The organism is Diaphorobacter ruginosibacter (assembly GCF_040396215.1).
GTDB classification, from domain to species: Bacteria; Pseudomonadota; Gammaproteobacteria; order Burkholderiales; family Burkholderiaceae_C; genus Diaphorobacter_A; species Diaphorobacter_A ruginosibacter_A.
The window spans coordinates 1-55,529 of sequence record NZ_JBEBOW010000005.1; the positions used below are offsets into that span (position 1 = coordinate 1).

At 64.3% G+C, this 55,529-nt stretch carries 58 protein-coding genes and 1 riboswitch (1 of these 59 running past the window's edge); of the genes, 30 read left to right on the forward strand and 28 right to left on the reverse strand.

Translation table 11 applies throughout. The features are described from left to right. The 3 genes from ABWP92_RS01570 to ABWP92_RS01580 form a co-directional block, all read right to left on the reverse strand. Positions 1-752 (reverse strand): amino acid ABC transporter ATP-binding protein (locus ABWP92_RS01570; RefSeq protein WP_353233581.1); only part of this gene is annotated, 752 nt, incomplete at its 3' end. After that, entirely contained in the window at positions 733-1,386 is a 654-nt protein-coding gene (locus ABWP92_RS01575) for an amino acid ABC transporter permease (protein ID WP_353233582.1), read from the reverse strand. The genes ABWP92_RS01575 and ABWP92_RS01570, both read right to left, overlap by 20 nt. Before the next feature lie 158 nt (positions 1,387-1,544). Then, entirely contained in the window at positions 1,545-2,348 is an 804-nt protein-coding gene (locus ABWP92_RS01580; protein ID WP_353233583.1) for an amino acid ABC transporter substrate-binding protein, read from the reverse strand. 442 nt (positions 2,349-2,790) lie between these two features. Between ABWP92_RS01580 and ABWP92_RS01585 the strand changes: the two genes are divergently transcribed. Together ABWP92_RS01585 and ABWP92_RS01590 are read left to right on the forward strand one after the other, a co-directional pair. Continuing rightward, a complete protein-coding gene (locus ABWP92_RS01585; RefSeq protein ID WP_353233584.1) occupies positions 2,791-3,273 on the forward strand; it encodes a copper chaperone PCu(A)C in 483 nt (160 codons plus the stop codon). Positions 3,274-3,418: 145 nt separating this feature from the next. Beyond that, entirely contained in the window at positions 3,419-4,651 is a 1,233-nt protein-coding gene (locus ABWP92_RS01590; RefSeq protein WP_353233585.1) for a multidrug effflux MFS transporter, read from the forward strand. A 96-nt stretch (positions 4,652-4,747) separates the two neighbouring features. Here ABWP92_RS01590 and ABWP92_RS01595 read toward each other — a convergent pair whose 3' ends face one another. Both ABWP92_RS01595 and orn read right to left on the reverse strand, forming a co-directional pair. Then, positions 4,748-6,757, reverse strand: a complete 2,010-nt coding sequence (locus ABWP92_RS01595) for a DEAD/DEAH box helicase (protein WP_353233586.1) — start codon at positions 6,755-6,757, stop codon at positions 4,748-4,750. A 375-nt stretch (positions 6,758-7,132) separates the two neighbouring features. Continuing rightward, entirely contained in the window at positions 7,133-7,711 is a 579-nt protein-coding gene (gene orn, locus ABWP92_RS01600) for an oligoribonuclease (protein ID WP_353233587.1), read from the reverse strand. Positions 7,712-7,777: 66 nt separating this feature from the next. Between orn and ABWP92_RS01605 the strand changes: the two genes are divergently transcribed. Genes ABWP92_RS01605 through rsgA form a run of 3 tightly spaced genes read left to right on the forward strand, consistent with a single transcriptional unit; the run spans position 7,778 to position 10,397 of the window. Next, complete coding sequence (locus ABWP92_RS01605) at positions 7,778-9,073, forward strand: M48 family metallopeptidase (RefSeq protein ID WP_353233588.1); 1,296 nt, start codon at positions 7,778-7,780, stop codon at positions 9,071-9,073. Next, entirely contained in the window at positions 9,070-9,429 is a 360-nt protein-coding gene (locus tag ABWP92_RS01610) for a 4a-hydroxytetrahydrobiopterin dehydratase (RefSeq protein ID WP_353233589.1), read from the forward strand. Before ABWP92_RS01605 ends, ABWP92_RS01610 begins: the two co-directional genes overlap by 4 nt. Further along, positions 9,426-10,397: a ribosome small subunit-dependent GTPase A gene (gene rsgA, locus ABWP92_RS01615; RefSeq protein WP_353233590.1), complete on the forward strand. Its 972-nt coding sequence runs from the start codon at positions 9,426-9,428 to the stop codon at positions 10,395-10,397. The genes ABWP92_RS01610 and rsgA overlap by 4 nt, the downstream gene beginning before the upstream one ends. Positions 10,398-10,441: 44 nt before the next feature. On the opposite strand, the gene ABWP92_RS01620 is transcribed toward rsgA, so the two are convergent. From ABWP92_RS01620 to rpsP, 6 genes are all read right to left on the reverse strand, one after another. Further along, positions 10,442-11,431, reverse strand: coding sequence for a CobD/CbiB family protein (locus tag ABWP92_RS01620; RefSeq protein ID WP_353233591.1), 990 nt, complete (start codon positions 11,429-11,431; stop codon positions 10,442-10,444). Between the two features lie 90 nt (positions 11,432-11,521). Next, positions 11,522-12,229 carry a CoA pyrophosphatase gene (locus ABWP92_RS01625; protein ID WP_353233638.1) on the reverse strand — a complete coding sequence of 236 codons (708 nt, stop codon included), beginning with the start codon at positions 12,227-12,229 and terminating at the stop codon, positions 11,522-11,524. Between the two features lie 156 nt (positions 12,230-12,385). Beyond that, entirely contained in the window at positions 12,386-12,769 is a 384-nt protein-coding gene (gene rplS / locus ABWP92_RS01630) for a 50S ribosomal protein L19 (protein ID WP_353233592.1), read from the reverse strand. A gap of 168 nt (positions 12,770-12,937) precedes the next feature. Then, positions 12,938-13,705 carry a tRNA (guanosine(37)-N1)-methyltransferase TrmD gene (trmD, locus tag ABWP92_RS01635; RefSeq protein ID WP_353233593.1) on the reverse strand — a complete coding sequence of 256 codons (768 nt, stop codon included), beginning with the start codon at positions 13,703-13,705 and terminating at the stop codon, positions 12,938-12,940. A 26-nt stretch (positions 13,706-13,731) separates the two neighbouring features. After that, positions 13,732-14,304 (reverse strand): ribosome maturation factor RimM, encoded by a 573-nt coding sequence (gene rimM, locus ABWP92_RS01640; RefSeq protein WP_353233594.1) that lies wholly within the window; start codon positions 14,302-14,304, stop codon positions 13,732-13,734. Between the two features lie 133 nt (positions 14,305-14,437). Further along, positions 14,438-14,689, reverse strand: a complete 252-nt coding sequence (gene rpsP / locus ABWP92_RS01645; protein WP_353233595.1) for a 30S ribosomal protein S16 — start codon at positions 14,687-14,689, stop codon at positions 14,438-14,440. A gap of 296 nt (positions 14,690-14,985) precedes the next feature. Between rpsP and ABWP92_RS01650 the strand changes: the two genes are divergently transcribed. Next, positions 14,986-15,432, forward strand: a complete 447-nt coding sequence (locus ABWP92_RS01650; RefSeq protein ID WP_353233596.1) for a TM2 domain-containing protein — start codon at positions 14,986-14,988, stop codon at positions 15,430-15,432. A 76-nt stretch (positions 15,433-15,508) separates the two neighbouring features. Here ABWP92_RS01650 and ABWP92_RS01655 read toward each other — a convergent pair whose 3' ends face one another. The 7 genes from ABWP92_RS01655 to ABWP92_RS01685 form a co-directional block, all read right to left on the reverse strand. Next, positions 15,509-16,519 (reverse strand): inorganic phosphate transporter, encoded by a 1,011-nt coding sequence (locus ABWP92_RS01655; protein ID WP_353233597.1) that lies wholly within the window; start codon positions 16,517-16,519, stop codon positions 15,509-15,511. Positions 16,520-16,583: 64 nt separating this feature from the next. After that, a complete protein-coding gene (locus ABWP92_RS01660) occupies positions 16,584-17,231 on the reverse strand; it encodes a DUF47 domain-containing protein (protein ID WP_353233598.1) in 648 nt (215 codons plus the stop codon). 197 nt (positions 17,232-17,428) lie between these two features. Beyond that, entirely contained in the window at positions 17,429-17,791 is a 363-nt protein-coding gene (locus ABWP92_RS01665; protein WP_353233599.1) for a DMT family protein, read from the reverse strand. A gap of 143 nt (positions 17,792-17,934) precedes the next feature. Then, on the reverse strand, positions 17,935-18,657 hold the full coding sequence (locus ABWP92_RS01670; protein ID WP_353233600.1) for an ABC transporter ATP-binding protein: 723 nt from the start codon (positions 18,655-18,657) through the stop codon (positions 17,935-17,937). A gap of 2 nt (positions 18,658-18,659) precedes the next feature. After that, on the reverse strand, positions 18,660-19,442 hold the full coding sequence (locus ABWP92_RS01675; RefSeq protein ID WP_353233601.1) for an ABC transporter ATP-binding protein: 783 nt from the start codon (positions 19,440-19,442) through the stop codon (positions 18,660-18,662). A 51-nt stretch (positions 19,443-19,493) separates the two neighbouring features. Then, positions 19,494-20,570, reverse strand: coding sequence for an ABC transporter permease subunit (locus ABWP92_RS01680; RefSeq protein WP_353233639.1), 1,077 nt, complete (start codon positions 20,568-20,570; stop codon positions 19,494-19,496). 19 nt (positions 20,571-20,589) lie between these two features. Further along, the gene (locus ABWP92_RS01685; protein WP_353233602.1) at positions 20,590-21,519 is read right to left on the reverse strand and encodes a branched-chain amino acid ABC transporter permease; all 930 of its coding nucleotides are present in this window, start codon (positions 21,517-21,519) and stop codon (positions 20,590-20,592) included. Between the two features lie 405 nt (positions 21,520-21,924). On the opposite strand from ABWP92_RS01685, the gene ABWP92_RS01690 reads away from it, so the two are divergent. Both ABWP92_RS01690 and ABWP92_RS01695 read left to right on the forward strand, forming a co-directional pair. Then, positions 21,925-22,380, forward strand: a complete 456-nt coding sequence (locus ABWP92_RS01690; RefSeq protein WP_353233603.1) for a DUF2798 domain-containing protein — start codon at positions 21,925-21,927, stop codon at positions 22,378-22,380. A gap of 41 nt (positions 22,381-22,421) precedes the next feature. Next, complete coding sequence (locus ABWP92_RS01695; protein WP_353233604.1) at positions 22,422-22,715, forward strand: DUF3861 domain-containing protein; 294 nt, start codon at positions 22,422-22,424, stop codon at positions 22,713-22,715. 14 nt (positions 22,716-22,729) lie between these two features. Here ABWP92_RS01695 and ABWP92_RS01700 read toward each other — a convergent pair whose 3' ends face one another. The 3 genes from ABWP92_RS01700 to ABWP92_RS01710 form a co-directional block, all read right to left on the reverse strand. Further along, the gene (locus ABWP92_RS01700; protein ID WP_353233605.1) at positions 22,730-24,034 is read right to left on the reverse strand and encodes a replication-associated recombination protein A; all 1,305 of its coding nucleotides are present in this window, start codon (positions 24,032-24,034) and stop codon (positions 22,730-22,732) included. 643 nt (positions 24,035-24,677) lie between these two features. Further along, a complete protein-coding gene (gene lolA / locus ABWP92_RS01705) occupies positions 24,678-25,313 on the reverse strand; it encodes an outer membrane lipoprotein periplasmic chaperone LolA (protein ID WP_353233606.1) in 636 nt (211 codons plus the stop codon). Between the two features lie 65 nt (positions 25,314-25,378). After that, positions 25,379-27,718, reverse strand: a complete 2,340-nt coding sequence (locus tag ABWP92_RS01710) for a DNA translocase FtsK (RefSeq protein WP_353233607.1) — start codon at positions 27,716-27,718, stop codon at positions 25,379-25,381. A gap of 27 nt (positions 27,719-27,745) precedes the next feature. On the opposite strand from ABWP92_RS01710, the gene ABWP92_RS01715 reads away from it, so the two are divergent. The 5 genes from ABWP92_RS01715 to ABWP92_RS01735 all read left to right on the forward strand — a co-directional run bounded on the left by ABWP92_RS01715 (position 27,746) and on the right by ABWP92_RS01735 (position 30,892). Further along, a complete protein-coding gene (locus tag ABWP92_RS01715) occupies positions 27,746-27,922 on the forward strand; it encodes a hypothetical protein (RefSeq protein WP_353233608.1) in 177 nt (58 codons plus the stop codon). A 327-nt stretch (positions 27,923-28,249) separates the two neighbouring features. Further along, positions 28,250-29,206, forward strand: a complete 957-nt coding sequence (gene trxB / locus ABWP92_RS01720; protein WP_353233609.1) for a thioredoxin-disulfide reductase — start codon at positions 28,250-28,252, stop codon at positions 29,204-29,206. A 224-nt stretch (positions 29,207-29,430) separates the two neighbouring features. Beyond that, complete coding sequence (gene rpmB, locus ABWP92_RS01725; RefSeq protein WP_353233610.1) at positions 29,431-29,664, forward strand: 50S ribosomal protein L28; 234 nt, start codon at positions 29,431-29,433, stop codon at positions 29,662-29,664. 20 nt (positions 29,665-29,684) lie between these two features. After that, complete coding sequence (rpmG, locus tag ABWP92_RS01730; protein WP_003058233.1) at positions 29,685-29,855, forward strand: 50S ribosomal protein L33; 171 nt, start codon at positions 29,685-29,687, stop codon at positions 29,853-29,855. 226 nt (positions 29,856-30,081) lie between these two features. Further along, positions 30,082-30,260: riboswitch (FMN riboswitch) on the forward strand. A gap of 107 nt (positions 30,261-30,367) precedes the next feature. Then, entirely contained in the window at positions 30,368-30,892 is a 525-nt protein-coding gene (locus tag ABWP92_RS01735; protein ID WP_353233611.1) for a 6,7-dimethyl-8-ribityllumazine synthase, read from the forward strand. Between the two features lie 66 nt (positions 30,893-30,958). Here ABWP92_RS01735 and ABWP92_RS01740 read toward each other — a convergent pair whose 3' ends face one another. Both ABWP92_RS01740 and ABWP92_RS01745 read right to left on the reverse strand, forming a co-directional pair. Continuing rightward, positions 30,959-32,173 carry a DesA family fatty acid desaturase gene (locus ABWP92_RS01740; RefSeq protein ID WP_353233612.1) on the reverse strand — a complete coding sequence of 405 codons (1,215 nt, stop codon included), beginning with the start codon at positions 32,171-32,173 and terminating at the stop codon, positions 30,959-30,961. A 159-nt stretch (positions 32,174-32,332) separates the two neighbouring features. Further along, positions 32,333-33,607 (reverse strand): RsmB/NOP family class I SAM-dependent RNA methyltransferase, encoded by a 1,275-nt coding sequence (locus ABWP92_RS01745; RefSeq protein WP_353233613.1) that lies wholly within the window; start codon positions 33,605-33,607, stop codon positions 32,333-32,335. Positions 33,608-33,746: 139 nt separating this feature from the next. Here ABWP92_RS01745 and ABWP92_RS01750 point away from each other — a divergent pair, with 139 nt between their 5' ends. After that, a complete protein-coding gene (locus ABWP92_RS01750) occupies positions 33,747-33,995 on the forward strand; it encodes a DUF1653 domain-containing protein (RefSeq protein WP_353233614.1) in 249 nt (82 codons plus the stop codon). Positions 33,996-34,031: 36 nt separating this feature from the next. Here ABWP92_RS01750 and purN read toward each other — a convergent pair whose 3' ends face one another. After that, positions 34,032-34,610: a phosphoribosylglycinamide formyltransferase gene (gene purN, locus ABWP92_RS01755; protein ID WP_353233615.1), complete on the reverse strand. Its 579-nt coding sequence runs from the start codon at positions 34,608-34,610 to the stop codon at positions 34,032-34,034. A gap of 87 nt (positions 34,611-34,697) precedes the next feature. Between purN and ABWP92_RS01760 the strand changes: the two genes are divergently transcribed. From ABWP92_RS01760 to ABWP92_RS01775, 4 genes are all read left to right on the forward strand, one after another. Next, a complete protein-coding gene (locus tag ABWP92_RS01760) occupies positions 34,698-35,378 on the forward strand; it encodes a YceH family protein (RefSeq protein ID WP_353233616.1) in 681 nt (226 codons plus the stop codon). A 135-nt stretch (positions 35,379-35,513) separates the two neighbouring features. After that, entirely contained in the window at positions 35,514-36,695 is a 1,182-nt protein-coding gene (locus ABWP92_RS01765; RefSeq protein ID WP_353233617.1) for an acyl-CoA dehydrogenase family protein, read from the forward strand. A gap of 13 nt (positions 36,696-36,708) precedes the next feature. Then, entirely contained in the window at positions 36,709-37,824 is a 1,116-nt protein-coding gene (locus tag ABWP92_RS01770) for an acyl-CoA dehydrogenase family protein (RefSeq protein ID WP_353233618.1), read from the forward strand. 246 nt (positions 37,825-38,070) lie between these two features. Then, entirely contained in the window at positions 38,071-39,387 is a 1,317-nt protein-coding gene (locus ABWP92_RS01775) for a tetratricopeptide repeat protein (RefSeq protein ID WP_353233619.1), read from the forward strand. Positions 39,388-39,426: 39 nt separating this feature from the next. Here ABWP92_RS01775 and ABWP92_RS01780 read toward each other — a convergent pair whose 3' ends face one another. After that, positions 39,427-39,987, reverse strand: a complete 561-nt coding sequence (locus tag ABWP92_RS01780) for an HNH endonuclease (protein WP_353233620.1) — start codon at positions 39,985-39,987, stop codon at positions 39,427-39,429. A 167-nt stretch (positions 39,988-40,154) separates the two neighbouring features. On the opposite strand from ABWP92_RS01780, the gene ABWP92_RS01785 reads away from it, so the two are divergent. From ABWP92_RS01785 to ABWP92_RS01835, 11 genes are all read left to right on the forward strand, one after another. Next, complete coding sequence (locus tag ABWP92_RS01785) at positions 40,155-41,201, forward strand: bifunctional riboflavin kinase/FAD synthetase (RefSeq protein ID WP_353233621.1); 1,047 nt, start codon at positions 40,155-40,157, stop codon at positions 41,199-41,201. 87 nt (positions 41,202-41,288) lie between these two features. Next, positions 41,289-44,150 (forward strand): isoleucine--tRNA ligase, encoded by a 2,862-nt coding sequence (ileS, locus tag ABWP92_RS01790; protein ID WP_353233622.1) that lies wholly within the window; start codon positions 41,289-41,291, stop codon positions 44,148-44,150. Between the two features lie 2 nt (positions 44,151-44,152). Continuing rightward, complete coding sequence (gene lspA, locus ABWP92_RS01795; protein WP_353233623.1) at positions 44,153-44,653, forward strand: signal peptidase II; 501 nt, start codon at positions 44,153-44,155, stop codon at positions 44,651-44,653. Between the two features lie 7 nt (positions 44,654-44,660). Beyond that, the gene (locus ABWP92_RS01800; RefSeq protein WP_353233624.1) at positions 44,661-44,984 is read left to right on the forward strand and encodes a hypothetical protein; all 324 of its coding nucleotides are present in this window, start codon (positions 44,661-44,663) and stop codon (positions 44,982-44,984) included. Positions 44,985-45,040: 56 nt separating this feature from the next. Beyond that, positions 45,041-45,586 (forward strand): GNAT family N-acetyltransferase, encoded by a 546-nt coding sequence (locus ABWP92_RS01805; protein ID WP_353233625.1) that lies wholly within the window; start codon positions 45,041-45,043, stop codon positions 45,584-45,586. Between the two features lie 172 nt (positions 45,587-45,758). Further along, positions 45,759-46,784, forward strand: coding sequence for a LacI family DNA-binding transcriptional regulator (locus ABWP92_RS01810; RefSeq protein ID WP_353233626.1), 1,026 nt, complete (start codon positions 45,759-45,761; stop codon positions 46,782-46,784). A 10-nt stretch (positions 46,785-46,794) separates the two neighbouring features. Then, on the forward strand, positions 46,795-47,805 hold the full coding sequence (locus tag ABWP92_RS01815; RefSeq protein ID WP_353233627.1) for an ABC transporter substrate-binding protein: 1,011 nt from the start codon (positions 46,795-46,797) through the stop codon (positions 47,803-47,805). A gap of 18 nt (positions 47,806-47,823) precedes the next feature. After that, entirely contained in the window at positions 47,824-48,639 is an 816-nt protein-coding gene (locus ABWP92_RS01820; RefSeq protein WP_353233628.1) for an ABC transporter permease, read from the forward strand. Positions 48,640-48,654: 15 nt separating this feature from the next. After that, a complete protein-coding gene (locus tag ABWP92_RS01825; RefSeq protein WP_353233629.1) occupies positions 48,655-49,452 on the forward strand; it encodes an ABC transporter permease in 798 nt (265 codons plus the stop codon). After that, on the forward strand, positions 49,442-50,485 hold the full coding sequence (locus ABWP92_RS01830; protein WP_353233630.1) for an ABC transporter ATP-binding protein: 1,044 nt from the start codon (positions 49,442-49,444) through the stop codon (positions 50,483-50,485). The genes ABWP92_RS01825 and ABWP92_RS01830 overlap by 11 nt, the downstream gene beginning before the upstream one ends. Beyond that, the gene (locus tag ABWP92_RS01835) at positions 50,482-51,330 is read left to right on the forward strand and encodes a phosphodiesterase (protein WP_353233631.1); all 849 of its coding nucleotides are present in this window, start codon (positions 50,482-50,484) and stop codon (positions 51,328-51,330) included. Before ABWP92_RS01830 ends, ABWP92_RS01835 begins: the two co-directional genes overlap by 4 nt. A gap of 63 nt (positions 51,331-51,393) precedes the next feature. On the opposite strand, the gene ABWP92_RS01840 is transcribed toward ABWP92_RS01835, so the two are convergent. Then, complete coding sequence (locus ABWP92_RS01840) at positions 51,394-53,340, reverse strand: trypsin-like peptidase domain-containing protein (protein WP_353233632.1); 1,947 nt, start codon at positions 53,338-53,340, stop codon at positions 51,394-51,396. 187 nt (positions 53,341-53,527) lie between these two features. Beyond that, positions 53,528-54,574: an MBL fold metallo-hydrolase gene (locus ABWP92_RS01845; protein WP_353233633.1), complete on the reverse strand. Its 1,047-nt coding sequence runs from the start codon at positions 54,572-54,574 to the stop codon at positions 53,528-53,530. Between the two features lie 353 nt (positions 54,575-54,927). Here ABWP92_RS01845 and ABWP92_RS01850 point away from each other — a divergent pair, with 353 nt between their 5' ends. Further along, positions 54,928-55,140, forward strand: coding sequence for a hypothetical protein (locus tag ABWP92_RS01850; RefSeq protein ID WP_353233634.1), 213 nt, complete (start codon positions 54,928-54,930; stop codon positions 55,138-55,140). A 103-nt stretch (positions 55,141-55,243) separates the two neighbouring features. Here the strand turns inward: ABWP92_RS01850 and ggt are convergent, their stop codons facing one another. Further along, positions 55,244-55,529: the end of a gamma-glutamyltransferase gene (gene ggt, locus ABWP92_RS01855; RefSeq protein WP_353233635.1), read on the reverse strand. Its footprint extends 1,679 nt past the window's final position; 286 of the gene's 1,965 nt are visible here — the last part of the coding sequence; its start codon lies off the right edge, out of view; the stop codon is at positions 55,244-55,246.

A 55,529-nucleotide genomic window follows, 5' to 3' on the forward strand; every position in this document is an offset into this window, starting at 1 on the left:
TGGCGCGGATCGGCGAAGAACTCCTGCGCGGGGCGCGCCTCGATCAGTTCTCCCTGGTCCATGAACACCACCGTGTTCGCCACCTCGCGCGCGAATCCCATTTCATGCGTCACGACCAGCATGGTCATGCGCTCGTCGGCCAGCTCCCGCATGGTGCGCAGCACCTCGCCGGTGAGCTCCGGGTCGAGCGCCGAGGTCGGCTCGTCGAACAGCATGATGTCGGGCTCCATCGCCAGCGCGCGCGCAATCGCCACGCGTTGCTTCTGGCCGCCCGACAGGCGCGACGGATAGTTGTCGCGCTTGGACGAAAGCCCCACCTTGGCGAGCAGCTTCTCGGCGCGCGCAATGGCCTGCTCGCGCGACGCGCGCTGCACGATCATGGGAGCCTCGATGATGTTTTCAAGCACCGTCAGATGCGGGAACAGGTTGAAGTGCTGGAACACCATGCCCATCTTGCGGCAGATGTTGCGCACCTCGGCTTCGGGCGCGTAAGCGCACTTGCCGCCGGGATCGGTGGTGACGAGCGTCCTGCCCTCGACCTCGATCGAGCCGCTGTCGATGGTTTCCAGGTGGTTCAGGCAGCGCAGGAACGTGCTCTTGCCCGATCCGGATGGACCGATCACCGCCACCACCTCGCCCTTGGCGAGCTGCAGCGACACGCCGCGCAGCACCTGCGTCGCGCCGAATGCCTTGCGGATGTCGCGCGCGTCGATCATCGCGGGCGCGGGCGCGTCATTCGTCATATTTGGCATAACGTCTTTCCAGGCGCTGGAAGCCCCAGGTGAGCACCAGGGTCATGATCAGGTAGAAGGCCGCGGCCACGATGAAGGGCGTGGTCGTGAAGTCGCGCTGCACGAAGCCGCGCGCCGCGCGCAGCAGGTCATTGAGGGCCAGCACGTAGATCAGCGACGTGTCCTTCACCAGCGTGATCGTCTCGTTGCTCATCGGCGGCAGGATGCTGCGCACCATCTGCGGCAGCACGATGCGGCGCATGGTCTGCGGATAGCTCATGCCCAGCACCTTGGCCGCCTCGTACTGGCCGCGGTCGACCGAGAGAATGCCGGCGCGGAAGATCTCCGCGAAGTAAGCCGCGTAGTTCAGCGCGAAGGCCACTATGGCCGCGGGAAAATCCGGCAGGCGCACGCCGATCACCGGCACGAACGGCAGCGCGAAATAGATGAACAGCATCTGCAGCATGAGCGGCGTGCCGCGCATGAGCCAGATGTAGGCATTGACGAGAGCCGAAAGCGGCTTGAGGTGCGACACGCGCGCAAGCGCCAGCACCAGTCCCAGGGGGACGGCCAGCAGCAGCGTGATCACGAACAGCTTCAGGGTGACGGCGGCGCCCTGCGCCAGCGGCCCGAGAAGTGAGAGAACGTAGTCCATACGGAAAGCTTCAGAGCCCTTTGCGCTTTGGGCCCAGGCCCCAGACACTTGCAACGCGCAAGCCCCATGGCATCGATGAGGCCCGCGCGCCGCTTCCAAGTGGGAACGCCGCGGCACGGGCGCCGCGGCGTCACGATGAGAAGCTCAGCCCAAGCTGATTACTTGATGATGTCCTTGCCGAACCACTGAGTGGCGATCCTGGCGGAGGTGCCGTCGGCCTTCATGTCGGCCATCGCCTTGTCGAGCTTTTCCAGCAGCGCGGTATCATCCTTGCGAACGCCGACGCCATATTCCTCGGTGCCGAAGTTCTCGTCGAGCACGCGGTACTCCTCGGGCTTCTTGGCGACGTAGTAGCGGCCCACCACCTCATCGACCACCACGGCTTCGAGGCGGCCCGCCGACAGGTCCATCAGCGCGGTCACGTTGTCGCCGAAGGTCTTGAATTCCTTGAACGACTTGAACACCGCGTCTTCCTTCTTCACCGCATCCACGGCGGAAGAACCTTCCTGGGCGCCAACCACCTTGCCGGCCATGTCGGCCTTGTTCTGGATGGCCGACGGGGCCGCCACCACGATGATCTGGTGGTTTTCCATGTACGGTGCGGTGAAGGCGATCTTTTCCTTGCGCTCGTCGGTGATGGTCAGGCCGTTCCACAGCGCGTCAACGCGCTTGCCCGAGAGTTCCGCCTCCTTGGCGCTCCAGTCGATCGGCTTGAATTGCGCTTCGACGCCCATGCGCTTGGCGGCTTCGCGAGCCATGTCGATGTCGAAGCCGACCAGCTCGTTCTTCTCGTCACGGAAGCCCATGGGCGGGAAGTTGTCATCCAGGCCCACGATGATCTTGGTCACCGCGGCCGGTGCTGGCTCGGGAGCCGCCGCCGATGGGGCGGGTGTTTCGTTCTTGCTGCAACCAACCAGCGCTGCGCCCAAGGCGAGCAGCACAACTGCGGCGATCTTTTTCATGGTCTTGATGAATGGAAAAGTTGGAAAACGACGCCCACCCGCAGCACGGGTTCGGAAAAACCACGGCTGCCGATGGACTTCAAAGAAGAGGAAAAACCCTTTATTTTCGCCGACCTTGCGGGTCTTGCGTTGAAAGACACACATTACGCTGTCATTTGGCTCAAGAGATACCGACACGATACGCCCCAAAGCGCCGTGCAGCCATCGTCCGAAGCTACGCAAATGGAAGCAACGCAGCCCTGCCCTCCCTGCCCGGAACTGCGGCCGGACCAGCCTGGCGCGCCGGCATGGCCGATATCCCCCATCGGGAAAGAGCCGAAGTCATGGCAATGAAAACCTGTGGTCGCCATGGCCACCCAGTTGGCGGACAATGCCCTCGGGTTCATCAATGGCTGCCGCCGCGGCATCGTGCGGCGGCAGCCCGTTTTCCGAGGAAATCAACATGTCATTGCGCTCACTCGTTCCCTGCGCCCTTTTCAGCGCCCTCGCCCTCACGGGCATGCAAAGCCATGCCGAAGTGACCGTGCAGGACGCATGGATCCGCGCCACGGTCGCCCAGCAAAAGGCATCCGGCGCCTTCATGCGCATCACCTCCACCGAGGCAACCAGTCTCGTTGGCGTGAGCACGCCAGTGGCGCCCATCGCCGAAGTCCATGAAATGAAGATGCAGGACGGCGTGATGAAGATGCGTGCCGTCGACAGCATCGCCATCAAGGCCGGCGAAAGCCTGGATCTCAAGCCCGGCGGCTACCACGTGATGCTCATGGATCTTCCCGCGGCGATGACCGCTGGCGACAACGTGCCGCTGACGCTGAAGTTCAAGGACAGCGCGGGCAAGGAGTCCACCGTGCAGGTACAGGCGCAGGTGCGCGCGATGAATGCCGCTCCTGCCGCCATGGATCACAGCCACCACATGAAGCACTGAGCCGCTGCCGCCGCCCACCCGGGCATGAAAAAAAGGGGCGGCTGCCCCATCCGCCTGCGCCACGGGCGGGCCGAAGCTTGAGACAATGCGCTGGTCACCACCCGCGCCAGCCGCGCTACGCGCGCCCGAACCCCTCAAGCACCCAATGCATCCTCAAGCCGAGAAACTCTGGAATTCCCCGCGCTGGGCGCTCGCCATCCTGCTGGCGCTGCTCGGCATGCTCGGGCCGTTTTCCATCGACACCTACCTGCCCGCCTTTCCCGCGATTGCCGGCTCGCTGGATGCGACAGCCGTCGAAATGCAGCAAACGCTCTCGGTCTACCTGTTCGCATTCGCGTTCATGACGCTGTTCCACGGGTCGCTCTCCGACAGCTTCGGGCGGCGACCCGTCGTGCTATGGGGCATCGCCATCTACACACTGGCCTCGGCGGGCTGCGCGCTGTCGCATTCGATCGGGCAACTGGTTCTCTTTCGCGCACTGCAAGGGCTGTCGGCCGGAGCGGGCATCGTGGTCTCGCGCGCGGTGATACGGGACATGTTCCCGCCTGCCGAAGCGCAGCGCGTGATGAGCCAGGTGACGATCTTCTTCGGCATCGCTCCCGCGATCGCCCCCATCGTGGGCGGATTCTTTTCCGTGCATCTCGGCTGGGCCAGCGTGTTCTGGTTTCTCACCGGGGTGGGCGTCTTCCTGTGGATCGCCAACTACCGGCTGCTGCCCGAGTCGCTGCCGCCCGCGGATCGCCAGGGGTTCGACATGGCCCATCTTCTGCGCGGGTATTGGGAGCTTGGAACCAGTCCACGCTTCGTGCTGCTCGCGCTCGCCAGCGGCGTGCCATTCAACGGCATGTTTCTCTATGTGCTGTCCGCGCCCGCATTCCTCGGCGGACTGCTGCACCTGGAGCCCACGGAATTCTTCTGGCTCTTCCTGCTGACCATCTGCGGCATCATGGGCGGCGCGTGGATGAGCGGCCGGCTCGCCGGCAAGATCGCGCCCAAGAAGCAGATTCGCCACGGCTTCGTGATCATGTGCTCCATCGCCGTGCTGAATCTGGCGCTGAACCTGCTGCTCGAGCCGCATCCGTCCTGGGCCCTGCTGCCGATCGCCGTCTTCTCGTTCGGCTGGGCGCTGATGGTGCCGGTGGTGACGCTGATGGTGCTCGACCTTTTTCCACAGCGCCGGGGCATGGCATCTTCGATGCAGGCGTTCGTGGGCTCCACGGCCAACGGCCTGGTGGCCGGCGTGCTCGCACCGCTGGTGATGCATTCGGCAGTCGGGCTGGCCTTTGCTTCGCTGACGCTGATGTGCGTGGGCCTGGTGGCCTGGGTCTATTTTCACCACCGCTGGCCGGAGGTGGGAAGGCACGCACACGGGCACTGAGCCGCCACGGCAAGACGCGCAGCGACGAAAAAAAAGGCCGGAGCGGTCAATCCGCTCCGGCCTTTTCCTGCAATCGACTCAGCGACTCAACGCATCTCAGCGAGGCGTGCGTGTGCGAGGCGTATAGGGCTTGGCTCCCGCGCCCGACTTGGCGTGGGCATGGGAAGGCTTGCGGGCACCAAAGCCCTCGCCTTCGCGGCGGCCGCCGAACGAGCGGTCACCACCGAACGAACGCTCGCCGCCAAAGGAGCGATCACCGCGATCGCCAAAGGAACGCTGCTGCTCGCCGCGCGGGGCGCCGAAACCGCCACGGGGTGCGCCGTCGCGGCCGCCGAATCCGCCTTCGCGGCGCTCGCCGCCGAAGCCACGGTCGCCGCCGAAGTTGCGGTCACCGCCGCGATCGCCAAAACGGCGTTCGCGATCACCACTGAAATGGCGATCACCGCCGCGGTCGTTACGGTCGCCGAAAGAGCGCTCACGATCACCGTGGCCGCGATCCCGATCTCCGAACGGGCGCTGCTGGCCGCCGCCAAATGAACGTTCGCCACCGCGCTCGCCACGCTCGCCGCCAAAACCGCCGAAGCCCTGCTTGCGGCCATAGCCCTCGGAGTCGCGCGAGCCGCCGAAACCACGGCCGCCGCCGTGGCGCTTGCCGCCGTTGCCGCCGCTACGGCCGCCACGGCCGAATTCCGGCTGCGGAGCGCGTTGCGTGGGCTCAAGACCCGGGATCACTTCAGGCTTGAAGCGCTGACGGGTATAGCCCTCGATGTCGAATACGCGGCGACGGTCGCGGAACTCGGCAAAGGTCACTGCAAGACCCTGGCGGCCGGCGCGGCCGGTGCGGCCGATGCGGTGGGTGTAGTCCTCCGCCTTCATCGGCAGGCCGAAGTTGAATACGTGCGTGATCGTGGGCACGTCAATGCCGCGCGCGGCCACGTCGGTGGCCACGAGGATCTGCACCTGGCCGTTGCGCAGCGCCATCAATCGGCGGTTGCGCAGACCCTGGCTCAGGGCGCCGTGCAATGCAACAGCGGAAAAGCCCTCCTGCTGCAGGTCGTTGGCGAGGCCATCGCATTCAATCTGCGTGCTGGCGAACACCACGGCCTGGTTGATCGACGTATCGCGCAGCCAATGGTCGAGCAGCTTGCGCTTGTGCTGGGCGTTGTCGGCCCAGAACAGCGTTTGCGTGATGTTGGCATGCTGCTCCTGGGGCGAGTCGATCTGGATCTTCTTCACCGATGCGCCGTTGTCGTGCATCACGCGCATGGCGAGCTGCTGGATGCGCGGCGCGAACGTGGCGCTGAACATCATGGTCTGGCGGCGCTGGCTGGTGAGCTGGTTGATCTCGGCGAGGTCGTCCGAGAAGCCCAGGTCCAGCATGCGGTCGGCTTCGTCCACCACCAGGAATTGCACCTGGTCGAGCTTGATCTGCATGGAGCGTTGCAGGTCGAGCAGGCGGCCGGGCGTCGCCACCACGAGATTGGCGTTCTGCAGCTTGGCGATCTGCAACTGGTAGGGCATGCCGCCCACCACATTGGCGATGCGCAGGCCCTTGCAGTGGCGCACCAGGTCGATCGCATCATGCGCGACCTGCTGCGCCAGCTCGCGCGTCGGACAAAGGATCAGGGCGCCGGGAACGGCGGCCTTGAAGTTGCGCGGATTGGTCGGGTCCTTGCGGCGCGCGCGCTTGGGTGCGGGCTCGCCCCGTGCCGCGGCTTCAGCGCACAGACGCTCGTATTCGGCGCGTTCGTTGGCGAATTGCTCGTCTTGCTGCTTGAGCAGCGTGTGCAGCACGGGCAGCAGGAAGGCCGCCGTCTTGCCGCTGCCGGTCTGGCTGGAGACCATCAGATCGATGAAACGATCGCTGTCGCCATCGGCTTCCATGGCGTAGGGAATGGCTTGTTCCTGCACCGTCGTGGGCTTGGTGTAGCCCAGGTCGGCGACGGCCTGTACCAGTTCGGGTGCGAGGCCCAGCTCGGCGAAGGCGTTGGGGCCTTGCGCGATTTCAGCGGCTTCTTCACGGCTGTCGGCGGCAGCGAGGTTTTCTTCAGGCAAAGCGGAATGAGCAGGCGCGAAATCGCCCTGCGAATGCAAAGAGTCAGTCATGTGTAGTGCAGCCGCAGGCGCAACCTGCGGAGGCTTCATCAAACGGTTAAAAAAACATCAACCATTCAACAAAACCTGCTCCAGCACGGACGGCTGGGCGGGTGGGTGTTTTTCAGTGGCGAATCCGCTGTGCGTCCATGCTGGACCCTCATCGCGTACGCCGTGAACCCGGAAGTGAAGGGGAGATGTACAAAACGCATGAACCGAACGGACCGGCGAACCGGAACGGGCGCCGGATTGATAACCGGTCAAGTGCCAAATTCATGCAAGCCTGCGATTATGGCACAACCCGGGTTTTCCCGCAACTGGCGTGTGCCGGGAGCGGATATTCCCGGGGAAATGCAGCGCCTTGGCATGGGCGCTGCCGGGCTCGCGTCAGAGCGACAGGAATGTCGAGCGGTAATGCACCAACTCGTCGATGGACTCGATCACATCCGCCAGCGCCGTATGCCTTTGCGCCTTCTTGAAGGAGTTGAATGCCTCGGGTTTCCAGCGCTTGGCCAACTCCTTGAGCGTGCTCACATCCAGGTTGCGGTAATGGAAATAGGCCTCCAGCCTGGGCATGTACTTCACCAGAAAGCGCCGGTCCTGGCCGATGGTGTTGCCGCACATCGGCGAGCCGTTGCGGGGCACGTAGCGCTTGATGAATTCGAGCAGTTGCTCCTCGGCCTGCGCTTCCGTGAGCGTGGATGCCTTGACCTTGTCGATCAGGCCGCTGCGGCCATGGGTGCCCTTGTTCCAGGCATCCATGCGGTCCAGCAGTTCGTCGGGCTGGTGCAGCACCAGCACCGGTCCCTCCACGCGGGGTTCGAGATTCGGCCCGGTGATCACGACGGCGATCTCCAGCAGGCGGTCGGTATCGGGATTCAGTCCGGTCATCTCGCAATCGAGCCAGACCAGGTTCTGATCGGATTTTTGAAGTGCGGGAGCGGTCGGTGTGGCAATCTCAGACATGGCGGCGATTGTCGCCGATCACCTACACTTGCGCTTTGCTCCGCCGCATTTTCCTCGCCCCGAAAAGTGTCTACATCCCTGCTCTGGACCTCGCTGTTCGCCTTCTTCCTCGTCGCCGGACTGGCCCTGCGGTTCTGGCTGGCCACGCGCCAGATCCGCCATGTCGCGCAGCACCGCCATGAAGTGCCGGGCGCATTTGCCGGGCGCGTCGCGCTTGCGGCGCATCAGCGCGCGGCCGGCTACACGATCGCCAAGACCCGCTTCGGCATGCTGGAGATGGCGCTGGGCGCGGCGGTGGTTCTGGGATGGACCTTGCTTGGCGGGCTGGACATGCTCAACCAATCGCTCATCGCATGGATGGGCGGCGGCATGTGGCAGCAGATCGCGCTGCTGGCCTGCTTCGCGCTGATCGGCGGGGCGCTCGATCTGCCGATGTCGTACTACCAGACTTTCGTGATCGAGCAACGCTTCGGCTTCAACCAGATGACGCCGGCGCTGTGGTTCACCGATATCGTCAAGTCCACGCTGGTCGGCGCCGTGATCGGATTGCCGATCGCAGCGCTCATTCTCTGGCTCATGGCTGCCGCCGGCAGCCTGTGGTGGCTGTGGGCGTGGGGTGCGTGGATGGGTTTCAACCTGGTGCTGATGGTGGTGTACCCGCTCTTCATCGCGCCCATCTTCAACAGGTTCAAGCCGCTCGATGACGCGTCACTGGCGGCACGTGTCACCGCGCTGATGAAGCGCTGCGGCTTTGCCGCCAAGGGCCTGTTCGTGATGGACGGCAGCCGCCGCAGCGCCCATGCCAACGCCTATTTCACGGGCTTCGGCGCGGGCAAGCGCGTCGTGTTCTACGACACGCTCCTCAGGCAGCTCTCGCCGCAGGAAGTCGAGGCCGTGCTGGCCCACGAACTGGGGCATTTCAAGCACCGGCACATCACGCGCCGCATCATCGGCCTGTTCGCGCTGAGCCTCGCGGGCTTCGCGCTGCTGGGATGGCTTGCCGCCAGAAGCTGGTTCTACACCGGGCTGGGCGTCATCCCCAATTTCAACCTGACGGGCGTGAGCGGTTCCGCCCCCAACGACGCGCTGGCGCTGCTGCTGTTCATGCTCGCCGCACCGGTTTTCGGCGTATTCCTCTCGCCGCTGTCCGCGCAGATTTCACGGCGCCATGAATTCGAGGCGGACGCATTCGCCGTCGCCCAGACGCGGGGCGCGGACCTGGCCTCCGCGCTGCTCAAGCTCCACGAAGACAACGCGTCCACGCTCACTCCCGATCCGGTGTACGTGAAGTTCTACTATTCCCATCCGCCAGCCACGGAACGGCTGGCGCGCATTCTCCCTACCGCAGCGAGCGCAACATGACCTCAGCCCCTACCTCATCGCTTCCCAGGAAGGACTGGTCCCGACAGCAGCGGCGCGCCATGAGCGCCACGGAACTGGTCACCAAACTCGCGGATCTGCAAGGCTGGAGCCTTACCGGCGATGGCGCGGACGTGGCGATCGAGAAGGCCTTCCGCTTCGCCGACTATTTCGAGACGATGGCCTTCGTGAACGCGGTCGCCTTCATCGCGCACACCGAGGACCACCACCCCGACCTGTCGGTGCACTACGGCCGCTGCGTGGTGCGCCTGAACACGCATGACGTGGGCGGCATCTCCGCCACCGACATCGAGTGCGCCAGGCGCATCGACGCGCTGCTGGCGCAGCACCAGCCATGAGCGGGCGTCCCGAACTGAACCCGGGACTGGTGGTCGGCAGCCACGGCCGCCACTGCGTGGTCGAGACGCCCGACGGCGAGCGCCGCATCTGCCACCCGCGCGGCAAGAAAAGCCAGGCCGTCGTGGGCGACCACGTTCTCTGGCTTCCCCCGCTGCCCGGCCAGGGCGATGAAGGCACCATCGAGAAGGTGCAAAAGCGCCGCAATCTGTTTTACCGGCAGGACGAGATCCGCACCAAATCCTTCGCGGCGAATCTCGACCAGGTACTGATCCTCCTGGCCGCGGAGCCGGTATTCTCGGAGAGCCAGCTCGCGCGCGCCCTCATCGCCGCCGAGGCCGAACACATCACGCCCATCATCGCCCTGAACAAAAGCGATCTGGTGGAGCCCTTCGCCCGCGCATGGGAGCGCCTGTGGCCGTACCGCCACATGGGCGGCGAGCAAGATACGGCACGCCACTATCGCGTGCTGCCCATGTCGCTGACGGAATCGGGCAGCGTGGACCATCATGCGCTGATGCCCGTTCTGGAAGGCAGGACCACGCTGGTGCTCGGACCTTCGGGCGTGGGAAAAAGCACGCTGGTGAATTTGCTGGTGCCGGGCGCGGCCGCGCAGACCGGCGAGATATCCCAGGCGCTCAACTCCGGCAAGCACACCACCACCACCACCACGCTGTACTGGATCGACGAGGCGAGAAAGACCGCGCTCATCGATTCACCCGGTTTTCAGGAATTCGGCCTGCGCCATCTGCAGCCCACCGACCTGGCACGCTGCATGCCCGACATCGCGGCACATGCGGGCGAGTGCCGGTTCTACAACTGCACGCATCTGCACGAGCCGGGCTGTGGCGTGCGGGCAGTGGTGCTCGATGCGCAGGACGATCAGAAGCAGGCCAGCGCCATCAGCGCCAACCGCTACCGAATCTATGGCGAACTGTTCGAGGAACTCAGCGCGCCGCCACGGTACTGATCCCATCCGCCAAGCCGCCAGGCAGGCGGGCAGGCGGGAGGCAATCAGCCGAGCAGGCGAGCAAACGACAGCAGCGCCAGCAGCAGCATCCACACCACCACGGAGCGCCAGACCAGTCCCACCACACTGCGCAGATGCGCCACTTCAGGCTCTCGTCCAGGAGTGCTGGCGCTGTCGTCCAGGTGAGGATCGGCCTCCCAGCCCTGCGCGGGCTGGACATCCGACTTCAGCCGCAGCGCCTCCCCTCCCAGCCGCATGTTGATGGCGCCGGATGTTGCGGCCAGGATCACGCCATCGTTGTCGTTGGGAAAACGCTGCGCATGAAAACGCCAGCCATCGATGGCCTCTTCAAAACTGCCGACGACGGCAAAGCTCAATGCGGTCAGGCGCGCGGGCAGCCAGTCGATCACCATCCAGGCCCTGGCTGCCGCGAACTGCAATGGCACGCTTGCGGGATGCGTCGTCACCACACGGCTGCGCGGCGACCAATAACGCGCGACGAACTCGGCCATGCGATAGAGCACGGCCCCCGTCGGCCCGAACCCCAAAGCCGCCAGCACCGAGAACCAGGCCAGAACGCCGAACACATGGCGATGCGCGGCAATCACGCAGTACTCGATGACATGGCGAACGATTTCACTGCGCGGCAGTTCACCCACCTCCACCTGCTTCCATTCGGCAAGGCGCGCGCGGGCACGCTCCGCATCCCCATCCTCCAATGCATCGCGGATACCGGTGAAGTGATAGCTGAACTGGCGGAATCCCAGCGTGAAATAAAGAACGGCCACGTTCCACAGCAACGCCACCGGCCAGCCGATCCAATGCGCCAGCGCCCAGTGGACGCCAAACGCCACCGCCGAAGGCACCAACACCGCGATGGCCCAGGCCACCCATCCATGCACGGGCGTGCCGGTATCGAAATTGCGGCTCACCGACAGTGCCCATGCGCGGGGTCCCGCATGGATGGGATCGCTGTGCGAAAGGGGCCGCGCCTGCTCGATCAGCAGCGCAAACAAAATGGCGAAAAAACTCATGCCGGCAATCATACTGTTGAGCTGTGTCCAACAGTATGGAGGATGTGCATGTAACTGGTTTGAAGCGCGCGGTGCGGCTCACGCCGCACCTCAGGCCGACATGAAACGATAGAAGTTGCGCAGGATGCCCGCCGTGGCGCCCCAGATGTAACGCTGCGTGGCGCCATCCTGGTAGGGCATTGCATACCATTCGCGGCGCAGCCCTTGCCATTCAAGGAAATGGCGCTCATGGTGGCGGGGATCGAGCAGGAAACTCAGCGGCACTTCGAACACGTCGGCCACTTCATCCGGGTTCGGGCGCAGGGTAAAGCCCTCGCGCACCAGGGCAACCACCGGCGTCACGTTGAAGGCCGTCACCGTCACATAGGTGTTGAGCCGGCCCAGCACCTCCAGGTATTCGCGCTCGATTCCCACCTCTTCGGCCGTCTCGCGGATCGCCGTTCCATCAGGGCCGCCATCGCCCGGATCGGCCCTGCCGCCCGGCAGGGCGATCTGGCCCGAGTGCTTGGCGAGCCTGGCCGTGCGCTGGGTGAGCAGGACCGTGGGCTGCTCACGCATGATGATGGGAATCAACACCGAGGCGTTCGCCGGCTCCCGGTCCACCACGCCGCGGTCGCGCACCACGTCCGGCGTCCAGGCGGGGGGCGCGGCAAAGCGAAGACGCAGCGCATCGGGCGTCATCAAACCCATGGGAACGGCGGGTAGATGATCATCAACGCCCAGAAGGGGGGCAAGTTGCGGATCGAAGTTCGGCACGCTGGACAACTGCAGCTCCTTGGGCTGGGCCGCGGGCGGCAAAGAGGCGGCAGGATCTGGAGCCGGCCCGGCAGGCAGTGCGGAAGAATTCACGGCGAACAGGCGATAAAAACAGATACAGGGGCTGCAAAAGAAAAAGCCGCTACAGGCTTGAGGCACTGTAGCGGCTTTCTGCGAGACTCGCTGAAGTAGCGCGGATTACGCGGCTGCTCCGGTCGTCTTGACGCGGGAAGGCAGCTTTTCCTTGATACGTGCCGACTTGCCGCTGCGCTCACGCAGGTAGTACAGCTTGGCGCGACGCACGTCACCACGACGCTTCACTTCGATGCCGGCGATCAGAGGGGAGTATGTCTGGAACGTACGTTCCACACCTTCTCCGCTGGAGATCTTGCGCACGGTGAAGCCGCTGTTCAGGCCACGGTTGCGCTTGGCGATCACCACGCCTTCGTATGCCTGCACGCGCTTGCGCGAACCTTCCACCACGTTCACGCTCACGATGACGGTGTCACCAGGGGCGAATTCGGGGATGGTCTTGTTCAGGCGAGCGATTTCTTCCTGCTCGAGAGTCTGGATCAGATTCATGGTTTCTTCCCAACGATCATGTCCGCGCCAAAATTGGCTGGATGCCCGGATTGGCATCTTGATGGCTCAAAGCGTGCGTACAGGCGGGACTAAACGGGATTTAACCCGGGAACCCGTGCGCGTTTCAGGCTTGAAGAGCGGCCGGCCAGAGGATCGAAAAGCCTTGCATTATAACAACTTGGGCAATTTCGCCAATACCGCCTCGTCGTCCCTGGACAGCGCGCCCTTGGCGCGGGCCGCGTCCAGCAGTTCCGGCCGGTGCGCGGCGGTCAGGCGCAGGCTCTGTTCACGGCGCCAGCGCTCGATGTGCGCATGGTGGCCCGACAGCAGCGGGGCCGGCACCGGCTGCCCGTTCCATTCTTCCGGCCGGGTGTAGTGCGGGCTGTCCAGCAGCCCGTCCAGCGCAGGGTTGAAGCTGTCGAGCTGATGGCTGCCCTCGTCATTGAGCACGCCGGGCTGCAGGCGCGCCACGGCGTCGAGCAGCGCCATAGCCGGGATTTCGCCTCCGGACAGCACGAAATCGCCCATGCTGATCTGCACCGTGACAAAGGCGTCGATGAATCGCTGATCCACGCCCTCGTAGCGTCCGCACAGCAAAATAGCGCCGGAGCTGGCCGACCAGCGCTCGACGGCGCCGTGATCCAGGCGCTGGCCGATGGGCGAGAACAGCACCAGCGGCACCTGCGCATCGGCGGCTTCCGCCCGGTCAGCGCGAATCGCCGCCAGGCAGCGCGACAGCGGCTGCGCCATCATCACCATGCCCGGGCCGCCGCCAAACGGGCGATCATCCACACGCCGGTAATTGCCCTCGGCATGATCGCGCGGATTCCACAGGCGCACCTCGACCTGGCCGCTCTGATAGGCGCGCCGCGTCACGCCGCTTTCCAGAAACGGCGCGAACAATTCGGGAAACAGCGTGATGACGTCAAAGCGCATGGCGTGCCTGTCCGGCAATCCCTTCATCAATAGTCGGGCTGCCAGTCGACCGTGATCCGGCGTTCCTGGATGTCCACCTTGTCCACGAACGCGGAGACAAACGGGATCATGCGCTCCACGGCCTTGCCGTCCACATCCTGCGAGAGCACCAGGGTGGTCTGCGGGCCGGTGGACATCAGGTCCTTCACCGCGCCCAGGCTCACGCCTTCGCGGTTCAGCACATCCAGGCCGATCAGATCCACCCAGTAATATTCGTCCTCGGCCGCCTTCGGGAAATCAGCGCGCGAGATGAAGATGCGCGCGCCGCGCAGCGCCTCGGCTGCGTTGCGGTCAGGAATCTCCCCGGCCGTCGCCACGATCGAATCCGAGTGCGCGCGCGCCTGCTTCACCGTCAGAATGACCGTCCCGGAGAAAAAGCTCTTCGCGCCCTTCTCCGAGGGCAGCAGATACCAGCTGCCGCCCCTCAGCAGGGCCTCGGGGTCGGCACTGTAGGGAATGATCTTGAACCAGCCCTTGATGCCCCAGGCCTCGCCGATGCGCCCCACCTCGACGGCATCGGACGGCAGTGTGGCGGATTGCAGAAAAGGAAGTTCAGACATGGGAGACGAAAAGAGAAAAATGCTCGATCAACCGCAAGCGCACGAACGCGAGCCGCGCCCCGGCGCAAGAATAAAAAAAGCGGACTCCGTCAGCAACCCGACGAAACCCGCTTCTTGAAAAAAGCATCAATGCTCAGGCAGCAGCCTTGGCACCTTGCTTGATCAGACGCTCAACGGTGGGCGAGGCCTGCGCGCCAACGCTCTTCCAGTAGGTCAGGCGATCCTGAGCAATGCGCAGGCCTTCCTCGCCTTCCTTGGCGGACGGGTTGTAGAAGCCCAGGCGCTCGATGAAGCGGCCATCGCGGCGAATGCGCTTGTCGGCAACGACGATGTTGTAGAAAGGACGGTGCTTGGAGCCGCCGCGAGCGAGTCGAATAACGACCATAATGAATCCTTCGGGTGGAAAAGCAGGCACCTCAAAACGGTGACTGCCAAGGTTTTCCCGCTACGTTTGAGACACGCGACTTAGCCACCCGGCCAGCGACACGCAGCAAAGTCGGCAATTATAGCCCGTTATCGGAGAAAGATGCTCAACATTCGCGCAAGCCACCTGAATGCCCCGCCACGCGGCGCGGCATTCCACGGGACGGGAAGCCCTGAAAATGACCGGATACCGCACCGATCGGCAAGGCTTGAGGGGTTGGAGAACGCATACTCCCGGAATCCATCCAACGACCGCCCATGAAAAACAAGACCGTTGCCGCCTGGCTCGCTTTCCTTGGTGGCCCGCTGGGCCTGCATCGCTTCTATCTGCATGGCCTGTCCGACACACCGGGCTGGCTGCTGCCGATCCCCACGGCGCTGGGCGTCTACGGAATCCAGCGCGTGCTCGAATTCGGCCAGGACGATCAATTGAGCTGGATCCTGGTTCCGCTGCTCGGCTTCACCATTGCCGGCTGCGCGCTGCGCGCCATCCTCTACGGGCTGATGTCCCCTGAGAGATGGAACGCGCGCTTCAATCCCCGGGCCGCGCCCGACGCTCCCGCCGGGCAGACGAACTGGGGCACGGTGTTCGCCATCAGCCTGTCGCTTCTGGTCGGAACGGCCGTCCTCATGGCCAGCCTCGCGTTCAGCTTTCAGCGCTACTTCGAGTACCAGATCGAGGAAGCCCGCAAGATTTCGCAGTGAACGAAATGAAAAAAGCGCCGTGCTCCGCTGGAGCGCCGACGCCTTGCCCCTGCGGGCCGCGGCCCGATGAAGCCGGTCAATACAACTGCAGGCTCAGCCAATAGGCAATCGAGGCCACGAAAGCGCTTGCAGGGATCGTCAGGATCCACGCCCAGATGATGTTGCCCGCCACGCCCCAGCGCACGGCGCTTGCGCGCTGCGTGGAGCCCACGCCGACGATGGCGCCGGTGATGGTGTGCGTCGTGGACACGGGAACGCCCAGCCAGGTCGCGATGAACAGCGTCAGCGCACCGCCGCTTTCCGCGCAGAAACCGCCGACCGGCTTGAGCTTGGTGATCTTCTGGCCCATGGTCTTGACGATGCGCCAGCCGCCGAACATCGTGCCCAGCCCGATGGCGGTGTAGCAGCAGATGATCACCCAGGTCGGCGGCGCGGAATCGCTGGCGGCCGTGTAGCCGGTGGCGATCAGCAGCAGCCAGATGATGCCGATGGTCTTCTGCGCGTCATTGCCGCCGTGGCCCAGGCTGTAGGCGCCAGCGGAAATCAATTGCAGGCGCCGGAACCATTTGTCGATCCGGCTCGGACGCATGCGGCGGAAGGTCCAGGCGACGATCACCATCATGATCGAGCCCAGCAGGAAGCCCAGCAATGGCGAGACGAAGATGAACGCCACCGTCTTGAGAATCCCGCCCGCGATGAGCGAGCCCGCCCCGGATTTCGCCATGACCGATCCGACGATGCCGCCGATCAGCGCATGCGAGGAGCTGCTGGGAATTCCGTAATACCACGTGATGACGTTCCAGGTGATGGCGCCCACCAGCGCGCCGAACACCACATGGGTATCGACGACCCCCGGCTGGACGATGCCCTTGCCCACGGTGGCCGCCACGCTCAGATGGAAGACGAAAATCGCGACGATATTGAAAAACGCCGCGAAGACAACGGCTTGCGTTGGCTTGAGCACGCCTGTCGACACCACGGTGGCAATGGAATTGGCCGCGTCGTGAAAGCCGTTCATGAAGTCGAATATCAAGGCGAGCGCCACCAGGACGATCACGACCCATAAGGCTGTTTGTACTGTTTCCATGCTGTTGAGCAGTTAGTGCCCGATCCGGCCGGGCGAGAGTTGCCGAAGCGCCGCAGCGTGCGGATCAGGAGTTTTCGAGGATCACGCCCTCGATCAGGTTGGCCACGTCCTCGCACTTGTCGGTGATCGTTTCCAGCAATTCATAAATGGCCTTGAGCTTGATGACTTCGCGTACGTCAGGCTCTTCACGAAAGAGCTTGCTCATGGCGCTGCGCAGGACGCGGTCGGCATCGCCCTCGAGGCGGTCGATCTCCTCACAGGTCTTGAGCGCGGCCTCTGCCACCGCCGGATCGGCAATGCGCGACAGCAGCTTGACGGCGTCCTGAACGCGTTCGCAGCACTTGAGGCACAGGTCGGTCAGGCGCGTGATCTCATCCGTCATGTGGCGAATGTCATACAGCGACATGGTTTCAGCGGAGTCCTGGATCAGGTCGGCCACGTCGTCCATGGTGTTGATCAGCGAGTGGATCTGTTCGCGGTCGATCGGCGTGATGAAGGTCTTGTGCAGGGTGCGGTTGACTTCGTGCGTCACCCGATCGGCGGCGCGCTCGGCATTGTCCACGTCCTGGTTGTACTTGTCTCGCAGATGGGGATCGTTGTAGTTGGCCACCAGTTGAGAGAAAGCACGGGCTGCTTCGACGATGCGCTCAGCATGCTGATTGAACATATCGAAAAAATTGCCCTCTTGGGGCAACAGCTTTCCAAACAACATGAGAACTCCTGGACAATCCTGGCGGCGCGGCTGTAACTTGTTTGACAGCCGCGTGACAACTTCGTGAAAGAGCGGAGTTTAACCGGGCGGCAGTCCCGCCCCCTTCGGCAATCGGCAATGTCCCCCTGGGCCTATATTGACTTTTTTCAGGCTTGTGTCAGATGGCCGGCTCCAGACCGCCTGCCGGGCGAACGCTTTCAAGCGCTGCGGAAAATGAAAAAGACCGCGCCGACCATGCAAAGGCCGGCCCAGAGATAGTCCCACTTCAACGGCTGCCCCATGTAGAACACGGCGAAGGGAACGAATACCGTCAGCGTGATGACTTCCTGCAGGATCTTGAGCTGCCCGAGCGACATCTGCGTCGCGCCGATCCGGTTGGCCGGCACCTGCAGCAGATACTCGAACAGGGCGATTCCCCAGCTCACCAGCGCCGCGACGTACCAGGGCGAAGAATGCAGGTTCTTCAGGTGTCCATACCAGGCGAAGGTCATGAACACGTTGCTGGCGAGCAGCAACAGGACGGTTTGAAGCGAAACGGGAAGAGACTGGAGAAATTGCATGGTGGAAACAGCGGCGAGGCCCCGCGTCGGGAACGCCGCAATGTAGCGCAATCACGGAAAGCCGGCGCGCGAGCGGATACCTTCCCCTCCCGGAACAGGCCCGACGGAGCGCCTGCCCGCCACGGAACAATGCAAGCGCCCGTTCACTCCCCGAGATAGGCCGCGCGCACGCGGGGATCGTGCAGCAGGGTCTCGCCCTCGCCCGACATGGTGATGATGCCCGACTCCATCACGTAGCCGCGATTGGCCATCTGCAGCGCGCGGCTCGCATTCTGCTCCACCAGAAGGATCGTCACGCCCAGCTTGTAGACGTCGCCGACCACCTCGAAGATCTTGTCGACCATGATGGGCGACAGGCCCATGGAAGGCTCGTCGAGCAGCAGCAGCTTGGGCCGGCTCATGAGCGCGCGTCCCATGGCCAGCATCTGCTGCTCGCCGCCCGACATGGTGCCCGCCAACTGATCCTTGCGCTCGCGCAGGCGCGGGAAGATGGTGAACATGCGCTCGATGTCGTCCTTGATGCCGGCCGGATCGTTGCGCGTGTAAGCGCCCATCTGCAGGTTCTCGGTGATCGTCATGCGCGCGAACACGCCACGGCCTTCGGGCACCATCACCAGCCCTTCGCGCACCAGATCCCAGGCGCCCTTGCCCTTGATGCTCTTGCCGAGGTACTCGATATCTCCCTCGTTCATCGGCAGCAGACCCGTGATGGCCTTCATCGTCGTGGTCTTGCCCGCGCCGTTGGAGCCGATCAGCGACACCAGTTGGCCCTCGGCCACTTCCATGTCCACGCCCTTCACGGCCTGAATGCCGCCGTAGGCCACGCGCAGGCCGCTCACTTTCAACAATACTTGTGCTTCGGCCATGCTCAATTTCCTCCGGTGCCCAGATAGGCCTCGATCACTTTTTCATTCTTCTGCACCTCGGCTGGCGTACCCTCGGCGATCTGCTTGCCGTAGTCGAGCACCGTCACGCGATCGCACAGGCCCATCACCAGCTTCACATCGTGCTCGATGAGCAGGATGGTGCGGTTGTCCCTGCGGATACGGTCGATCAGCTCGCGCAGTTGCACCTTCTCGGTGGCGTTCATTCCCGCAGCCGGCTCATCGAGCGCGATCAACTGCGGGTCGGTCGCCAGCGCGCGGGCGATCTCCAGCCTCCGCTGATCACCGTAGGAGAGCGTGCGCGCCTTGAAATCCGCGTATTTGCCGATGCCCACATAGTCCAGCAATTCATGCGCGCGGGCGCGTATTTCCGCCTCCTCTCGCTTGAAGCCCGGCGTGCGGAACACCGCGCCGAAAAGGCCTGAATGCGTGCGGATGTGCCGCCCGACCATGACGTTCTCCAGCGCCGTCATGTCCGCGAACAGGCGGATGTTCTGAAACGTGCGCGCGATACCCGCCTTCGCCACCAGGTGCACCGCCTTCGGCTCATAAGGCTTTCCGGCCAGCAGGAAGCTGCCCGCGTCCGGCGTGTACAGGCCGGTGAGGACGTTGAAGAACGTGGTCTTGCCCGCGCCATTGGGGCCGATCAGCCCGTAGATCTGGCCGCGCCTGATCGTGATGCCTACGTCCGAGAGTGCCTGCAGGCCGCCGAACCGCTTGGAAACGCCTGCTACCTTGAGCACCACATCTTGTGATGTTTCTGCCATATCGTTGCTCTGTTGATTCTTGGATGATCCGTGACTGGACGACGGTGCGGCTCAGGCCTTCTGCGCAAGGCTCTTGCCATGCTCCGGCGAAGGCCACAGGCCACGCGGACGCAGCAGCATGATGATGATCATCGCAAGCGCGATCAGCAGTTGGCGCAGGATGGAGGCATCCAGGCGGCCGCCCGTCAGATCCTGCAAGGGCCCGGCCACGTAGCGCAGCACCTCGGGCAATGAAGAGAGCAGCACGGCGCCCAGGATCACGCCGGGGATGTGGCCCAGGCCGCCAAGCACCACCATCGCGACGATCATCACCGACTCCATCAGGCTGAAGGATTCGGGCGATACGAAGCCCTGGAACGCCGCGAACATGGCGCCCGAGACACCGCCGAACGACGCGCCCATGCCGAAAGCCAGCAGCTTCATGTTGCGGGTGTTGATGCCCATCGCCTTGGCGGCGATCTCATCTTCGCGGATGGCCATCCAGCCCCGGCCGATACGCGAATCCTGAAGCCTGTAGCACACCAGCACGGTGATGAGCACGAGCGCCAGGAACAGGTAGTAGTACAGCGTGACCGAGCTGATGTCGAAGCCGAATATTTCCTGCCGCCTGCCGAGGTTCAAGCCGAAGATCTTCACCGAGTCGATCTCGCCGATCCCCTTGGGGCCGTTGGTGATGTTGATCGGATGATCCAGGTTGTTCATGAAGATGCGGATGATCTCGCCGAAGCCGAGCGTCACGATGGCCAGATAGTCGCCGCGCAGCTTCAGCACCGGTATCCCCAGCAACACCCCGGTACCCGCGGCAAGCAGCAGGGCCAGAGGAATCACCATCCACAGCGACAGGTGCAGCCCGTCGGGAAAATGCGCGGCGAACCAGGCAAAGTTCTCGCTCAATTGCGGCGACGCCAGCAGCGCGAACATGTATGCGCCCACCGCGTAGAAGGCCACGTAGCCAAGGTCCAGCAAACCTGCATAGCCCACCACGATGTTCAGGCCCAGCGCCAGCATCACGTACAGCAGCGCCAGGTCCGCAATGCGGACCCACGCATTGCCGAAATATTGAAGCACCAGCGGCAGCACCAGCAGCGCCACGGCGCCCGCCATCCATTTGGCCGTCTTGTTTTGCATGTTCATGTCCGTGCTCCCCTCAGGCCCGATCCGCCACGCGCTCGCCCAGCAGGCCCGACGGCCTGAGCGTGAGCACGATGATCAGCACGATGAACGCGAAGATGTCGACGTAGTTGCTCCCCAGAAGCCCGCCCGTCAGCGTGCCGATGTAACCCGCGCCGATGGCCTCGATCAGCCCCAGCAGCACGCCGCCGACCACCGCGCCAGCGAGGTTGCCGATGCCGCCGAACACCGCGGCTGTGAACGCCTTCAGGCCCGGCAGAAAGCCCATCGCATGCTGCGCCGTGCCATAGTTGGAGGCATACATGATGCCGGCGATCGCCGCCAGGATCGCCCCGATGATGAAGGTCGCGGAAATCACCATGTCCGGCTTGACGCCCATGAGCGCGGCGACTTTCGGATTCTCGGCCGTGGCGCGCATCGCGCGGCCCAGCCGGGTGTAGTTCACCAGATAGACCATGGCCGCGAGCGCCACCACGGTCGTCACCAGGATCATGATCTGGGTGGGCGTGATCACCGCATTGCCGAGGTGATAGGGGTCTGACGACAACAGCGTCGGATATGGCTTGTAGTTCGGCTTCCAGATGATCATGGCGATCGTCTGCAGCAGGATCGACATGCCGATCGCCGTGATCAGCGGGGCCAGCCTCGGGCTGTTGCGCAACGGCCTGTAGGCCACCTTTTCGATCGTGAAGTTGAGCACCGCCGCCACGATGCAGGCGATGATGGTGGCGATCAGCAGAACCGCCCAGCCAGGAGCTCCCGGCATGGCCTCCTGCATCATGCCGATGCAGCTCCAACTGGTCAGCGCCCCGATCATGAGCACTTCACCGTGGGCGAAATTGATGAGCTGAATGATGCCGTACACCATCGTGTAGCCAAGGGCTATGAGGGCGTACATGCTGCCAAGAACCAGACCGTTGATGATCTGTTGCAGCAAAATGTCCATAACGAAAATCCTTCGCGTTTGATGAGCTCTTGTCGCATCCGCCGGATATTGGCCCGCCGCGCGCAAACACCCCGAAGCGCCTAGCAAAAAACCCGCCAGCTCGGTGGCCCGTGCGGGTTTACGCGGTGAATCCCTCTCTACAGAATGCAACCGGCCCGCCGCTTCCTCGAGGATCATGTCCCCGCGCCCACGGCACGTTGTCAATGGATTTGATTATTAGGACAAGCTCCTCGCGCCATACATAGGGAACACGCGGATTGCGCAACCCGGCGCACCAAAATGGAACGCCACCAGACCGATGACCAGTCAAAGGGGACTTCAAGGCAGTGTGAATTTTTTACTTCTTCTTAAAGTTGACTTTATCAACTAATTTTCTATAATTGCGGGTTTTGCAAAGGACACGCAATGGAAAACAAGGCTCTGAGAAAACTGCTGATATGCCAACTGGGTAACCAGTTCTGCATCGCGCTGCTTCTCAGTTGGGTCATGACCGTCATCAATTACGGCTTCAAGGGCGCGTTCATTCAAAACTGGGCAAAAGGTTTCGTGGTGGCCTTCGTCATCATTCCGCTCGCATTGCGCCTGATCCCCTTCATTGCGAAGGCAGTGCGGGCCGTGATGGGCAACTGCCACGCGCTCATTCAGCGCAGCGCAGTGGCCGTATGCGTCGCGGCCCTGATGGAAGGCCTGATCGCGCTTGCCGTGACGCTCGCGCAGCACGGCGTGGCAGCCGGTTGGCCCACTGTCTGGGCCGGTACTTTCGTGAAGGCATTGCCCCTGGGGCTTCTGATCGGTTTCACGATGACCTTCATCGTCCAGCCCCGGATGCTCAAGCTGGCCGCGTCGGCGCGGACCCGCTGATCGCAATCCTCACCCGACCTCACACACCAAGGGAACACGCCATGAAGCAGCACCGTTATCGCATCACCGTCGAATACATTGCCGACCCCGACGGCCATCCGCAGCAGCGCGAGCCGCTGGTGTTCGAGGCGGGCAGCCACGACGAGATTCTGGGCATCGTCGAGCTGGCCCGCAAAAGCCGTCTGATGGACGAGCAGACCATGGCCCCCTTCGTCGTGGGCCAGAAACTCTTCGGCGAAGTCGTCATGGAAAATCGCGGCAATCCCCTGTTCGCCGATTTCTGGCCGCACTTTCTGGAGTTCATGAAGAAATTCAAGGGCCTGGTGAAAAAGTGACGCCAGCCGGATGATCAGGTCTTGCCAGCCTCTTCATCCCACTTCCTCAGCAAGTCCAGTTTCTCCGCGATCTTGATCTCCAGGCCCCTGGGCACCGGCCGATACCAGCCAGGCTCCGGCATCCCCTCGGGAAGATAGGTTTCGCCGGCCGCGTAGGCGTTGGGCTCATCATGGGCATAGCGGTATTCGTGCCCATAGCCCAGCTCCTTCATCAGCCTGGTCGGGGCGTTTCTCAGATGGACGGGAACTTCGCGGCTCTTGTCCTGCTTCACGAAGGCGCGGGCGGCGTTGTAGGCGTTATAGCCCGCATTGCTCTTGGCTGCCATGGCGAGATAGATCACCGCCTGCCCCAGGGCGAGCTCCCCTTCCGGGCTTCCCAGCCGCTCATAGGTCAGCGCGGCATCGTTGGCGATCTGCATGGCCCTCGGGTCCGCCAGGCCGATATCCTCCCAGGCCATGCGGATGATGCGGCGCGCCAGATAGCGCGCGTCTGCGCCGCCATCCAGCATGCGCGTGAGCCAGTAGAGCGCGGCGTCGGGGTGCGATCCACGGACCGATTTGTGCAGGGCCGAAATCTGATCGTAGAAATTATCCCCTCCCTTGTCGAAACGCCTGGAATTCAAGGTCAGCGCGTTCTGCACGAAATCGGCGTCGATCCTCTTCACGCCAGCGGCACCGGCGGCCGTCTGGCATTGCTCCAGCAGGTTCAGGAATCTTCTGGCGTCGCCATCCGCGTAGCCGATGATGGTGTCCCTGGCCACATCGTCGAACTCAAGCCCGCCAAGAGCCTTTTCCTGAGCGCGGACAAGAAGCTGCCTGAGTTCTTCATCCGTCAGCGACTTCAGCACATAGACCTGGGCCCGCGACAACAGGGCCGAGTTCACCTCGAAGGAGGGGTTCTCCGTGGTGGCTCCGATGAAGGTGACCAGCCCGCTTTCCGCGTAGGGAAGAAGGGCATCTTGCTGGGACTTGTTGAACCTGTGAATCTCATCCACAAACAGGATGGTGTGCTTGCCCATGGCGAGGTTCTGCTGCGCCTGCTCCATGGCAGCGCGAATGTCCTTGACGCCGGAGAAAACCGCGGACAAGGCGATGAACTCACACTTGAAGGCCGATGCCGTGAGGCGCGCCAGAGTCGTCTTGCCGACGCCCGGCGGCCCCCAGAAGATCATGGAGTGAGGCTTGCCCGACTGGAAGGCCAGTCTCAGAGGCTTGCCTTCACCGAGCAGATGCGACTGCCCGATGACCTCGTCCAGCGTCTTGGGACGCAGGGCCTCGGCCAGCGGCGCCGACGGCTCCCGCGCGAACAGGTCAGACATGGCTTGCCTCCTTGCCGCCACGGCACCGGGGAAGCTCCCGTCGGACGCGCCCTCGCGCCCGCAAGGGCCCTATCGACCCGCCCGGAAGCATTGCGGGCGGATATGCGGCAAAAGAGGGATGAGGAGCGGGACAGGAACTCACGGCGGCGGGCTCGACTTCAAAAGGGGATGGGCAGGCAGCGAAAGCCCCATCGTACCGCGCGAACACTTGGCCGCCGGACAGCGGAACGGGCATGGCCCCGTGCCGGAAACGGAGCGCCGGGATTTTTCCAACAAAAAAGGGCCCCCCACGCTTTCCTGCTGCAGGTGATCTGACAATAAAAAAACTGCCAGCACGAATAAACCGTGCTGGCAGTTGAAAAAGCGTCCTGCTTGACCGTTGACGCTGCTCTACCTTCACTCGCTAAACATTTCCCCAGTCTTGACGAAGCGCTGCAAGCGCAGGGCTCCGCAAAACAGAAAAATAATACGAGTGCCCATTTCGATCAATAGTGATCGGCATCACAACCCAAGGGCATCCTCGCGCGTAATTGCAAGCAAATCCAAATGCTTGAAACCACATGAGAAAAAATGAAAGCAAAACACACGGGCTGCTGCTCATTCTCCGGGAGCTCCATTGCAGTCCCAGGCGCCAGGCGCGGGCTTACTGCCTGACCACGTCGGCTCCCGCCGGCGGCTTGAACTGAAATGTGCCCTGTGAAATCTGCGGATTGATCTGCATGTTCGTGAACTGCAACACCGAGCGCTGGCCAAAGTTGTCCAGTATGTCCAGCGTCGCCAGCTTGTCTCCGGCAAACCCCACGCGCACGCTCTTGATCTGCCCATCCCTGACCTTGGGCGTGGCTGCGACCCACTGAAGGCCGCCTTCATCGGGCGCCGACTCCAGCGTGAAGTCGGTTTTGAGCGCCGCGAGATCCGCGGCGGATGCCAGCAACGCGGCCGGCGTGCTGCCCAGGACCTGCGACTGCGAACGCTGGGTGACCTGGTTGAGATCGACGTCGTAGAGCCACAGGCTCTTGCCGTCGGCCACGATGGTCTGTTCAAACGGCTTGCGGTAGTCGAAACGGAAACGTCCCGGGCGTTCGAACTCGAAATTCCCGCTGGAGCGCTTGACCTTGGGCTCCTGCCCTTCCCTGGCGGGCGAAGTGACGGTCTGGGTGAAATCCGCACGGCCGGTCCTGGCAGATTTCATGAAGCCCTCCAGGCTTTGCAGGCCATCGGCACTGGCGGCCTGCGCCACAGCCGCCAGCAGAATCGATGCGATCAGACGTTTTTTCATTGATTGGGATTCCTCATGCGTGGTTCATGGCGATACCCGATTGGAGCGCCCCGCGCCCCACAGGTTCACTCGCCGCCGCGCGCGGGAACCAGCACTTCCCGCTGCCCGCTGGCGGTCAGCGCGCTGACCAGCCCGGCCTTTTCCATGTCCTCGAGCAGGCGCGCCGAGCGGTTGTAGCCGATGCGCAGCTTGCGCTGGACATAGGAGATGCTCGCCTTGCGGTCCTTGAGCACGATCTCGACGGCCTGGTCGTACATGGGATCCTTCTCCCCCCCGCCTTCGCCGCCCTCGCCGCCAAAGCCGCTGTCCTCGCCGTCGGCGCTGCCGCCCTCGAGAACGCCTTCGATGTAGTCCGGCTCGCCCTGCTCCTTGAGATAGCTCACCACGCGGTGCACTTCATCATCGGACACGAACGCGCCGTGCACGCGGATCGGCAGTCCCGTGCCGCTGGCCATGTAGAGCATGTCGCCCATGCCGAGCAGCGCCTCCGCCCCCATCTGGTCCAGAATGGTCCGGCTGTCGATCTTGCTGCTGACCTGGAATGCGATGCGGGTCGGGATATTGGCCTTGATCAGGCCGGTGATCACGTCCACGCTGGGGCGCTGCGTCGCCAGGATCAGGTGGATGCCGGCGGCGCGGGCCTTTTGCGCCAGGCGCGCAATCAGCTCTTCGATCTTCTTGCCCACCACCATCATCAGGTCGGCCAGTTCGTCGATCACCACCACGATGTGCGGCAGGCGCTGCAGCGGCTCGGGCTCCTCGGGCGTCAGGCTGAACGGATTGGGGATGAACTCCTCGCGCTCCTTGGCATCGTCGATCTTGGTGTTGTAGCCCGCCAGATTGCGCACGCCCATCTTGCTCATGAGCTTGTAGCGGCGCTCCATCTCGGCCACGCACCAGTTCAGGCCGTGCGCGGCCTGGCGCATGTCGGTCACCACGGGGCACAGCAGGTGCGGAATACCTTCATAGACCGACATTTCCAGCATCTTGGGGTCGATCATCATCAGGCGCACATCGCGCGCTTCCGCCTTGTACAGCAGCGACAGGATCATCGCATTGATACCCACCGACTTGCCCGAGCCGGTCGTGCCGGCCACCAGCACGTGCGGCATCTTGGCCAGATCGGCCACCACGGGGTTGCCGACGATGTCCTTGCCCAGACCCATGGTGAGCATGCTCTTGGCGTCGTGGTAGACCTGCGAGCCCAGGATTTCAGACAGCCGGATCGACTGGCGCTTGGCGTTCGGCAGTTCAAGCGCCATGTAGTTCTTGCCGGGAATCGTCTCGATCACCCGGATCGACACCAGCGACAGCGAGCGCGCCAGATCCTTCGCCAGATTGACCACCTGCGAGCCCTTCACCCCCGTGGCCGGCTCGATTTCATAACGCGTGATGACGGGACCGGGCGCCGCGGCCACCACGGAGACATCCACGCCGAAGTCCTTGAGCTTCTTCTCGATCAGGCGGCTGGTCATCTCCAGGGTTTCCGGCGAAACCGTTTCCTGGCGCGCCGGCGCCGCATCCAGCAGATCGACCTGGGGCAGGTTGCTGTCGGGCAGCTCGGAGAACAAAGGCTTCTGGCGCTCCTTGACCACACGGGTGCTCTGCTGGGGCTCGGTCAGCACCGGCTCGATGATCTGCACGGCCTGCGGGTGATGCTCGGCAATCTCGTGCCGCTCCTCGGAGAGGACGACGTCGCGCTCTCGCGCGGCCTGCTTGCCGACCGCCTCGTCGCGCGCCTTCTCGCGCTTCGCGCGGCTGCCCTGGACCAGGCCGTCGATGGAGCCGCCGATCCGCTCGGCCAGCTGTCCCCAGGAGAATCCGAAAACCATGGCGGCGCCGAGCACCACCAGGATCACGCCGATCAGGCCTGAGCCCGCATCGCCAAACCAGCTCATCGCCATCTGGCCCGTGGTGTAGCCCAGCATGCCGCCCGCCTGTCCGGGCAGGAATGCGTCATAACGGTACAGGCGCGCCCACTCCAGCGCCGTGCTGCTCAGGATCAGGATCAGCAGCCCCATCCAGAACATGGAACGGCGCGCCCAGGGCCCCACCGGCCCCTGCGGATGCACGCCTGCACGCATCCACAGCGCAAGCGACGAAATCCAGGCCTTGGCCCCGGCGGCGATACACCACCAGACCGAGAAGCCCAGCGCGTAATAGCTGCAATCGGCAAGCCAGGCGCCAAAACGGCCGACCCAATTGGTGACGATGCGGCCATCGCCCGTGCCGGAAGTGGACCAGGCGGCATCCTGCGGGTTGTAGCTGATCAGCGCCAGCAGCCAGAACACCAGCGCCAGCAAACCCACGAGCAGGCCGATTTCGTGGCTGAACCGCGCGGCCCATGACCGCGGCGCCGATTTGCCGACGGATGAAGCATTCAAGGTGTTGAGGGAATAAGTCATAACGAAACTAGGCAGCTAGCTTACCGCATGGCCGCAGCCATCGCCCACCGGCCGGGCGATGAATACCGCAAACAAGCGTTTTCGGCGCACAGGAACCCTTGTCTCAAGCCGACCACGCCAGCCGCGCTTGCCGCCAATGGAGCAGATCGGTTCTCTTTCGCAGCCGATATTGTCGCTATTTCCTTCTTCTGCAACGACATTTGAATGTGTCTGGATGTGCCAAAGACGAGGGCGATGCTCATTTGTCAAAAAATGCTACAAGCACGATTTAAATTCAGGCTATCAACGACATCAAAAACCTTGGAAGACGCAGCCCCCGCTCCCTCCCTACAATGGAACCCGGGAAGACGCCCGCAGCCCCTGTGCGACCACTCAGGGGCAACCCGCCGTCCTCCATGCGATCTGCCGCGAGCAGGAGCGGGCGGGGCCGCACAAGGCCCGCCCTGCTCTTCTCCCACCGATTGCTTTCACCCCTCCCCGCCGATCGGCCCGCCGAGCGGCGCGGATCGTGCAACCTCAATGGCAACCACCATGTCGAACACACTTCACGCCAAAGTCCTGATTCTCGGCTCCGGCCCCGCCGGCTACACAGCGGCTATCTATGCCGCCCGGGCCAACCTGAATCCGTTGCTCATCACCGGCCTCGCCCAGGGCGGCCAGCTCATGACGACGACCGAAGTGGACAATTGGCCCGCCGACGTGATGGGCGTTCAGGGCCCCGAGCTGATGCAGCGTTTCCTCGAACATGCGGAACGCTTTCGCACACAGATCGTCTTCGATCACATCAACAAGGTCGATTTCAGCAAGCGCCCATTCACGCTGACCGGCGATTCGGGCGAATACACCTGCGACTCGCTGATCCTCGCCACCGGCGCCTCCGCCAAATACCTGGGCCTGCCCTCGGAAGAGGCCTTCATGGGCAAGGGCGTGTCCGGCTGCGCCACCTGCGATGGCTTCTTCTATCGTGAGCAGCCCGTGTGCGTGATCGGCGGCGGCAATACGGCCGTGGAAGAAGCGTTGTATTTGTCCAACATCGCCAGCAAGGTGACCCTGGTCCACCGCCGCGACAAATTCAAGGCGGAGCCGATTCTGGTCGACAAGCTCATGGACAAGGTCAAGGCAGGCAAGATCGAGCTCAAGACCCACTTCACCCTGGATGAAGTGCTCGGCGACAAAAGCGGCGTCACCGGCATCCGCATCAAGAGCACGCAGACCGGCCAGACCGAGGACATCGCACTGCAGGGCTGCTTCATCGCCATCGGCCATGCACCCAACACCGACATCTTCAGGGGCCAGCTGGAAATGGACGAAACCGGCTATCTGATCACCAAGGGCGGGCTCAAGGGCTTTGCCACGCAGACCAGCGTTCCGGGCATTTTCGCCGCGGGCGACGTGCAGGATCATGTGTATCGCCAGGCGATCACCAGCGCCGGAACCGGCTGCATGGCGGCGCTGGACGCGCAGCGCTTCCTCGAACAGGAGGAGTGAAATCCGCGAGGGATTCATGAGCCCTGGATCCGGAATCACCCACATTCCGAATCCAGGCTATAATCCTCGGCTTTGCTGAATATTGGATCGCTTTCATGCGGCCCAAGGACGGCAATAGGGCTACCGCCACCCATCGAAACTGGCGAGGTGAGGTTGTCAGCACATCCTGCTCCCCGGAGCAAACCAGGTGCAGGCGACCGTTAAAACTTATAGGTGTTGTCCTCATGGCACGCGTATGTGATGTAACGGGCAAGAAGCCCATGGTGGGAAACAACGTTTCCCACGCCAACAACAAGACCAAGCGTCGTTTCCTGCCCAACCTGCAATACCGCCGTTTCTGGGTTGAGAGCGAAAACCGTTGGGTGCGCCTGCGCGTTTCCAGCGCTGCTCTGCGCCTGATCGACAAGAACGGTATCGACTCCGTGCTCGCAGACATGCGCGCTCGTGGCCAAGCTTAATTTCCTGAAGGAGAAACACCATGGCTGCTAAAGGCGGACGCGAAAAGATCAAGCTGGCTTCCACTGCTGGTACCGGTCACTTCTACACAACGACCAAGAACAAGAAGACGATGCCTGAAAAGATGTCGATCATCAAGTTCGACCCCAAGGCTCGCAAGCACGTCGAGTACAAGGAAACCAAGCTGAAGTAATCCGCTTCCCGGCTTGTCCCATGAAAACCGCCAGCAGCGAAAGCCCTGGCGGTTTTTTGTCGCCGGACAAAATGTGCCTTGCCGTGCAAAAGGCTACGCACAGCGGGCAAGCGCGGGGACGTTCTCTCTTTTTCATCGTCCACTCCCACGCGAGCTGTCACCCACTTGCCAACGCTGGCATCGGCATGCTCCTAGAATAGGCGGCGGCGCTCCAGACATGGAGCGCCCACGTTCTCAGGGCGGGGTGAAATTCCCCACCGGCGGTATCTGGCGCGCCTTGGCTTTACGACAAGGCGGCGCCAGCAGCCCGCGAGCGCCGCTGCCTTCGCAATGAAGGCGGCGGGTCAGCAGATCTGGTGAGATGCCAGAGCCGACGGTCACAGTCCGGATGAAAGAGAAACGTGAAGCCAGGTGCCCGCTTCGACGCGCTCGGATAACGAGCGCCCGCGCTGGTGCCTTGTTTCGCGCGCGCCCTGATTCATTCAACGCTTTGACTGAAAGTAAAGAAGCAAATGAATCAGACTGATGTCCAACATCTCTCCCCCGCCGCCGATACGCCGGCCATTCCCCACGGCACCCGCGTCGCCATCATCAGCGCCTGCTGGCACGACGACATCGTGCATCAGGCGCGCGACTCGGCCATCCAGCGCCTCGTCGAGCTGGGCATGGATGAAGCCGGCATACAGACCTTCGAGCTGCCCGGCGCATTCGAAATCCCGCTGCTGGCCAAAAAGCTGGCCGACTCGGGCCAATTCGACGCGGTGATAGCCTGCGCACTGATCGTCAACGGCGGCATCTACCGCCATGAGTTCGTGACCACAGCCGTGATCGACGGACTGATGCGCGCGCAGCTCGACTCGGGCGTGCCGGTGTTCTCCGTCGCGCTTACGCCGGTGAACTTCCACGATCATGAAGACCATCAGACGTTCTTCCGCCAGCATTTCGTGAAGAAGGGCGTGGAGGCGGCGAACGCCTGCGCATCCACGCTCGCGGCCCACGCCGCGGTGGATCTGCAACTCTCCCGCGCCGCGGCCTGAGTCTGACGAAAACGAAAGCACGGAAAAGCCCCGCGATCCCGCATCGGCGGGGCTTCGGCGCAGCGCTCAGCCGTGCGCCGCGCGCAGCCGCTTCGAGAAGTCCTGCAGCATCTTGATGCCGCTGGCCTCGGCCCGCTGGCACCAGGCCTGCAGATCGGCCGTGAGCTGCTCGCGGGACTGCGACGTGTTCAGCCACAACTGGCGCAGTTCCTCGCGCATGGTGATCATCTTGTCGAGCATGGGATATTCCGCCCGCGCCTGCTCGAGCTTCTGCTGCCAGCGGGCGGGCACCTTTTCGGCATCGCGGTGCAGCCAGCGGTTGGCCGCGCGCAGCACGGAGGCATCGCCCTTGCGCGCCTTGATGGCGTCCAGCTCTTCGCGGCAGGCCTTGCGCACGCCGCGCGCGTAGCGGGCCATGACTTCGTAGCGATTGGCGATGACGGACTCCAGCGTCTGTTCATCGGCCACGGGCTTGACCTCGCCCAACCGCCATTTCGGCGGCACCTTCTTGACCTTCGCCCAGCCGATCACCCGCATCGCGCTGATGTACACCCAGCCGATGTCGAACTCATATTTCTTCACCGAGAATTTGGCCGATGTCGGATAGGTGTGATGGTTGTTGTGCAGCTCCTCGCCGCCGATCACGATTCCCCAGGGAACGAGATTGGTCGATGCGTCCGCCGCCTCGAAATTGCGGTAGCCCCAGTAATGGCCCATGCCGTTGACCACGCCTGCCGCCCAGAAGGGAATCCACAGCATCTGCACGGCCCACACGGTCAGGCCGATGGCGCCGAACAGGGCCACGTCCAGGATCAGCATCAGGCCGACGCCCTGCCAGCCGAACCGTGAATAGACGTTGCGCTCCACCCAGTCGTCGGGCGTGCCGTGGCCGAATTTCCTGATGGTTTCCGCATTCCCGGCTTCCGCGCGATACAGTTCCGCGCCGCGCCACATCACCGCATTCAGGCCGCGCGTCTGCGGGCTGTGCGGGTCGTCCGGGGTTTCGCAGCGCGCATGGTGCTTGCGATGGATGGCGACCCATTCCCTGGTCTGCATGCCGGTGCCGATCCACAGCCAGAAACGGAAGAAGTGCGATGGGATGGCCGCGAGCTCCAGCGCGCGATGGGCCTGCGAGCGGTGCAGGAAAATCGTCACCGCGGCAATCGTCACGTGGGTGGTGAGCAGCGTGTACAGGACGATCTGCCACCAGGCAAGATCCCATACGCCGTGCGCCAGCCAGTCCACGGCAGCGTCCAGTACGGCCCAGTCAGGTAACAGCATACATTCACCCCGCCAACACGAAAAATCCGCGCCGCCGCGATATGCGTGCAGCGCAGGGAAACAATATCAGGAGCCGCCGCCGCGCATGGGCGCCTATACCCGCACCGCGCTCCGGAGTTTGCCCTGCCCCGCAGCGAACCGGCATGCGCGCGCCAGCGGCTACTTGCGTGTCCAGACCGCTGCGAAGAATCCGTCGGTCTGATGCTCGTGTGGCCACAGGCGCAGATAGCGGCTGCCGGTGTCGCCGCCCTTGCAAAGCCTGGCCGCATCGGCCACCTTGAGTTGCGCGAGCAGTTCGCCCGCGTCCTGCATGACGAAGTCGGGGTGCTGCGCGGAAAACGCTTCGGCGATCGCCTCGTTCTCCTGCGGCAGAACGCTGCAGGTCGCGTAAACCAGGCGGCCGCCCGACTTGACCATGCGCGATGCGCTGGCCAGGATCGCGGATTGCTTTTGCTCCAATTCGGCCAGCGCCTTGGGCGACTGGCGCCACTTCAGGTCCGGGTTGCGGCGCAGCGTTCCCAGCCCGGAGCATGGCGCATCGACCAGCACGCGGTCGATCTTGCCCGCCAGGCGCTTGACGCGATCATCGCGCTCGTGCGCAATCGCCGCCGGATGCACGTTGGACAGCCCCGATCGCGCCAGACGCGGCTTGAGCGCCTCCAGCCGGTGCGCGGATACGTCGAAGGCATAGAGGCGGCCCGTGCTGCGCATGCCCGCGCCGATGGCCAGCGTCTTGCCGCCGGCGCCGGCGCAGAAATCGACCACCATCTCGCCGCGCTTGGCATCCAGCAAGAGGGCCAGCAACTGCGAGCCCTCGTCCTGCACCTCGATCGCGCCGCGCGCAAAGGCATCGAGCTTGCCGAGCGCGGGCTTGCCGTCGATGCGCAGGCCGACGGGCGAATAAGGCGTCGGCTCCGCCCTGATGTCCGCTTTCTGCAGTTCCTTCTGAACCGCGTCGCGCTTGTCCTTGAGCGTGTTCACGCGCAAGTCCAGCGGCGCCGGTTGCGCAAGACTGTCGGCCAGGGCCCGGAAGCCCTGCTCGCCGAGCTGCGAGCGCAGCGGCTCGACCAGCCAGTCGGGCAGGTTGTGGCGATGGTGATCCATCAGCTCGTCGGGCCTGATGCCGTCGCAGGCATCGAGCCAGGCCTTTTCCTGCTCGGAAAGTGCGCTCTTCAGGAAATCGCGCGGACCATGGAAGCCGAGAATGGCCAGACGGCGTTCGCGCGCGCCGCTGCCCGAGCGCGCGAGCTGCTCGAACAACAGCTTCTTGCGCAGCACGGCATAGGTGGTTTCGGCCAGCGTGGCGCGCTCGCGCGGACCGAGTGTCCGGTGCTCGCGGAAATAACGGGAGACCACGGCGTCGGCCGGGTGCTCGAAAGTAAGAACCTGCCTGATCAGTTCGGCGCAGGCGTCCAGAAGGGCTTTGGGATGCATGCCTCGATTGTCCCATCTTGCGCATATCCCTTGGCAGCAGTCTGCGAGGAGCGCCAGGGTCTCACCCGATGGCCGGCAGGGCACAATCGCCGTGCTGACCACCCACCCGACCCATTCGAAAACTTCCCGGGAATTGACCATGCCTGACGAAAAGCTGCCTCCATTGCTCGTGATCGAGCCCGGCGTCTACCGCCATTACAAGGGCAACCTCTATGAAGTGATCGACACGGTGCGCCACAGCGAAACGCTGGAATCGCTCACCCTGTACCGCGCGCTCTACGGCGAACGCGGCCTGTGGGTGTGCCCCTCGGCGATGTTTGGCGAAAACGTGCAGATCGATGGAAAGACCCTGCCGCGCTTCGCGCGCGTGACCAACGACCAGGGCTGACGCGGCACGGCCCCGCGCCGTGAAGTCCGCGCGGGCTCAGCCGCGCATCAGGCCAGCGATGGCCCTCGGATAAATCACATGCTCCTGCGTGAGCACGCGCGCGGCCAGGGCATCGGCGGTATCGCCGGGCAGCACCGGAACGACGGCCTGCTCCAGGATCGGCCCCACGTCCAGTTCGGCGGTCACGCGGTGCACCGTGCAGCCCGCGAACTTGCAGCCCTCGTCGATCGCGCGCTGGTGCGTATGCAGTCCGGGGAACGCGGGCAGCAGCGAAGGATGGATGTTCACCATGCGGCCTTCGAAATGCTGCACGAACCCCGGCGTGAGAATGCGCATGAACCCGGCCAGCACGACGAGCGCGGGGTCATGCCGGTCGATGATCCTCGCCAGTTCCTCATCGAACGCCTCGCGCGATGGAAACGACCGGTGATCCAGAACCTCGGCCGCAATGCCGTTGTCCCGGGCGAACGCCAGGCCGCCCGCCGCGGCCTTGTTGCTGACGACCGCGGCGACGCGCGCGCCATACCGGCCGGCCCAGTCCTGTTGCTGGGAAGCACGCACAATGGCGGCCATGTTGGAGCCACCGCCGGAAATCAGGATCACGATATTTTTCATCGGCGGCGATTGTCGCACCGATGCCATGGCTGCCGAAAGCCGCCGGGCTTCGCCGGCCCAACCAACCCACAGGAGAAACGACCAGAGATGCCCTTCGATCCCCACACCACCCCATTGAGCGCCGAGGAAGCCCGCGTGCTCGCCACCTTGCTGGAAAAATCCCGCACCGTGCCGGACAGCTATCCGCTCACGCTCAACTCGCTGGCCTCGGGCTGCAACCAGAAAACCAGCCGGGATCCGGTCATGCAGCTCGGCGAAGGCCAGATCCAGGAGGCGCTGGACAACCTGCGCCGCCGATCGCTGGTCACCGAGATCGGCGGCGCGCGCACTTCGCGCTGGGAACACAATTTTCCGCGCGGCGTCGGCGTTCCCGATCAATCCGCCGTGCTGCTCGGCCTGCTGATGCTGCGCGGCCCGCAAACGGCGGGCGAGCTGCGCATCAATTCCGAGCGCTGGCACCGGTTTGCCGACATTTCGTCGGTCGAGGCGTTCCTGGACGAGCTGCAATCGCGCAGCCAGGAAAAAGGCGGCCCCCTGGTCATTTTGCTGCCGCGCGCTCCCGGCGCGCGCGAGCCGCGCTGGGCACACCTGCTGTGCGGCCCCGTGGATGCCCAGGCGCTGTCGGCAGCTTCGGCGGCGGGCGCGGCGCCCGCGCCCGACACCGCATTGACCGAACGCGTTGCGGCGCTCGAAGCCCAGGTGGCGCAATTGCGCGACACGCTCGCCCACGTCTGCGAACAGCTGGGCGTGGAGCCCCCCTGCGCATAACCCTCCAGGAAAACGCCCGGAAGATTGTCTCCACGAGGACAGCCGAAAAAAGCACAACCGTGCTACAACGAAGAGTCAACTGGCTACGCGGGCGCGGCGCTGCCGCCGCCCGGCGGATCATTCGGGAGCATCACTATGGATCTGGCTTTCACGCCTGAAGAACTGGCGTTTCGCGCCGAGGTGCGGCAATGGGTGCGCGCCCATCTGCCCAAGGAGATCGCGGACAAGGTACACAAGGCCCAGCGCCTGACGCGCGAGGACATGCAGGGCTGGGCGAAGATTCTGGGCAGCAAGGGCTGGCTCGGCCATGGCTGGCCGCAGCAGTTCGGCGGCCCGGGCTGGAACGCCATCGAGCAGCACCTGTTCGAGGAAGAGTGCGCCATGGCGGGCGCGCCGCGCATCGTGCCGTTCGGCCCGGTGATGGTCGCGCCCGTGATCATGGCGTTCGGCTCGCCCGAGCAGCAAAAGCGTTTCCTGCCCGGCATCGCCAGTGGCGAAGTCTGGTGGAGCCAGGGCTACAGCGAGCCCGGATCGGGGTCCGACCTCGCCAGCCTCAAGACCCGCGCCGAGCGCGTGGGCGACAAATACATCGTCAACGGCCAGAAGACCTGGACCACGCTGGGCCAGTATGGCGACTGGATGTTCAACCTCGTGCGCACCAGCACCGAAGGCAAGCAGCAGGCGGGCATCAGCTTCCTGCTGCTCGACATGAAGTCTCCCGGCGTGACCGTGCGCCCCATCAGGCTGCTGGACGGCGAATGCGAGGTCAACGAGGTGTTCTTCGACAACGTCGAAGTGCCCGCCGACCAGTTGATCGGCGAGGAAAACAAGGGCTGGACCTACGCCAAATACCTGCTCGCCCATGAGCGCACCAACATCGCCGATGTGAACCGCGCCAAGCGCGAACTGGAACGGCTCAAGCGCCTTGCAAGACAGAACGGCGTATGGGACGACCTGCGTTTTCGAGACCAGATCGCGCTGCTCGAAGTGGACATCATCGCGCTGGAGATGATGGTGCTGCGCGTGCTGTCGGCGCAAAGCGCGGGCAAGAAGTCGCTCGACGTGGCCGGCCTGCTGAAGATCCGCGGCAGCGAAATCCAGCAGCGCTACACCGAGCTGATGATGCTGGCCGCAGGCCCGTTCAGCCTGCCCTTCATCCAGGAGGCCATGGACGCGGGCTGGCAGGGGGACTTCCCCGGCGGCAATGTGCTGAATGCGCCGCTGGCCGCCAATTACTTCAACATGCGCAAGACCACGATTTACGGCGGCTCCAACGAAGTACAGCGCAACATCGTCGCCCAGACAATTCTGGGCTGAAGGGAGACAAGACATGGATTTCGATTTCACAGAAGACCAGCAATCCCTGCGCGAAGCGGTCCGCCGCTGGGTGGACAAGGCCTATACATTCGAGCGCCGCGCGGCCATCGTCGATGCCGGCGGCTTCGACCGGACGGCCTATGACGAACTCGCGCAGCTGGGCCTCGCCGCGCTCGCCATCCCCGAAGAGCATGACGGCATGGGCTTCGGCCCGATCGACGCCATGGTCGTCATGGAAGAACTGGGGCGCGGCATCGTGCTGGAGCCGCTCGCGCAGACGCTCATTGCCAGCAACGTGCTCGCTCGATTCGCGCCAGAGGCCATCAAGCGGCAATGGCTGCCGCGCATGGCGCGCGGCGAGGCGCTGGTGGTGCTGGCACAGCAGGAGAGCACGTCGCGCTATCGCCTCGACGCCTGCGCGGCGCAGGCCCAAAGGCGGGACGGCGGCCATGTGGTCAGCGGCCACAAGAGCATCGTGGCCGCGGGCGACCAAGCCGACGCATGGCTGGTTCCCGCGCGGCTCGACGGCGCGATCGCGCTGTTTCTGGTGGAGCGCGGGGCCGCGGCAGCCACGGCGAACGGCTACCTGACCCAGGACGGCAGCCGCGCCGCCGAGGTACGGCTCGAAGGCAGTCCCGCCACGCTGCTCACCATCGATGGCACGGCAGCGCTGGAGCTGGCCATGGACACCGGCATCGCCGCCACCAGCGCCTACGCGGTCGGCGCCATGGAAAAGACACTGGCCGTGACCGCCGACTACATGAACCAGCGCAAGCAGTTCGGCGTGGCGATCGCCAGCTTCCAGGCGCTGCGCCACCGCGTGACCGACATGAAGATGCAGCTCGAACTCGCCCGCTCCATGAGCTATTTCGCCAGCCTCAAGCTCGGCGATGCGCCGCAAGGCCGCCGCCGTGCGCTATCCCAGGCGAAGGTGCAGATCGGCCATTCCATGCGGTTCATCGGCCAGCAGGCGGTGCAGCTGCACGGGGGCATCGGAGTGACCGATGAATACATCGTGAGCCACTACTTCAAGGCGTTGACGCAACTGGAAATGTCCTTCGGTGACACGCTGTATCACCTTGGCGAGGTCAGCGCGCGCATGGAGGAAATCGCCGGCGTATTCGGCTGAGTCCTCGCCAGCCGCGAAATCAAGGTAGCTCGTCCGACGCTCCGCAGGCGCAAGCCCCGGGGGGGTTGCGCGTTTCCATGCGGGCGGGATGCGAACAGCCCGTAACCACCTCCTTCACATGACTAAAGCCAAGGGGATGGATTCCATCTATGAATCCACGATAATTGAAGGTTTGTTGCCGGATTACCGGCCCCGTCGCCCAGGCGGCGACCTTTTGCCAGATCGATCTGGCCGCATGAAGTTGTTATGAGCGCCACTGCCACATCCTACGATCCCATCCGCAAGCTGCTGGAGACCGCGACCCAGCAGATTGAAAAGAACGAGCTGCGCGAGGCAGCCCAGTCCCTGAACAAGGCGCAGCAGATGTGGCCCAACGATGCGCGCGTGTTCATGCTCGCCGGCTTGATGGCCGAGAAATCGGGCAACATCCCCGCAGCCTTCGACGCGCTGCGCCGCTGCGTGGCGCTCGACCCCGGCTGGACGCCCGGCGAACTGCAGCTGGCGCTGCTGTATGCACGCCGCGGCATGTACGACAAGGCGATCATGCACGCACAGAAGCTGGCCAGGCGCGAGCCCAACAACGCCCTGGTGCTCGGCCATATCGTCGATTTCGCGCACGCCAGCGGCAATCTGGAACTCTCCATCAGCGAACTGCGCCGCGGACTCACCTATCTGCCCAAGGATGTGCAGATGCGCCGCCTGCTGGCGAACGACCTGCAGGTCACCGGCCAGCGCGCCGAGGCCTATGACGTATGGACCAGCCTGATCGAGGACAACCCCCAGGACGAGATGGCCCTGCTCGGCCGCGCCACCACGCTGATCGAAGGCGGAAAGCCGTCGGCCGCCACCAGCGACACGGCCAAGCTGCTCGAGGCCTCGCCGGGCAATTCGATCTACGCTTACTACAACGCCGTCGCACACGGCCTGACGCCCGAGTATCAGCCGCCGGAGCTCATCCGCATGATGTTCGACCGCATGGCCGCCGACTATGACCAGCACATGGTGCGTGGACTGGGCTACAAATTGCCCAAGATCGTGGCGGAAAAGATCCTGCGCCGCTTCCCATCCAAGTCGATGAATCTGCTCGACCTGGGTTGCGGCACCGGCCTGCTGGGCGTATGCCTGGGCCGCATCGACGGCTTTCTGATCGGCGTGGACATTTCCACCAAGATGGTCGAGCAGGCCGCCCGCCACGGCGTGTACGACCGCTTCCACACAGTGAACCTGCTGGATGCGCTGCGGGAAACTCCCGCCGAGGTGTATGAAATCATCACCGCTCTGGATGTATTCATCTACACCGGCGACCTGAAGGCGACCATCCCGGCTGCGCATCGCATCCTGATGCCCGCGGGCGACCTGTACTTCTCGTGCGAGATCGCGCCGGAAGACGGCCCCGACCTGGTTCTGCAGCCCAACGGACGCTACGCGCACAAGCGCAGCCACGTGCTGGCCCTGTGCAAGCAGGCCGGGTTCGAGGACGTGCAGATCGAGGACCTCGTGCTGCGCCGCGAAATGGGCGAGCCGGTGAACGGCTTCCTGGTGACGGCGCACAAGGCTGCCTGATTTCCTCGGCTCCGCGGCAACGCGGAGCCCGGGCCCGCATCAACTGCTCAGCAGCCGGGAAGACTTGGGCACGTGCGCCATCAGGAACTCCATCTGGTCCGCCAGGATCCGGCGATTGCGCAGGATGAAGTCCTCCCACAGACTGGGGACGTAGGGCGCATACAGCAAGGGCATGTGCGCCTGCTCCGGCGTGCGCGGCCCCTTGCGGTGATTGCAGGGGCGGCAGGCCGTGACCACGTTCATCCAGTGATCCTGCCCATTGCGCGCGAACGGCACGATGTGCTCGCGCGTGAGATCGTCCTCGTGGAACTGGCCGCCGCAGTAGGCGCACACGTTGCGGTCGCGTACGAAGAGCTTGCTGTTGCTCAGCGTGGGTTTCAGCTCGAACGGGTCGATCGCCGGAACGCCCCTGGTGCCGATGATGCTGCTGACCGCGATCTGCGACTGCTCGCCCGTCACCGCGTTGTGGCCGCCGCGAAAAAGCGCCACCTGCGCGCCGAGTTCCCAGCGCACTTCCCCGGCGGCATAGTGGGTCACCGCCTGTTCCAGCGTGATCCACGATTGCGGCAAGCCTTGGGCCGACAGCTTCAACACCTTCACCACACGCCTCCAGTACACAGTTGGAAAACAAGACTCGGAATGCAGATAAGCAGTGCCAGATCACCCGCGCGGCGACCAGCTGGCTCAGAATATACTCTTTTCGTGACGAATTGGCGTCCATAGCCAGCCTGGCGGTTTCCAGACGCTATCAAAAGAAAAGTGAAGTGATGAAAATCTTCCGAGGCCTGCATCATCCGGGCGTCGCGCAGGCCTGCGCTCTGACCATCGGTAATTTCGATGGCGTGCATCGCGGGCACCAGGCCATGCTGGCTCTTCTCAACAACGAGGCCCGCCAGCGCGGCGTGCAAAGCTGCGTGCTCACTTTCGAGCCCCACCCGCGCGACTATTTCGCGGCCCGGCTGAACAAACCCGAACTCGCACCCGCGCGCATCGGCACGCTGCGCGACAAGCTCTGCGAGCTGGCCGCATGCGGCGTGCAGCAAACCATCGTCCTGCCGTTCAACGAAAAGCTGGCCGGACAGCCCCCAGCGAGCTTCATCGAGGACGTCGTCATCAACGGGCTTGGCGCGCAATACGTGCTGGTTGGCGATGATTTCCGCTTCGGCGCCAAACGCGCGGGCGACTATGCCATGCTCGACGCCGCCGGGCGCGAGCGCGGCTTCGACGTCGCCCGCATGAACAGCTACGAGGTCCACGGCCTGCGCGTCTCCAGCTCCGCCGTGCGCGACGCGCTGTGCCAGGGCGATCTCGCGGATGCGGCGCGCTTGCTGGGCCGCCCGTATGCGATTTCCGGCCACGTGGTCCACGGCCGCAAGCTGGGCCGCCAACTGGGTGTGTCGGCGGCCAGCGGCGCGCACCAGGACGGGTTTCGCACGCTCAACCTGCGCTTCAAGCACTGGAAGCCCGCCGCCAGCGGAATTTTCGCGGTCGCCGTCCACGGGCTCGCCGGGCACGCCCTGCCCGGCGTGGCCAACCTGGGCATCCGCCCCTCCATCGACCCGAACGACGTCAATGGCGGCCGCGTGCTGCTGGAGACCCACTGCCTGGAATGGCCCGCCCACCTGGGTGCCGAAGGTGCATACGGTAAAATCATCCGCGTGGAACTCCTGCACAAACTGCACGACGAGCTGAAATACGACAGCCTCGACGCCCTGACCGCTGGTATCGCCAAGGATTGCGAGGATGCCCGCGCGTTTTTTGCCGCCTCCACGCATGCCGAGACCCGGCGTCAGACCACGCGCGACCGAATTTGACGCCCGCGCCGTCACACTCCAGCCGCCCCATCGTATTCAGCGCTCCGGCTTTCGTCCGGGGTCAGACCGCTTTCAAGATTTCAGCCCATGTCAGATCAACAGCAAGCCACAGACACGTCCGGCAAAACGGATTACCGCAAGACCCTGAACCTGCCCGACACCCCATTCCCGATGCGCGGCGACCTGCCCAGGCGCGAGCCGGGGTGGGTCAAGGAATGGCAGGACCAGGGTGTGTACAAGAAGCTGCGCGACGCACGCTGCGGCGCGCCCAAGTTCATCCTGCACGATGGCCCGCCGTATGCCAACGGCAAGCTGCACATCGGCCACGCGGTCAACAAGATCCTCAAGGACATGATCACCAAGAGCCGCCAGCTCGAGGGCTTCGACGCTCTGTACGTGCCGGGCTGGGACTGCCACGGGCTGCCCATCGAGAACGCCATCGAGAAACTGCATGGCCGCAACCTGCCGCGCGATGAGATGCAGGCCAGGAGCCGCGCGTTCGCAACCGAGCAGATCGAGCAGCAGATGGCCGACTTCGAGCGCCTGGGCGTACTCGGCGACTGGGAGCACCCCTACAAGACCATGAACTACGCGAACGAGGCGGGCGAGCTGCGCGCCTTGAAACGCGTGATGGAGCGCGGCTTCGTCTATCGCGGCCTCAAGCCCGTGTACTGGTGCTTCGACTGCGCCTCCTCGCTGGCCGAATTCGAGATCGAATACCAGGACAAGAAGAGCCAGACGCTGGACGTGATGTTCAAGGCGCACGATCCAGCCCGGCTGGCCGCCGCCTTCGGCCTGCCCGCGCTCGACAAGGACGCATTCGCCGTGATCTGGACCACCACCGCGTGGACCATCCCGGCCAATCAGGCGCTGAACCTGAACCCCGAGCTGCCCTACGCGCTCGTGGATACCGCGCGCGGCCTGCTGATCGTGGCCGAGACGCTCGTGGAAGACACCATGAAGCGCTGGAGCCTCGAGGGCAAGGTGCTGGCCGTGGCCCAGGGCGAGAAGCTCGCCGGCCTGGAGTTCGAGCACCCGCTCTACGACGTGGACGCGGGCTACAGGCGCCTTGCTCCCGTGTACCTGGCCGACTACGCCACCGCCACCGACGGCACGGGCCTCGTGCACTCCTCGCCCGCCTACGGCCTGGACGACTTCAACTCGTGCATGGCGCACGGCATGAAGCTCGACGAAATCCTGAACCCCGTGCAGGGCAACGGCACTTACGCGCCCGACTTCCCGCTGTTTGGCGGCCAGCACATCTGGAAGGCCGTGCCGGTCATCCTCGCGGCCCTGGACAAGGCGGGCCGGCTGCTCAACACCACGACGATCACGCACAGCTACCCGCATTGCTGGCGCCACAAGACGCCGGTGATCTACCGCGCGGCGGCGCAGTGGTTCGTGCGCATGGACGAAGGCGAAGGCGTATTCACCAAGGCCGGCGACAAGCCGCAGAAGACGCTGCGCCAGATCGCGCTCGAGGCCATCGAGCACACCAGCTTCTACCCGGAGAACGGCAAGGCGCGCCTGCGCGACATGATCGCCGGCCGTCCCGACTGGTGCATCTCGCGCCAGCGCAGCTGGGGCGTGCCGATCCCGTTCTTCCTGCACAAGGATTCGGGCGAGCTGCATCCGCGCACCATGGAGATACTGGACCAGGCGGCCGCCATCGTCGAGCAAGGCGGCATCGAGGCCTGGAGCCGCGTGAGCGCCGAAGACATCCTGGGCGCGCAGGAGGCGGCGAACTACACCAAGAGCACCGACATCCTGGAAGTGTGGTTCGACTCCGGCTCCACCTTCTGGCACGTGATGCGCGGCACGCACGACTACATGCACCACGACGAAGGCCCCGAGGCCGACCTGTACCTCGAAGGCCATGACCAGCACCGCGGCTGGTTCCACTCGTCGCTGCTGCTCGCCTGCGCCATCTATGGCCGCGCGCCGTATCGCGGCCTGCTCACCCACGGCTTCACGGTCGACGGCCAGGGCAAGAAGATGAGCAAATCGCTGGGCAACACCGTCTCGCCGCAAGAGGTCAGCGGCAAGCTCGGCGCCGAGATCATCCGCCTGTGGTGCGCATCGACCGACTATTCGGGCGACCTCGCCATCGACGACAAGATCCTCGCGCGCGTGGTCGACTCGTACCGCCGCATCCGCAACACGCTGCGCTTTCTGCTCGCCAACGTGAGCGACTTCGATCCCGCCACGCACGCCGTGCCGTTCGAGGAAATGCTCGAGATCGACCGCTACGCGCTCACCCGCGCCGCCGCGCTGCAGCAGGAGATCCTGGCCCACTACAAGGTCTATGAATTCCACCCGGTGGTCGCCAAGCTGCAGCTGTACTGCTCCGAGGACCTGGGCGGCTTCTACCTGGACGTGCTCAAGGACCGCCTCTACACCACCGCCGAGAACAGCCATGCGCGCCGCAGCGCGCAGACGGCGCTGCACCAGCTCACACACGCCATGCTGCGCTGGATGGCGCCGTTCCTCTCGTTCACGGCAGAGGAAGCCTGGAAGCTGTTCGGCGCCTCGCCCTCCATCTTCCTCGAAACCTACGCCACCATCCCGGCGGGCGACGAAGCGATGGCCGCCAAGTGGGAGCGCATCCGCGCCATCCGCGACGTGGTGAACAAGGAAATCGAGGCCGTGCGCGCCAGCGGCGCGGTGGGCTCCTCGCTGCAAGCCGACATCGTTCTCACCGCCGCGCCCGAAGACCATGCCCTGCTTGGCACGCTGGGCGCGGACCTGAAGTTCGCGCTCATCGTCTCCAAGGTCGACCTCAAGGCCGGCGCCGCGCTGGCCGTGGAGGTCAGGCCGTCCACGGACACCAAGTGCGAGCGCTGCTGGCACTACCAGGGCGACGTGGGCAGCAGCAGCGAGCACCCGACGCTCTGCGGCCGCTGTATCAGCAACCTCCATGGCGCCGGTGAAACCCGGAGCTTCGTCTGAGCATGGCGCGCGGCAGCTCCAGCAGCGGCGGTGCGAGCATCTGGCCCTGGCTTGCCTGGGCCGTGGTGATCTTTCTGGCCGACCAGTTCACCAAGGTGCTGATCCTGGGCTACTACAAGCTGGGCGACACCACCCACATCACGAGCTTCTTCAACATCGTGCGCGCGCACAATACCGGCGCCGCCTTCAGCTTTCTCGCCAACGCGGGCGGCTGGCAGCGCTGGGCGTTCACCGGCATCGGTCTGGCGGCGGCCATCTTCATCCTCTGGCAGCTGCGGGCGCACCCCGGACAGAAGCTGTTCTGCTTCTCGCTGTCAAGCATTCTCGGCGGCGCCATCGGCAACGTCGTGGACCGCCTGCAGCATGGCTACGTGGTGGATTTCCTGGACTTCCACCTCGGCGGCCGCCACTTTCCCGCCTTCAACATCGCGGACAGCGCGATCACCATCGGCGCGATCTGCCTGATTCTCGACGAGCTGCTGCGCGTCAAGCGCTCCAAATAGTCCGGCCATGGGCATCGTCGTCTTCTACATGCGCAACGACAGCCAGGAAGGCCAGGCGCCCTCCTGGCATCCCGCCTGCCTGCACTATGGCGACAGGCAAATGAGCGAAGCGCTCACGCGGTGCCAGCAACTGCGCGCCGACACCCGCAACGCGCACGTGACGATTTCCTCCGAACTGCGCGACATGGTGGGCCCCGCTGGAGTCAGCGCCGTCGAGGACGGCCACACCCCCGACGGCCATGCCTACGAGTGGAGCAAGGCGGGGCGCGCCGGAGCCAGCCGCAGGAACGCCAACGAGCCCGTCCGGACGCGCAAGGACATGGACCGCTGATGCTCCACAGCCCGGCTTGGGGCGATATGCGCGCGGCAAAGACCCAGGACCATCCCATGAACACCAGCCATCCCGACCTCCGATTCGTCGCCTGCACTTTCGAGCGCCACGCGGCGGCCATTCTCGGCATCTTCAACGACGCCATAGAGACCTCCACCGCGCTGTACGACTACAAGGCGCGCACCATGGACCACATGGACACATGGTTCCAGGCCAAGCGCCAGGGAAATCTGCCGGTGATCGGCATCGAGGACGAAGCCGGCACCCTTCTCGGCTTCTGCAGTTGGGCGCCGTTCCGACCCCATCCCGCCTACAAATACACCGCCGAGCACTCCGTCTATATCCACAGGGATCATCGTGGGCGCGGACTGGGCAGGCTGCTGATGAACGCCCTGATCGACGCCGCGCGCCAAAGCGACAGGGTACACACGCTGATCGGCGCCATCGATGCGGCGAACGAAGGCAGCATCGCGCTGCATGAGCGGCTGGGCTTCAGGCACGCGGGAACGCTGCCGCAGGTGGGCTTCAAATTCGGGCGCTGGCTCGACCTGGCGCTCTATCAGCTCACACTCGAAACGCCAGCACAGCCGGTCGACGGCTGAACGCGGGCCGCAGCGGCGCACCCCTCCTCATTGCACCGCCGCGTCATGCCTTCTTCTCGGGCATGGCATCAGCGGGTAATCCCTCGCCTGCATCCGTCACGCTGTCGTCATACTTGGATGGTTCAATGTAATCGTTTACATCAACCGGACGATCCGCAGAAGGAACCGCTGCATGCGCATTCAGGACGTAGCCCAAGCCGCCGGCGTCTCCGTCGCCACCGTGTCGCGCGCGCTCAATGCGCCGGACAAGGTCACGCCGCAGACGCGCCTGCGCGTGCAGCAGGTCGCCGCCGAGATGGGCTATACCCCCAACGCCAGCGCGCGCACTTTGCGCACGCAGCGCAGCCGGGTGATCGGCGTGGTGCTGCCCACGCTGCTGAATCCGGTGTTTGCCGAATGCCTGGAGGGCATTGCATCCGCCGCCGCCTTGGCCGGTTATGCCATCCAGCCCTTCACCACCGAATACCGCACCGAGCGCGAAGACCATGCCGTCAACCAGTTGCTGGCAGGCAATGTGGACGGCATCATCCTGGTGGTATCCAACCCTGACAGTTCCGATGCGCTGCGGCGGCTGGCGGCCGAACGGCTGCCTTATGTGCTGGCATACAACCAGCATGCCAGGCATCCATGCGTGGGAGTTGACAACGAGAAGGCGGTCGCCGAGCTGATCGCGCACCTCTCGTCACTCGGGCATGAGCGCATCGCCATGGTCAGCGGCCTGCTCAAGGCGTCGGACCGCGCCAAGCAGCGCTACCGGGGTTACCGCGACGGCATGCGGCGCGCCGCCCATGCCGAACTGCCGCTGATCGAAGTGCCGTTCGTGCAGACGGCCGCCCAGGAGGTCTCCGCGCTTTTGCGCGACGCACGGCAGCGCCCGACGGCGCTGGTCTGCTCCAACGACCTGATTGCGATCCGCTGCATCCGCGCCGCGCACCTGGCAGGGCTGAGCGTCCCCGGGCAGCTCAGCGTCACGGGCTTTGACGGCATCGCCCTGGGGCAGGACCTCACTCCCATGCTGAGCACCATCGCGCAGCCCAATGCCGATATTGGAAAACACAGCGTCGCGCTGCTCGCCCAGGCCATCGCCGCCGATGCGCCGCTGACCGCGCGCTCCAGCGTCACGCTGGCGCACCAGTTCCGGGCCGCCGAGTCCTGCGCGCGCGCCCCGACCATCACCCCACCGTCCTCAGACTCTTAAGGAGCCTTTCATGAAAACTCGCCTTCAAACTCTCGCACGAACCGCGGTATTCACGCTCGGCCTCGCCGCCAGCGGCGTGTTCGCGCAAACCGCCATCTGCTACAACTGCCCGACCGAATGGGCCGACTGGGGCACCCAGATCAAGGCCATCAAGGCCAAGACCGGCGTGACCGTCCCGCCGGACAACAAGAACTCCGGCCAGTCGCTCGCTCAACTGGTCGCCGAGAAGGCCAGCCCGGTCGCCGACGTGACCTATCTTGGCGTCACCTTCGCGTATCAGGCCATGAAGGATGGCGTGGTGCAGCCCTACAAGCCCGCGCATTGGGAAGACATTCCCGACGGCATGAAGGATCCCGCGGGCAATTGGTTCTCCATCCACTCCGGCACGATGGGCTTCATGGTCAACGTCGATGCGCTGGGCGGCAAGCCGGTGCCTAAGTCGTGGGCCGATCTGCTCAAGCCGGAATACAAAGGCCTGGTCGGCTACCTGGACCCCGCTTCCGCATTCGTCGGCTATGTCGGCGCGGTCGCGGTGAACCAGGCGCGCGGCGGCACGCTGGACAACTTCGGGCCGGCGATCGACTACTTCAAGCAGCTCAGGAAGAACGATCCCATCGTCCCCAAGCAGACCGCCTACGCACGGGTGCTGTCCGGAGAGATCGCCATCCTGCTGGACTACGATTTCAACGCTTACCGCGCCAAGTACAAGGACAAGGCCAATGTGCAATTCGTGATTCCCGCGGAAGGCAGCGTGGTAGTGCCCTACGTGATGAGCCTGGTGAACAAGGCGCCGCATGCCGCGGACGGCAAGAAGGTGCTGGACTTCGTCCTCTCCGACGAAGGGCAGACCATCTGGGCCAACGCCTACCTGCGCCCCGTGCGCAACATCGCGATGCCCAAGGAAATCCAGGACCGCTTCCTGCCGGCCGCCGAGTATGCGCGCGCCAGGACCGTGGACTACGACAAGATGGCCGCGGCGCAGAAGAGCTTTTCCGATCGCTACATGAAGGAAGCGCAATAAGCGCCTGCGCCGCCACCCATGCGAACCGGATTCAGTCCTTCACGCCCGCTGCTGGCCGCCTGCGCGGCGCCGGCGGCGGCGTTCTTCGCCGCGTTCTGGCTGCTGCCGGCCGCCAGGCTGCTGGCGCTGCCCGCCAAAGACGGATGGGCCACGTACTTCGTGGTGCTCACGAATGCCCGTTACCTGCAAAGCCTGGTGCAGACACTGGCGCTTTCGCTGGCGGTCACTTTCGCCACGCTGCTGGTCGGCGCGCTGGTGGGTATCACGCTCGCGCGCCAGCGCTTTCGCGGTCGGCAACTGCTGCTGTCGCTTCTCACGCTGCCGCTGTCCTTTCCCGGCGTGATCATCGGCTTCTTCATGATCCTGATGGGAGGACGGCAAGGCGTGCTCGCCAACCTGACCCACTCGCTGGGCTGGGGGCGTGTGACCTTCGCCTATGGCCTGCTCGGGCTGTTTCTCGCCTATCTGTATTTTTCGCTGCCGCGCGCCATCGCCACCTATACGGCGGCGGCGCAGGCCATGGATGCGCAGCTCGAAGAAGCCGCCAGGTCGATGGGCGCATCACGCTGGAACGTGGCGCGCGACGTTTGGATTCCCGAACTCGCGCCGACCACTCTGGCATGCGGCGCCATCGTCTTCGCCACGGCCATGGGAGCGTTCGGCACCGCCTTCACTCTGTCCGCCAAATTCGAGGTCCTGCCCATCACCATCTATAACGAATTCACCAACTACGCCAATTTCGCGCTCGCTGCCAGCCTGTCCATCGCGCTGGGAGTGATCACGTGGGCCGTGCTCTGGATTTCCCGGCGTGTGTCGGGACATTCCAGTCTTTGAGGAGGAGCGGCGATCATGCGAAACGCAAGACAGGCTCCGATATCGTTGATGCTGTTGACCGCGCTGGTCGCGGTGTTCATGCTCGCGCCCATTCTGCTGTCGATGATGGCGGGCCTGGTCAACAACTATGGCAGCGGCATCAAGAGCGGGCTCACCACGCGCTGGCTGGTGGAGGTATGGGACAACTACGGCGGCACCGTGGGCTGGTCGCTCGCCATCGCCGCGCTGTGCGTGCTGGGCAATCTGCTGATCGGCGTGCCTTGCGCCTACATGCTGGCCCGCACGCGTTCGCGCTGGGCGCGGCTGTTCGAGGAGCTGCTCACGCTGCCGGTCGCCGTCCCCGGCCTTGCCAGCGCGCTGGCGCTGATCCTGGTGTATGGAACGCTGCAGGGCTTTCGCCAGAGCTTTGCCTTCATCCTGGTCGGGCACATGGTGTTCACCATGCCCTTCATGGTGCGCACGGTGTCTTCCGCGCTGCAAAAGCATGAGCTGATCGCGCTCGAAGAGGCCGCGCGGTCTCTGGGCGCCAGTTTTGCTCAGCGCTTTCTGGGCGTGCTGGTGCCAGCCGTCCTGCCGGCCATCATCGCCGGCAGCCTGATGGTGTTCACGTTGTCGGTGGGTGAATTCAACCTCACGTGGATGCTGCACACGCCGCTGACGCGCACGCTGCCCGTCGGCCTGGCCGACAGCTACGCATCGATGCGCATCGAGATCGGCTCCGCCTACACGCTGGTCTTTCTCGTGGTGATCCTGCCCGTGCTCTGGGCGCTCCAGGCCGTGGGCACCCTGATCGGAAAACATTATGGAAATTGAACGCACACGCATCGACATCGACCACTGCGCGAAGACCTATGCCGACGGCACGCGCGGCCTGCAGCCCACCAGCCTCGTCGTCGAGCCGGGAGAAGTGCTCGCCCTGCTCGGCCCGTCGGGCTGCGGCAAGACCACGCTGCTGCGCCTGATCGCGGGGCTCGAATCGCCCGATGCGGGCAGCCGCATCCGCTTCGGCGACACCGATGTCACGCAGCTTCCCATCGAGCAGCGCAACGTGGGCATGGTGTTCCAGCACTACGCGCTGTTCCCGCAGATGTCGGTGCAGGCCAACATCGGCTATGGGCTCAGGATTCGCGGCACCCCGGAGGCCGAGCGCCAGCGCGTGGTGGGCGAGCTGATCGATCTGGTGCGCCTCAACGGCCTGGAGAAAAAGCGCCCCAACGAACTCTCCGGCGGCCAGCGCCAACGCGTGGCGCTGGCGCGCGCGGTCGCGGCCAGGCCCCGCGTCCTGCTGCTGGACGAGCCGCTCACGGCGCTGGACGCCAAGCTCAAGGAGTCACTGCGCGATGAACTCGCCGAATTGCTGCGCCGCCTGCACATCACCGCGGTACACGTCACGCACGATCAGCAGGAGGCGCTCGCCATCGCGGACCGCCTGGCGGTGATGCGCGCGGGACGCATCGTCCAGGTGGGTGACGGCGAATCGCTCTATCGCACGCCGGCCCATCACTTCGTGGCGTCGTTCCTTGGCCGCGTGAACCGGCTCGGCGCTTCCGCCGGCGGCATGGTGGAACTGGGCGGCATGGCGCTGCATTGCCCTGCCGCGCGGGCAACGGTGCTGGTCAGGCCCGAGGATATCCAGATCGGCCCATCCGGGCCGGACTGGGGCAGCGCGCGGGTGCGGCGGCGCAATTTCCTCGGCGATCGCGTACAGCTGACGCTCGACGTCCAGGGGCAAGGCGCGTTGCTGGCCGACGTGGACCGCGATCACCCGGCGCGCGAGGGCGAGACCGTCGGCATACGCATCGCGCCCGCTCACCTGATGCCCATGATGGAAGACGAAACACCATGAACAAACACACCAGAAACGACATGACATTGCTGCTGCAGCTGTCCGACCTGCACATCCGCGAGCCGGGCAGGCTCGCCTATGGACGCATCGACACCGCGCCCTATCTCGCGCAGGCCGTGCAGTCCATCAACCGCCTGCCGCAAAAGCCGGACGCCATCGTCATCACAGGCGATCTCACCGATTTCGGCCGCGCGGCGGAATACCAGCATCTGCAATCGCTGCTCGCGCCGCTGGGCAACACGCCCATCTACCTGCTGCCGGGCAATCACGACGAGCGCGAGCAGCTGCGCGCGAGCTTCCCCACGCACCGCTACCTCGGGAGCGAAGGCTTCGTGCAATACAGCGTGCCGATCGGCGACCTGCAGCTCGTCACGCTCGACACGGTCACGCCCGGCGAAAGCCACGGAACACTGTGCCGGCAGCGGCTTGAATGGCTGGAGACGGAACTGGAAAAGCTGCGCCACAGGCCCGTGGTGATCGCCATGCATCATCCACCATTCCAGACGCTGATCGGCCACATGGACAAGATCGGGCTGCTCACCGGAGCGGCGGAGCTGGAGGCGATCGTGGCACGCCATTCCAACGTGGAGCGCGTGATCTGCGGCCATCTGCACCGCAGCATCCAGGTGCGCTTTGGCGCGACGGTGGCATCGACCATCCCCTCGCCCGCGCACCAGGTGTGCCTCGATCTCGATCCCGACGCCGCATCCGCCTGGACCCTGGAGCCGCCGGCCTATGCGCTGCATGCGCTGCCCAGGGGGGCAAGGCTGGTGTCGCACCTGGCGGCCAGCGGCGCATTCGAGGGGCCTTATCCGTTCCACGACGGCGGCCAGCTCATCGATTGATTCCGCCGGGTCATCCACGGTTTCGCCGTGAAGGCCCGGCGCGGAAATGCGCCGGGGGCCTTCTCAGGGCGTTTTCCAGGCGTTGTAGGCGACGCCTTCATACTGGAACACCGGGTAGGCCTCGATCACGAAGTCGCGCTCCTGCGCATTGATGGTGTAGAAATGCGCGCCCGTCCGGGAGTTGAAGAAGCGGTAGATAGGCACGGCGCCATCGGAGCTGTCCTGCCGCGCATACCACGCAACGCCTTCGTAGTTGAATACCGGATACGCGTCGATCACGAAGTCGCGCTCGCCCGCGCTGATGGTGTAGAAATGCGCTCCCGATGAAGTGTTGAAGAAGCGGTAGACGCCACTCTGCCCGGTCTGCTGCGAAGAGGAGGCATAGAACGCCACGTCCTCGTATTGGAGCAGCGGATAGGTCTGGATCACGAAGTCGCGCTCATCCGCGCTGGCGGTGAAGAAATGCGTGCCCGTGCCCTTGTTGAAGAAGCGGTAGACGGGCACGCGCGATTGCGTGGGCGTGGGCGTGGTCACCGGGGTATCGGTATCGGGATACAGCCAGCGCTGGAGGTTGGCGAACACGCTGTTCAGGCTGGGGTAGAAGCTCTCCGTATTGGTGGCGGGGCACATGGCCCCCGAGCCGCCAGTCAACACGCCGACCACCTGGGTGCCGTTGATCAGCGGCGATCCGCTGCTGCCCGGCTCCGTGAGCCCCTGCGACCACTTCACGTTGTAGTAGGCGCCGTCGGCGCTGCCGCGGCAGCTGAACGTGGTGCCGGAAAGCGCGGAAGTGCAGTCCCAGCGGCCCGCCATGGTGCCGAAGCTGATTTTCTGCACATCGCCCGCCGGGTGGTGGATGCCGTACAGGCTGCCGCCGGTGGGCACGATGGCCGTGCTCCAGCCCAGGAAGTAGGCCCCCGCGGGAGGCGTGTCATTCAGGCGCAACAACGTGACGTCGGGAACCGCCGAGCTGTAGAGCAATTGCGCGCCGCCGTAGAGGTGCCGTGTCGATGACGACAGACTGCTGCTGCCGCAGCTCGATGAAAGGTAGAACCAGTCGGTCTCCAGCGAAGAGGCCTCGGTCTGCGTGCTCATGCAGTGCGCCGCCGTGATGAAGTAGGGCGTGAGGGTCGAGCTCCTGTCGTTCAACAGGCTGCCGGTGCAAAGGCCGTATTGATAGCCGCCGTTGACCAACGCCACCACATGGGTCATGCGCGCCACGCCGCGCCGCTGCGTGTCGTATGCGTCATAGCAGGTGCTGTCCAGGTGGCAGGAGAGCGCATCACCCCGCTGCTCGGGCTGGCTGCCGTATTTCGCCGTGGTCTCCCCCTCCAGCGGCAGCGACAGGTTTTCGTACACGTGGATGAGATGCGGGATCGACAGCTCGAGCGCCTGCGTGGACGTTCCGGGCGGCAGTTCGATCTCGAGCGTGACCTGGTCACCCGAACTCATGGGCGTCCACCAGGTGCGCCCCGCCTCGCTGGTGTCTCCCGCGTCGATATTGGCCTGCACGGCCTGCAGCACCCGCTGCCCCGAGATCTCGAAGACCGCCTGCGGCTGATGATCGGTGTACAGACGCAGCAGCGCGCTGCCGGGCAGCTTGCCGATCACCAGGCCCAGGCGCAGTCCTTCGGCATTTCCCGACCTCAGGCTGATTGCCGCGACCGAGCCGCCCGATGCGGCGCTCTGCCACTTCAGCAGCAGCCCGAATACGTCGGATGATTTGGCCTGGACGATGTCCCGGGACGTTCCCACGACCAGCATGGGACCGGCGGACAGCGCCTTCTCGCCGACCCAGTCGCCCAGATCGATGGCCACGGGCTCAACGGCAAGCCCCGCCTGCATGCTCTTGGTGAGCACGAACTCCTTTGGCGTATCCAGCGGCTGCATCACCGCCCCCACCTGCGGCGCCGCCTGCGCCGACGGGCCCTGCGCTCCCACGCCCGCAGCCGACCCCCAGATCATCAGGCCGAGCAGGCCTCCCAACATCGCACGGTATCTGTTTCGCACACACTTCTCCCATCAATATTTCTCAATATTGGCAAGATTTTATGTGCGATAGCCTTTGCGATAGCGATAGCTAACCCGAATCACCGGGTGAGCGGGTCTTTTCGTAATTGGCGGCCGCAGCACGGCGTTTCGGCATGGGGATGCATCGCCCGCGCCCCGAAGGCCGCGTCGCTCCGTCCCCCTGCGCTCATGCAACGGCCGGCGCGCGTTGATACCATGCCACGCCGTCCTGGAGCGTGCGCGTGATTTCGCCTCTTTCCAGCAGATAGTTCATGCAGGCCTGCGCCTCGCCGGTCGCCAGGTGGTAGTGCGATGAATGGGCGTCGATAGGCCGCGAGAACAGCGCCGTGAACACGTCCGTGACGCGCCTGGGCTCACCGGCCAGCGCATCGCGCAGGCGCTCGAAGGAGCGCGTCTGGCTCTCGCGCAGATGGCGCACGCGCGCGTGCAAACCGAGAAAGCAATCATCATGCGCCGGCATGACCAGCACGTCGTCCGGAATATTCTGCTCGATCCAGTCGAGCGACTCCATCCAGTCGCGCATGGGATTGGCGGCGGGCTCCAGCGGATGCACCGAGACGTTGGATGAAATCCTCGGCAGCACCTGGTCGCCCGAGATCAGCAGTTTCTGCTGCGCGTTGTACAGGCAGGCATGTTCGGGTGAGTGCCCGCGGCCGATGACCACCTGCCAACGGCTTGAGCCGATCCGCAATTCCTGGCCGTGCGAGAGGCGATGGAAGCTGTCGGGCAACGCGTAGATCATCTTGCCGAAAGCGCCGAAGCGGGCGCGGTACTTCTCCATGGCCACATCGGGCCAGCCGGCCTCGCGGAAGTACTCCAGCGCATCCGGCGGCGCTTCGCGGCTCATGTCCGAGAGCATGACCCGGCAGGTGAGGTATTCGAGCCGGGACATCCACAGCCGCACCTTGAAGCGGCGCGTGAGCCAGCCGGCCATGCCGACGTGATCGGGATGCATGTGGGTCACGAAAACGCGCGTCAGGCGCTTGTTGAATGGCGGCGCGCCCAGCAGCGCATTCCAGATGTCCACCGTCTGCTCGGTACGCATTCCGGTATCGACCAGGGCGAATCCGTCACCATCCTCGATCAGCCAGACATTGATGTGGTCCAGCGCCAGCGGCATCGGCAGGCGCACCCAATAGACGCCTTGCGCCACTTCGCGCCAATGGCCTGGCTGCGGTGCCTGAAGCGGATAAGTAAGGTTCTCTTGCGGCATGGTGATGATGGAGTGCGGTATGGAATGTGATACGCGAAGGCATTCGATTCTCGCACCCGATGCCATTTTCCGCTGGACGGATGCCGCCACCCCGCCGTGGCCGCCCATCCGCTTCGGCATCGTGTTTCACGTTTGTTGAATATGCATTTTTTGGAGCCGCCGCCAGTTTGTGCGAACATGGGGCAGCGCCGAAGTGATAGATCCGAGGTCCTGGCCGATCCTCTGCGCCGCCAGATCCGCACTCCCAGCTTGCGGACCCGATTGGTGCAGCAAATCCCTAGGACTTCCCCAATGCGGGCATCCGGGCATGGGTGTACGCTGCATTTTTGTGATGGAATGAAAGAAGGGATCGTATGAATCAGCTGTCCCCCATCCCGCACGAGCGACGGGAAGAGCTGCGTAATGAACTGCCGGGAGTGGCGGCGTTGTTGCAGAAAAGGCGCGCGAATGAAGTCGATGAAGCGATGATCGACGACCTGGTCTCGCTGCACTGGCTTGAATGGATGGGCGGCAGCCTGCAGCTCACGACCACGGGACAGAACATCTGCCGCCAGATACTGGAATAGCCGCTCCCCTCCCGCGCCATGAAAGCACCGCGCTCCACGAAAGAAAGCGCCTGCCAACGGCATTGACAGGCGCTTGTCCACCAGCCCCGTGGGGCCGCGCCGATCAGAGCGCGCCGTCTCCCAGCACAATGCCTTCCCGGCGCGGGTCCGCGCCGCCTTGCAGCATCGATTTACCATCCTTGGTCACACGCATGATGGTGGCCACTCCACTGGACTGCGCGGCGGTGCTGACCGTGTGTCCCTTGGCCTTGAGGCCATCCACCAGCGGCGAGAGATCCAGCGTGGTGTTGGAGCCATCGACTCCCGTGGTCGGGCTGTTGGAGGCGCCGACGATCACCATCGACGTCGCCTGCTGCGCATCCAGCCCCCAGTCGAGCGCGCCGACGATG

Bases quoted from the DNA above. Each gene is read 5' to 3' on its own strand.
- ABWP92_RS01575 (WP_353233582.1), bottom strand. From the start codon at position 1,386: ATGGACTACGTTCTCTCACTTCTCGGGCCGCTGGCGCAGGGCGCCGCC.
- ABWP92_RS01580 (WP_353233583.1), bottom strand. From the start codon at position 2,348: ATGAAAAAGATCGCCGCAGTTGTGCTGCTCGCCTTGGGCGCAGCGCTG.
- ABWP92_RS01585 (WP_353233584.1), top strand. From the start codon at position 2,791: ATGTCATTGCGCTCACTCGTTCCCTGCGCCCTTTTCAGCGCCCTCGCC.
- ABWP92_RS01590 (WP_353233585.1), top strand. From the start codon at position 3,419: ATGCATCCTCAAGCCGAGAAACTCTGGAATTCCCCGCGCTGGGCGCTC.
- ABWP92_RS01595 (WP_353233586.1), bottom strand. From the start codon at position 6,757: ATGACTGACTCTTTGCATTCGCAGGGCGATTTCGCGCCTGCTCATTCC.
- orn (WP_353233587.1), bottom strand. From the start codon at position 7,711: ATGTCTGAGATTGCCACACCGACCGCTCCCGCACTTCAAAAATCCGAT.
- ABWP92_RS01610 (WP_353233589.1), top strand. From the start codon at position 9,070: ATGACCTCAGCCCCTACCTCATCGCTTCCCAGGAAGGACTGGTCCCGA.
- rsgA (WP_353233590.1), top strand. From the start codon at position 9,426: ATGAGCGGGCGTCCCGAACTGAACCCGGGACTGGTGGTCGGCAGCCAC.
- ABWP92_RS01620 (WP_353233591.1), bottom strand. From the start codon at position 11,431: ATGAGTTTTTTCGCCATTTTGTTTGCGCTGCTGATCGAGCAGGCGCGG.
- rplS (WP_353233592.1), bottom strand. From the start codon at position 12,769: ATGAATCTGATCCAGACTCTCGAGCAGGAAGAAATCGCTCGCCTGAAC.
- trmD (WP_353233593.1), bottom strand. From the start codon at position 13,705: ATGCGCTTTGACGTCATCACGCTGTTTCCCGAATTGTTCGCGCCGTTT.
- rimM (WP_353233594.1), bottom strand. From the start codon at position 14,304: ATGTCTGAACTTCCTTTTCTGCAATCCGCCACACTGCCGTCCGATGCC.
- rpsP (WP_353233595.1), bottom strand. From the start codon at position 14,689: ATGGTCGTTATTCGACTCGCTCGCGGCGGCTCCAAGCACCGTCCTTTC.
- ABWP92_RS01650 (WP_353233596.1), top strand. From the start codon at position 14,986: ATGAAAAACAAGACCGTTGCCGCCTGGCTCGCTTTCCTTGGTGGCCCG.
- ABWP92_RS01655 (WP_353233597.1), bottom strand. From the start codon at position 16,519: ATGGAAACAGTACAAACAGCCTTATGGGTCGTGATCGTCCTGGTGGCG.
- ABWP92_RS01660 (WP_353233598.1), bottom strand. From the start codon at position 17,231: ATGTTGTTTGGAAAGCTGTTGCCCCAAGAGGGCAATTTTTTCGATATG.
- ABWP92_RS01665 (WP_353233599.1), bottom strand. From the start codon at position 17,791: ATGCAATTTCTCCAGTCTCTTCCCGTTTCGCTTCAAACCGTCCTGTTG.
- ABWP92_RS01670 (WP_353233600.1), bottom strand. From the start codon at position 18,657: ATGGCCGAAGCACAAGTATTGTTGAAAGTGAGCGGCCTGCGCGTGGCC.
- ABWP92_RS01675 (WP_353233601.1), bottom strand. From the start codon at position 19,442: ATGGCAGAAACATCACAAGATGTGGTGCTCAAGGTAGCAGGCGTTTCC.
- ABWP92_RS01680 (WP_353233639.1), bottom strand. From the start codon at position 20,570: ATGCAAAACAAGACGGCCAAATGGATGGCGGGCGCCGTGGCGCTGCTG.
- ABWP92_RS01685 (WP_353233602.1), bottom strand. From the start codon at position 21,519: ATGGACATTTTGCTGCAACAGATCATCAACGGTCTGGTTCTTGGCAGC.
- ABWP92_RS01690 (WP_353233603.1), top strand. From the start codon at position 21,925: ATGGAAAACAAGGCTCTGAGAAAACTGCTGATATGCCAACTGGGTAAC.
- ABWP92_RS01695 (WP_353233604.1), top strand. From the start codon at position 22,422: ATGAAGCAGCACCGTTATCGCATCACCGTCGAATACATTGCCGACCCC.
- ABWP92_RS01700 (WP_353233605.1), bottom strand. From the start codon at position 24,034: ATGTCTGACCTGTTCGCGCGGGAGCCGTCGGCGCCGCTGGCCGAGGCC.
- lolA (WP_353233606.1), bottom strand. From the start codon at position 25,313: ATGAAAAAACGTCTGATCGCATCGATTCTGCTGGCGGCTGTGGCGCAG.
- ABWP92_RS01710 (WP_353233607.1), bottom strand. From the start codon at position 27,718: ATGACTTATTCCCTCAACACCTTGAATGCTTCATCCGTCGGCAAATCG.
- ABWP92_RS01715 (WP_353233608.1), top strand. From the start codon at position 27,746: ATGGCCGCAGCCATCGCCCACCGGCCGGGCGATGAATACCGCAAACAA.
- trxB (WP_353233609.1), top strand. From the start codon at position 28,250: ATGTCGAACACACTTCACGCCAAAGTCCTGATTCTCGGCTCCGGCCCC.
- rpmB (WP_353233610.1), top strand. From the start codon at position 29,431: ATGGCACGCGTATGTGATGTAACGGGCAAGAAGCCCATGGTGGGAAAC.
- rpmG (WP_003058233.1), top strand. From the start codon at position 29,685: ATGGCTGCTAAAGGCGGACGCGAAAAGATCAAGCTGGCTTCCACTGCT.
- ABWP92_RS01735 (WP_353233611.1), top strand. From the start codon at position 30,368: ATGAATCAGACTGATGTCCAACATCTCTCCCCCGCCGCCGATACGCCG.
- ABWP92_RS01740 (WP_353233612.1), bottom strand. From the start codon at position 32,173: ATGCTGTTACCTGACTGGGCCGTACTGGACGCTGCCGTGGACTGGCTG.
- ABWP92_RS01745 (WP_353233613.1), bottom strand. From the start codon at position 33,607: ATGCATCCCAAAGCCCTTCTGGACGCCTGCGCCGAACTGATCAGGCAG.
- ABWP92_RS01750 (WP_353233614.1), top strand. From the start codon at position 33,747: ATGCCTGACGAAAAGCTGCCTCCATTGCTCGTGATCGAGCCCGGCGTC.
- purN (WP_353233615.1), bottom strand. From the start codon at position 34,610: ATGAAAAATATCGTGATCCTGATTTCCGGCGGTGGCTCCAACATGGCC.
- ABWP92_RS01760 (WP_353233616.1), top strand. From the start codon at position 34,698: ATGCCCTTCGATCCCCACACCACCCCATTGAGCGCCGAGGAAGCCCGC.
- ABWP92_RS01765 (WP_353233617.1), top strand. From the start codon at position 35,514: ATGGATCTGGCTTTCACGCCTGAAGAACTGGCGTTTCGCGCCGAGGTG.
- ABWP92_RS01770 (WP_353233618.1), top strand. From the start codon at position 36,709: ATGGATTTCGATTTCACAGAAGACCAGCAATCCCTGCGCGAAGCGGTC.
- ABWP92_RS01775 (WP_353233619.1), top strand. From the start codon at position 38,071: ATGAGCGCCACTGCCACATCCTACGATCCCATCCGCAAGCTGCTGGAG.
- ABWP92_RS01785 (WP_353233621.1), top strand. From the start codon at position 40,155: ATGAAAATCTTCCGAGGCCTGCATCATCCGGGCGTCGCGCAGGCCTGC.
- ileS (WP_353233622.1), top strand. From the start codon at position 41,289: ATGTCAGATCAACAGCAAGCCACAGACACGTCCGGCAAAACGGATTAC.
- lspA (WP_353233623.1), top strand. From the start codon at position 44,153: ATGGCGCGCGGCAGCTCCAGCAGCGGCGGTGCGAGCATCTGGCCCTGG.
- ABWP92_RS01800 (WP_353233624.1), top strand. From the start codon at position 44,661: ATGGGCATCGTCGTCTTCTACATGCGCAACGACAGCCAGGAAGGCCAG.
- ABWP92_RS01805 (WP_353233625.1), top strand. From the start codon at position 45,041: ATGAACACCAGCCATCCCGACCTCCGATTCGTCGCCTGCACTTTCGAG.
- ABWP92_RS01810 (WP_353233626.1), top strand. From the start codon at position 45,759: ATGCGCATTCAGGACGTAGCCCAAGCCGCCGGCGTCTCCGTCGCCACC.
- ABWP92_RS01815 (WP_353233627.1), top strand. From the start codon at position 46,795: ATGAAAACTCGCCTTCAAACTCTCGCACGAACCGCGGTATTCACGCTC.
- ABWP92_RS01820 (WP_353233628.1), top strand. From the start codon at position 47,824: ATGCGAACCGGATTCAGTCCTTCACGCCCGCTGCTGGCCGCCTGCGCG.
- ABWP92_RS01825 (WP_353233629.1), top strand. From the start codon at position 48,655: ATGCGAAACGCAAGACAGGCTCCGATATCGTTGATGCTGTTGACCGCG.
- ABWP92_RS01830 (WP_353233630.1), top strand. From the start codon at position 49,442: ATGGAAATTGAACGCACACGCATCGACATCGACCACTGCGCGAAGACC.
- ABWP92_RS01835 (WP_353233631.1), top strand. From the start codon at position 50,482: ATGAACAAACACACCAGAAACGACATGACATTGCTGCTGCAGCTGTCC.
- ABWP92_RS01845 (WP_353233633.1), bottom strand. From the start codon at position 54,574: ATGCCGCAAGAGAACCTTACTTATCCGCTTCAGGCACCGCAGCCAGGC.
- ABWP92_RS01850 (WP_353233634.1), top strand. From the start codon at position 54,928: ATGAATCAGCTGTCCCCCATCCCGCACGAGCGACGGGAAGAGCTGCGT.